The 56417-nt window shown below is 70.6% G+C and carries 51 protein-coding genes (1 of these 51 running past the window's edge); 16 read left to right on the top strand and 35 right to left on the bottom strand.

Features of this window, described 5'->3' with window-relative positions; genetic code table 11:
• The 6 genes in view from AAHF99_RS11325 to AAHF99_RS11300 are tightly spaced (at most 18 nt apart) and all read left to right on the top strand, a layout consistent with a single transcriptional unit that may run on beyond the window.
• Positions 1-457, top strand: partial view of a transporter substrate-binding protein gene (locus AAHF99_RS11325; RefSeq protein WP_342164405.1) — the 3' end only. It extends 770 nt beyond the left edge of the window; only the last 457 of its 1227 coding nucleotides appear in the window; its start codon lies off the left edge, out of view; the stop codon is at positions 455-457.
• 13 nt (positions 458-470) lie between these two features.
• Positions 471-2081 carry an urea ABC transporter permease subunit UrtB gene (gene urtB, locus AAHF99_RS11320; RefSeq protein ID WP_412759873.1) on the top strand — a complete coding sequence of 537 codons (1611 nt, stop codon included), beginning with the start codon at positions 471-473 and terminating at the stop codon, positions 2079-2081.
• Entirely contained in the window at positions 2078-3178 is a 1101-nt protein-coding gene (gene urtC, locus AAHF99_RS11315; protein WP_342164403.1) for an urea ABC transporter permease subunit UrtC, read from the top strand. Before urtB ends, urtC begins: the two co-directional genes overlap by 4 nt.
• The gene (locus tag AAHF99_RS11310) at positions 3175-3885 is read left to right on the top strand and encodes an ATP-binding cassette domain-containing protein (protein ID WP_342164402.1); all 711 of its coding nucleotides are present in this window, start codon (positions 3175-3177) and stop codon (positions 3883-3885) included. The genes urtC and AAHF99_RS11310 overlap by 4 nt, the downstream gene beginning before the upstream one ends.
• Positions 3882-4595 (top strand): urea ABC transporter ATP-binding subunit UrtE, encoded by a 714-nt coding sequence (urtE, locus tag AAHF99_RS11305; protein ID WP_342164401.1) that lies wholly within the window; start codon positions 3882-3884, stop codon positions 4593-4595. The genes AAHF99_RS11310 and urtE overlap by 4 nt, the downstream gene beginning before the upstream one ends.
• 18 nt (positions 4596-4613) lie before the next feature.
• Positions 4614-5561, top strand: a complete 948-nt coding sequence (locus AAHF99_RS11300; protein ID WP_342164399.1) for an acetamidase/formamidase family protein — start codon at positions 4614-4616, stop codon at positions 5559-5561.
• Positions 5562-5580: 19 nt separating this feature from the next.
• On the opposite strand, the gene AAHF99_RS11295 is transcribed toward AAHF99_RS11300, so the two are convergent.
• Positions 5581-5934 carry a transposase gene (locus tag AAHF99_RS11295; RefSeq protein WP_342164398.1) on the bottom strand — a complete coding sequence of 118 codons (354 nt, stop codon included), beginning with the start codon at positions 5932-5934 and terminating at the stop codon, positions 5581-5583.
• Positions 5935-6215: 281 nt separating this feature from the next.
• Here AAHF99_RS11295 and AAHF99_RS11290 point away from each other — a divergent pair, with 281 nt between their 5' ends.
• Entirely contained in the window at positions 6216-7157 is a 942-nt protein-coding gene (locus tag AAHF99_RS11290) for a helix-turn-helix domain-containing protein (protein WP_342164397.1), read from the top strand.
• A 23-nt stretch (positions 7158-7180) separates the two neighbouring features.
• Here the strand turns inward: AAHF99_RS11290 and AAHF99_RS11285 are convergent, their stop codons facing one another.
• Positions 7181-7882, bottom strand: a complete 702-nt coding sequence (locus tag AAHF99_RS11285) for a sugar transferase (protein ID WP_342164396.1) — start codon at positions 7880-7882, stop codon at positions 7181-7183.
• A gap of 607 nt (positions 7883-8489) precedes the next feature.
• Here AAHF99_RS11285 and AAHF99_RS11280 point away from each other — a divergent pair.
• Entirely contained in the window at positions 8490-9677 is a 1188-nt protein-coding gene (locus AAHF99_RS11280; protein ID WP_342164395.1) for a flagellin N-terminal helical domain-containing protein, read from the top strand.
• A 56-nt stretch (positions 9678-9733) separates the two neighbouring features.
• Here AAHF99_RS11280 and AAHF99_RS11275 read toward each other — a convergent pair whose 3' ends face one another.
• Positions 9734-10726 carry a DUF808 domain-containing protein gene (locus AAHF99_RS11275; protein WP_342164394.1) on the bottom strand — a complete coding sequence of 331 codons (993 nt, stop codon included), beginning with the start codon at positions 10724-10726 and terminating at the stop codon, positions 9734-9736.
• A 154-nt stretch (positions 10727-10880) separates the two neighbouring features.
• On the opposite strand from AAHF99_RS11275, the gene AAHF99_RS11270 reads away from it, so the two are divergent.
• The gene (locus tag AAHF99_RS11270) at positions 10881-12671 is read left to right on the top strand and encodes a thiamine pyrophosphate-requiring protein (protein ID WP_342164392.1); all 1791 of its coding nucleotides are present in this window, start codon (positions 10881-10883) and stop codon (positions 12669-12671) included.
• A 30-nt stretch (positions 12672-12701) separates the two neighbouring features.
• On the opposite strand, the gene AAHF99_RS11265 is transcribed toward AAHF99_RS11270, so the two are convergent.
• Positions 12702-14777 carry a PAS domain-containing protein gene (locus tag AAHF99_RS11265; RefSeq protein WP_342164391.1) on the bottom strand — a complete coding sequence of 692 codons (2076 nt, stop codon included), beginning with the start codon at positions 14775-14777 and terminating at the stop codon, positions 12702-12704.
• 258 nt (positions 14778-15035) lie between these two features.
• Between AAHF99_RS11265 and AAHF99_RS11260 the strand changes: the two genes are divergently transcribed.
• Positions 15036-15416 (top strand): VOC family protein, encoded by a 381-nt coding sequence (locus tag AAHF99_RS11260; RefSeq protein WP_342164390.1) that lies wholly within the window; start codon positions 15036-15038, stop codon positions 15414-15416.
• Positions 15417-15443: 27 nt separating this feature from the next.
• Here the strand turns inward: AAHF99_RS11260 and AAHF99_RS11255 are convergent, their stop codons facing one another.
• Positions 15444-16016 (bottom strand): cell wall hydrolase, encoded by a 573-nt coding sequence (locus tag AAHF99_RS11255; protein ID WP_342164389.1) that lies wholly within the window; start codon positions 16014-16016, stop codon positions 15444-15446.
• 620 nt (positions 16017-16636) lie between these two features.
• Between AAHF99_RS11255 and AAHF99_RS11250 the strand changes: the two genes are divergently transcribed.
• The gene (locus tag AAHF99_RS11250) at positions 16637-19900 is read left to right on the top strand and encodes a rhamnosyltransferase WsaF family glycosyltransferase (protein WP_342164388.1); all 3264 of its coding nucleotides are present in this window, start codon (positions 16637-16639) and stop codon (positions 19898-19900) included.
• Here AAHF99_RS11250 and AAHF99_RS11245 read toward each other — a convergent pair.
• The 7 genes from AAHF99_RS11245 to AAHF99_RS11215 form a co-directional block, all read right to left on the bottom strand.
• A complete protein-coding gene (locus AAHF99_RS11245; RefSeq protein ID WP_342164386.1) occupies positions 19897-20055 on the bottom strand; it encodes a CsbD family protein in 159 nt (52 codons plus the stop codon). The two genes, AAHF99_RS11250 and AAHF99_RS11245, sit on opposite strands and share 4 nt — an antisense overlap.
• A gap of 110 nt (positions 20056-20165) precedes the next feature.
• Entirely contained in the window at positions 20166-21467 is a 1302-nt protein-coding gene (locus AAHF99_RS11240) for an alpha/beta fold hydrolase (RefSeq protein WP_342164384.1), read from the bottom strand.
• Between the two features lie 156 nt (positions 21468-21623).
• Positions 21624-22124, bottom strand: coding sequence for a DUF427 domain-containing protein (locus AAHF99_RS11235; RefSeq protein ID WP_412759872.1), 501 nt, complete (start codon positions 22122-22124; stop codon positions 21624-21626).
• A 75-nt stretch (positions 22125-22199) separates the two neighbouring features.
• Entirely contained in the window at positions 22200-23522 is a 1323-nt protein-coding gene (locus AAHF99_RS11230; protein ID WP_342164381.1) for an MFS transporter, read from the bottom strand.
• A gap of 104 nt (positions 23523-23626) precedes the next feature.
• Positions 23627-24550 (bottom strand): hydroxymethylglutaryl-CoA lyase, encoded by a 924-nt coding sequence (locus tag AAHF99_RS11225; protein WP_342164380.1) that lies wholly within the window; start codon positions 24548-24550, stop codon positions 23627-23629.
• A complete protein-coding gene (locus AAHF99_RS11220) occupies positions 24547-25764 on the bottom strand; it encodes a CaiB/BaiF CoA transferase family protein (protein ID WP_342164379.1) in 1218 nt (405 codons plus the stop codon). Before AAHF99_RS11220 ends, AAHF99_RS11225 begins: the two co-directional genes overlap by 4 nt.
• 103 nt (positions 25765-25867) lie before the next feature.
• Positions 25868-26788, bottom strand: a complete 921-nt coding sequence (locus AAHF99_RS11215) for a LysR family transcriptional regulator (protein WP_342164378.1) — start codon at positions 26786-26788, stop codon at positions 25868-25870.
• Between the two features lie 154 nt (positions 26789-26942).
• On the opposite strand from AAHF99_RS11215, the gene AAHF99_RS11210 reads away from it, so the two are divergent.
• Positions 26943-27617 (top strand): DUF2490 domain-containing protein, encoded by a 675-nt coding sequence (locus AAHF99_RS11210; RefSeq protein ID WP_342164376.1) that lies wholly within the window; start codon positions 26943-26945, stop codon positions 27615-27617.
• Between the two features lie 4 nt (positions 27618-27621).
• Here the strand turns inward: AAHF99_RS11210 and AAHF99_RS11205 are convergent, their stop codons facing one another.
• From AAHF99_RS11205 to AAHF99_RS11125, 17 genes are all read right to left on the bottom strand, one after another.
• A complete protein-coding gene (locus tag AAHF99_RS11205) occupies positions 27622-28776 on the bottom strand; it encodes an alpha-hydroxy acid oxidase (protein ID WP_342164375.1) in 1155 nt (384 codons plus the stop codon).
• 86 nt (positions 28777-28862) lie between these two features.
• Complete coding sequence (locus AAHF99_RS11200) at positions 28863-29354, bottom strand: DUF2721 domain-containing protein (protein ID WP_342164373.1); 492 nt, start codon at positions 29352-29354, stop codon at positions 28863-28865.
• A gap of 75 nt (positions 29355-29429) precedes the next feature.
• Positions 29430-29603: a hypothetical protein gene (locus tag AAHF99_RS11195; protein WP_342164372.1), complete on the bottom strand. Its 174-nt coding sequence runs from the start codon at positions 29601-29603 to the stop codon at positions 29430-29432.
• Between the two features lie 165 nt (positions 29604-29768).
• Positions 29769-29993: a hypothetical protein gene (locus tag AAHF99_RS11190; protein WP_243952134.1), complete on the bottom strand. Its 225-nt coding sequence runs from the start codon at positions 29991-29993 to the stop codon at positions 29769-29771.
• Positions 29994-30185: 192 nt separating this feature from the next.
• Positions 30186-32897, bottom strand: a complete 2712-nt coding sequence (locus tag AAHF99_RS11185) for a molybdopterin-dependent oxidoreductase (RefSeq protein ID WP_342164370.1) — start codon at positions 32895-32897, stop codon at positions 30186-30188.
• Complete coding sequence (locus AAHF99_RS11180) at positions 32894-33718, bottom strand: FAD binding domain-containing protein (RefSeq protein WP_342164368.1); 825 nt, start codon at positions 33716-33718, stop codon at positions 32894-32896. The genes AAHF99_RS11185 and AAHF99_RS11180 overlap by 4 nt, the downstream gene beginning before the upstream one ends.
• A 59-nt stretch (positions 33719-33777) precedes the next feature.
• Positions 33778-35880 (bottom strand): glycosyltransferase, encoded by a 2103-nt coding sequence (locus tag AAHF99_RS11175; protein ID WP_342164366.1) that lies wholly within the window; start codon positions 35878-35880, stop codon positions 33778-33780.
• Complete coding sequence (locus AAHF99_RS11170) at positions 35877-36524, bottom strand: DapH/DapD/GlmU-related protein (protein ID WP_342164700.1); 648 nt, start codon at positions 36522-36524, stop codon at positions 35877-35879. Before AAHF99_RS11170 ends, AAHF99_RS11175 begins: the two co-directional genes overlap by 4 nt.
• A complete protein-coding gene (locus AAHF99_RS11165) occupies positions 36521-37627 on the bottom strand; it encodes a DegT/DnrJ/EryC1/StrS family aminotransferase (protein WP_342164365.1) in 1107 nt (368 codons plus the stop codon). The genes AAHF99_RS11170 and AAHF99_RS11165 overlap by 4 nt, the downstream gene beginning before the upstream one ends.
• The gene (locus AAHF99_RS11160; protein ID WP_342164364.1) at positions 37615-38037 is read right to left on the bottom strand and encodes a sugar 3,4-ketoisomerase; all 423 of its coding nucleotides are present in this window, start codon (positions 38035-38037) and stop codon (positions 37615-37617) included. The genes AAHF99_RS11165 and AAHF99_RS11160 overlap by 13 nt, the downstream gene beginning before the upstream one ends.
• A 161-nt stretch (positions 38038-38198) precedes the next feature.
• Positions 38199-40472, bottom strand: coding sequence for a catalase/peroxidase HPI (gene katG, locus AAHF99_RS11155; RefSeq protein WP_342164363.1), 2274 nt, complete (start codon positions 40470-40472; stop codon positions 38199-38201).
• A gap of 83 nt (positions 40473-40555) precedes the next feature.
• Entirely contained in the window at positions 40556-41020 is a 465-nt protein-coding gene (locus AAHF99_RS11150; RefSeq protein WP_342164362.1) for a YaiI/YqxD family protein, read from the bottom strand.
• A gap of 2 nt (positions 41021-41022) precedes the next feature.
• Entirely contained in the window at positions 41023-41907 is an 885-nt protein-coding gene (locus AAHF99_RS11145) for an alpha/beta hydrolase (RefSeq protein WP_342164361.1), read from the bottom strand.
• Positions 41908-41921: 14 nt separating this feature from the next.
• Positions 41922-43733, bottom strand: coding sequence for an allophanate hydrolase (gene atzF / locus AAHF99_RS11140; protein WP_342164360.1), 1812 nt, complete (start codon positions 43731-43733; stop codon positions 41922-41924).
• Positions 43733-44524: an ABC transporter ATP-binding protein gene (locus AAHF99_RS11135; protein WP_342164358.1), complete on the bottom strand. Its 792-nt coding sequence runs from the start codon at positions 44522-44524 to the stop codon at positions 43733-43735. Before AAHF99_RS11135 ends, atzF begins: the two co-directional genes overlap by 1 nt.
• Complete coding sequence (locus AAHF99_RS11130; RefSeq protein WP_342164357.1) at positions 44517-45368, bottom strand: ABC transporter permease; 852 nt, start codon at positions 45366-45368, stop codon at positions 44517-44519. Before AAHF99_RS11130 ends, AAHF99_RS11135 begins: the two co-directional genes overlap by 8 nt.
• Positions 45365-46321: an ABC transporter substrate-binding protein gene (locus AAHF99_RS11125; RefSeq protein WP_342164356.1), complete on the bottom strand. Its 957-nt coding sequence runs from the start codon at positions 46319-46321 to the stop codon at positions 45365-45367. The genes AAHF99_RS11130 and AAHF99_RS11125 overlap by 4 nt, the downstream gene beginning before the upstream one ends.
• A 118-nt stretch (positions 46322-46439) precedes the next feature.
• Here AAHF99_RS11125 and AAHF99_RS11120 point away from each other — a divergent pair, with 118 nt between their 5' ends.
• Positions 46440-47336, top strand: coding sequence for a LysR family transcriptional regulator (locus AAHF99_RS11120; protein WP_342164355.1), 897 nt, complete (start codon positions 46440-46442; stop codon positions 47334-47336).
• On the opposite strand, the gene AAHF99_RS11115 is transcribed toward AAHF99_RS11120, so the two are convergent.
• Positions 47317-48780, bottom strand: a complete 1464-nt coding sequence (locus AAHF99_RS11115; RefSeq protein ID WP_342164353.1) for an acetamidase/formamidase family protein — start codon at positions 48778-48780, stop codon at positions 47317-47319. The two genes, AAHF99_RS11120 and AAHF99_RS11115, sit on opposite strands and share 20 nt — an antisense overlap.
• A gap of 112 nt (positions 48781-48892) precedes the next feature.
• Here AAHF99_RS11115 and AAHF99_RS11110 point away from each other — a divergent pair, with 112 nt between their 5' ends.
• Genes AAHF99_RS11110 through hpxZ form a run of 3 tightly spaced genes read left to right on the top strand, consistent with a single transcriptional unit; the run spans position 48893 to position 50884 of the window.
• Positions 48893-49096, top strand: a complete 204-nt coding sequence (locus tag AAHF99_RS11110; protein WP_342164352.1) for a DUF4089 domain-containing protein — start codon at positions 48893-48895, stop codon at positions 49094-49096.
• A 4-nt stretch (positions 49097-49100) separates the two neighbouring features.
• Positions 49101-50504, top strand: a complete 1404-nt coding sequence (locus AAHF99_RS11105; RefSeq protein WP_342164350.1) for an AtzE family amidohydrolase — start codon at positions 49101-49103, stop codon at positions 50502-50504.
• Positions 50504-50884: an oxalurate catabolism protein HpxZ gene (hpxZ, locus tag AAHF99_RS11100; protein ID WP_342164349.1), complete on the top strand. Its 381-nt coding sequence runs from the start codon at positions 50504-50506 to the stop codon at positions 50882-50884. The genes AAHF99_RS11105 and hpxZ overlap by 1 nt, the downstream gene beginning before the upstream one ends.
• 6 nt (positions 50885-50890) lie before the next feature.
• Here hpxZ and AAHF99_RS11095 read toward each other — a convergent pair whose 3' ends face one another.
• From AAHF99_RS11095 to AAHF99_RS11075, 5 genes are read right to left on the bottom strand one after another with little or no spacing between them, the layout of a single operon-like run.
• Positions 50891-52444, bottom strand: coding sequence for an ABC transporter ATP-binding protein (locus tag AAHF99_RS11095; RefSeq protein WP_342164348.1), 1554 nt, complete (start codon positions 52442-52444; stop codon positions 50891-50893).
• Complete coding sequence (gene biuH, locus AAHF99_RS11090; RefSeq protein WP_342164347.1) at positions 52441-53142, bottom strand: biuret amidohydrolase; 702 nt, start codon at positions 53140-53142, stop codon at positions 52441-52443. The genes AAHF99_RS11095 and biuH overlap by 4 nt, the downstream gene beginning before the upstream one ends.
• Positions 53139-54158, bottom strand: a complete 1020-nt coding sequence (locus AAHF99_RS11085; RefSeq protein WP_342164345.1) for a formamidase — start codon at positions 54156-54158, stop codon at positions 53139-53141. Before AAHF99_RS11085 ends, biuH begins: the two co-directional genes overlap by 4 nt.
• 11 nt (positions 54159-54169) lie before the next feature.
• Positions 54170-55093: an ABC transporter permease gene (locus tag AAHF99_RS11080; RefSeq protein WP_342164344.1), complete on the bottom strand. Its 924-nt coding sequence runs from the start codon at positions 55091-55093 to the stop codon at positions 54170-54172.
• Positions 55090-56232, bottom strand: a complete 1143-nt coding sequence (locus tag AAHF99_RS11075) for an ABC transporter permease (protein WP_412759871.1) — start codon at positions 56230-56232, stop codon at positions 55090-55092. Before AAHF99_RS11075 ends, AAHF99_RS11080 begins: the two co-directional genes overlap by 4 nt.
• Positions 56233-56417 lie beyond the last annotated feature (185 nt).

The raw sequence follows: 56417 nt of genomic DNA, 5'->3' as shown, positions 1-56417 counted from the left end.
CGTGCCGATCCTCGGCCTCGACATGGTGGAGGCCGATCTCGAAGGGCTCGACACCGCCAAGCTCGCCGGCCACCTGAATTGCTGGGCCTATCTGCAGGCCGCCAAGAGCGAGCGGAACACGAAGTTCCTCGGCGACTGGGCCTCCTACGTGAAGGCCAAGAACGTCCCGTTCAGCGCGGACACGGTCATCGACCCGATGGTGTCGGCCTATGACAGCGTCCAGCTCTGGGCGCTCGCCGCCGCCAAGGCCGGGTCCTTCGCGGTGCCTGAGGTGCGCAAGGCCTTCGCCGGCCTCAGCTTCGAGGACCCGTCCGGCTACACGCTGACCATGACGGGGGAGAACAACTACGTCTCCCGCGGCGTATTCATCGGCTCGGTCAACGAGAAGCGCGGCTTCGACGTGCTGTGGCAATCCCCGAACGCGCCCAAGCCGGTCCCGTTCAGCCCCTATGGCTGAACCGGGGATGCCCGTGCTCCGCGCCGTCCTGGTCCTCGTCTGTCTCGCGCTCGTGCCGGCTCCCGCCGCCGCCGCGTCCCTCGACCGGGCGGGGTTCGCGGCGGGCCTGTGCGATGACGCCGCCGCGCAGGTTCGCGCCGCCGAGGGCCTGATCCAATCCGCCGAAACGCTGCCGGCGGACGACTTATCCTTCGCCGCCGGCCTCCTCGGCGCCCTCGCCGAGCGACGCCTCGCCTGCCCGGCGGATGGCGCCCTCCTGCTCGACCGGCCCGGCGCGACCGAGGGGCGCGATGCGCTCACCGGCCTCGCGCGGGCGGCCCCGGACGCGCGGGCGCCGGTCCTCGGACTGCGCCAGCGCGCCGCCGTGGAGACGGCGCGCGGCGTCACCGCCCTGCTCACCGGCCCCGATCCGGCCGCGCGGGCCGCCGGCCTCGCCGCCGCCGAGCGGCGCATCGCCACCGTCCCGGCGGCTGTGCTCGACCGGGCGCGCGACGCGGAGAGCGATGCCGGATTGAAGGAGCGGATCACCGGCCTCGCCCAGGCGGCCGCCCTGTCGTCGCCCGATCCGGTTCGGCGCCGGGCGGCCATCGCCGCCGTGGCCGCCCATCCGTCGGGGGCCGCGAAGGCGCGCCTCGCGGCGCTGAAGGGCGACCCGGCCTACGCCGCCGACCCGGCCTTCCAGGCGGCTCTCGATGCCGGCCTCGCCACGGTCTCCCGCGCGGTGGTGGTCGGGGACGGCCTCGCGGTGGTCTATAACGGGCTGAGCTTCGCCAGCATCCTGTTCATGGCGGCGGCCGGGCTCGCGATCATCTTCGGGCTGATGGGCGTGATCAACCTCGCCCAGGGCGAGTTCATCATGCTCGGCGCCTACGCCACCTACGGCGTGCAGGAAGCCTTCCGCCGCCTCGCCCCCGGCCTCCTCGACCTCTACCTCGTCGCGGCCATCCCTGTGGCCTTCTGCGCCGTCGCCCTGGTGGGGATCGTCGTCGAGGCGCTGATCCTGCGCCATCTCTACCGGCGGCCGCTCATGAGCCTGCTGGCCACCTGGGCGGTGAGCCTGTTCCTCGTGAACCTCGTGCGCGTGACGGTGGGCACCCAGAACCTGCAATTCGTCATGCCCGCCTATGTCAGCGGCGGCGTGCCCCTCTACGCCGACTTCGTCGTGACCTGGAACCGGCTCTTCGCCATCGGCTTCGCGGCGGCGACCCTCGTCCTGACGCTCCTGATCCTGCGCCGCACGCCGCTGGGGCTCGACATCCGCGCCGTGACCCAGAACCGCGACATGGCCGCCTGCCTCGGCCTGCCGGTCCGCCGGGTCGACCGCCTCGCCTTCGGGCTGGGCTCGGGCATCGCGGGGCTCGCCGGGGTGGCCCTCTGCCCGATCTACAGCGTCAATCCCGGCATGGGGTCGGGCTTCATCGTCGACAGCTTCATGGTCGTGGTGCTGGGCGGCGTCGGCAGCCTCCTCGGGACGCTGGTGGCGGCCCTCGGGATCGGCGGCGCCAACGTGCTGATCGAGCCGGTCTCCGGCGCGGTCGCCGCCAAGGTCATCGTGCTCGTGGGCATCATCCTGTTCCTGCAGCGGCGGCCCGAGGGGCTGTTCGCGGTGCGGAGGCGGCGGTGAGCGGCGCCGTGCAGACCGTCCTCGCCCCGCCGGCTGGCCCGGCCCGGCGCGCGGTGCGCGATCCCCTGGTCGCCGGCCTCGTCGGGCTCTGCCTCGCCGTCGCGGTGGGGCTCCTCGTGGCGCGGCCCGCGCCGTATCTCGTCAACGCGCTCGGCCAGCTCGCGGCCTTCGCGATCCTGGCCGTGTCCCTCGATCTGGTCTGGGGCTATCTCGGCATCCTCAGCCTGGGGCACGGGCTGTTCTTCGCCATCGGCGGCTACGTCTGCGCCATGCACCTCCTGTCCCACGGGGTGGCGGTGACGGGCGTGCAGCCGGACTTCGTGCAGTTCATGGGGTGGAAGAGCCTGCCGGCCTATTGGGCGGGGCTCGACCACCCGGCCTACGCCCTCGTCCTGGCGCTGGCGCTCGCCGGCCTCGTCGCCTTCCTGTTCGGGCTCGCCTCGTTCCGCTCGCGGGTCAACGGCGTCTACTTCTCGATCATCAGCCAAGCCCTCGTCTACGTCGCGATGCTGCTGATGTACCGCAACGACACCGGCCTCGGCGGCAACAACGGCATGACCGGGTTCCCGCTGCTGTTCGGCTGGCCGATGGGGTCCCCCGGCGTGGCCACCGGGCTGGCCGTCGCCGCCCTGGTGGCGCTGGCCGCCGTGCTCGCCGGCACGCGGCTCCTCGTCGGCAGCGCCGTGGGCCGGCGGATGCTCGCCTGCCGCGACGACGAAACCCGCCTGCGCACCCTGGGCTACAGCACCACCCGGCTGAAGCTCGGCATCTGGTGCCTCTCGGCCATGATCGCGGCCCTCGCCGGCATCCTCTACGTGCCGCAGGTCGGCATCATTAACCCACGCGTGCTCGCGCCCGACCTCTCCATCGAGATCGCGGTCTGGGTGGCCATCGGCGGCCTGGGGCGGCTCGGCGGGGCGGTGATCGGTGCGGTGCTCGTCAACGGTCTGAAGTTCTGGCTCAGCGCCGCGATGCCGGAGGCGTGGCCGTTCATCCTGTCGGGGCTGGTCCTCGTCGTGGTGCTGGTCCTGCCGAACGGCCTGCTCGACCTCGTGGCCCTGCGCCCGCGCCCGGCCTGGCTGCGGGGTTCCCGATGACCGGCCTCGTCGTCGAGGGTCTGACGGTCGCGTTCGGCCGCTTCACGGCGCTGGACGGCGTCTCGCTGGCGGTCGATCCCGGCGAGGTGCGGGCGGTGATCGGGCCGAACGGCGCCGGCAAGACCACCCTGCTCGACGTGATCTCCGGCATCACCAAGCCAGTCTCCGGCCGGGTGATGCTCGGCGACCGGATCGACCTCACCACGCGGTCCGAGGCCGAGATCGCCCGGGCCGGCGTGCGGCGCAAGTTCCAGAAGCCCAGCGTCTTTCCGGCGCTCACCGTGCGGGAGAATCTGGAGATCGGCTGCGGCCCCGCCGTCCCGGCCGGGGCGCGGGCCGCCCGCATCGCCTCCGTCCTCGGCGAGATCGGCCTCGGCCCCCGTGGCGAGGTCTTGGCCGGGCGCCTGTCCCACGGGGAGAAGCAGTGGCTGGAGATCGGGATGGTGCTCGCCGCCGAGCCGGCCCTGCTGCTCCTCGACGAGCCCGTGGCCGGGTTGTCCGATGCCGAGACGGCGCAGACTGCCGCGCTGATCCGCGCCCTGCGGCGGCCGGATCGGGCGATCCTGGTGATCGAGCACGACATGGACTTCGTCGAGGCGGTCGCCGACCGGGTGACGGTGCTGCACGAGGGCCGCACGCTCTACGAGGGCAGCCTGCACGGCGCCCGGAGCGACGCCCGCGTCATCGAGGTCTTCCTCGGCCGATGACCCACGCCGCCACGCCCGCCCGCCTCACCGTCGAGGGGCTCGATCAGCATTACGGCAGCGCACAGGTGCTGCGCGGGGTCGCCCTCGCGGTCGAGCCGGGGGCCTGCCTCACCGTGCTCGGCCGCAACGGCGCAGGCAAGACCACGCTGCTGCGCTGCCTCACCGGCTCGATCCCCGAGAGCCGCGGCCGCATCGCCCTGGACGGGACCGATCTGACGCGCCTGTCCCCCGACCGGCGCGCCCGCGCGGGCCTCGCCTACGTTCCGCAGGGGCGCGAGATCTTCCCGGATCTGAGCGTCGCCGAGAACCTGCGGATCGCCGCCCGCGCCCACGGGCTGGACCGCACCGGGGCGGTGGACGAGGCGGTCGCCCTGTTCCCCGCCCTGCGCGGACTCTGGCACCGGCCGGGGGGAAACCTCTCGGGCGGTCAGCAGCAGCAGCTCGCCATCGCCCGCGCGCTCGCCACCCGGCCCCGCGCCCTCCTCCTCGACGAGCCGACGGAGGGCATCCAGCCCTCCATCGTCGCCGCCATCGAGGAGGTGATCGCCGGGCTGAAGGGCCGGATCACCGTGCTGCTGGTGGAGCAGTACCTCGATTTCGCGCTCCGGGTCGCCGACACCGTGGTGGTGCTGTCGCGGGGCCACGTCGTCGCGCGCGGCGATCCTGGGTCCCTGAGCCACGAAACCCTCACCCGGCACATCGCCGTCTGACAGTTGGAAGGAGCCGCCGTGCCCACCCATCACGAGATCCCCGCCACCCCCGAGACGATGGTGCTCGGCTATTTCGACGCCGCGCTGCCGCCGGTCCTGACGGTCCGGTCGGGCGACACCGTCACCCTCCACTCGCACCCGGCGGGCGGACGCGAATGCCTCCACCCGGACCCGGCGCGGGTGCCCCCCGACCTGCTCCAGGCCCTCGACACGCTCCCCTCCGGCCCCGGACCCCACTTCGTCACCGGCCCGATCCACGTGGAAGGCGCCGAGCCCGGCGACATGCTGCAGGTCGACATCCTCGACCTGAAGTTCCGCCTCGACTGGGGCTTCGTGGCGATCCTGCCGTTGCTCGGCACCCTGCCGGACGAGTTCACCGAGTACGAGACGATCCACGCCGACATCGACACCGCGCGCGGCGTCTGCCGCCTGCCCTGGGGCGCGGAACTGCCCCTCGATCCGTTCTTCGGCATCCTCGGCACCGCGCCGCCGGCCGCCTGGGGGCGGGTCGGCACGCCGGTGCCCCGCGCCTTCGGCGGCAACATGGACAACAAGGAGATGCGGGTCGGCACGACCCTCTACCTGCCGGTGTTCAACCCCGGCGGCGGCTTCTACGCGGGCGACGGCCACGGCGTGCAGGGCGACGGCGAGGTCTGCATCACCGCCCTGGAGACCGGGCTGACCGGCACGTTCCGCCTGACCGTGCGCAAGGACCTGCCGGGCGCGTGGCCCTTCGCCGAGACGCCCACCGACCTGATGGCGATCGGCCTGCACGAGAGCCTCGACGAGGCGATGCGCCAGGCCGTGCGCGAGATGGTGCGCCTCGTCTGCGCGCGCACGAGCCTCACCCGCAACCAAGCCTACATGCTCTGCTCGCTCGCCGGGAACCTGCGGATCACCCAGACGGTGGACGGCAACAAGGGCGTGCACATGCTGATGCCCAAGGCGGCCCTCGCCACGGCGTAAAACGGGGCGGGCCTGCGTCTCAGTTCGCGCTTCGGACGAAGGCGAACCGGCCGACGCAGGCCTCGGCGCCGCGATGGCGGAGGACCGGTCGCGCTCCTGTGGGGCCGGTCCGGGCCGGCTCCGGTCGCGAGGGCTGCACGAGCAGGGCCGCCCGGAGCCGCTGCACCTCCGCCCGGAGGCCGGCGTTCTCCCGCTCGACCTGATCGAGCCGGGCCACCCCGGCCGGTTTCAGCCCGCCGAGCCGTCGCCGCCAGCGATAGAAGGTGCCGGGCGAGACATGCGCGCTCGCGCAGATCGCCGCGATCGGGATGCCCCTCTCGGCCTCGCCCAGCAGGAAGGCGATCTCCTCGTCCGTGTGCAGGGACCGACGCATGCGGGACCTCCCGGTTCTTCGACCTCGAACGCCCATCGGGCGAGCAAGAATTGGACCGGGGACGGAAAGGGCGGGAGCGGCGCGTCCGCGAGGGATCGTCTCCATCCGCCCGTAGACTGTATAGCGCGCGCGGCGGCGCCGGCTCTACAGTCAGATTAATTGCTATAGACTCCCAATAAAATAAATTTGTCGGCCAAGCATCCAAACCCGCTTCCGGCCATTGATGGGGCGCCGGTTTTCCAGTGGGACGAGGCGCGCACGGGTCGTCGGGAGCGAGCGTTTTGGCCGATCCATCCTTCGTCAAAACGTTCGTCCAGAGCACGGAAGAGGTCGAGACGGGCCGTGCTTTCGAGTACTGGCGGGATTCGATCTCCGCGCTGAGCGGCGTCGACATCCATACGACGAAGCCGGCATCTGCGTTCTCGGCCGGTCGCTTCATCGCCCGGGCCTCGCACAGCGTCCTGCTCCACACGCGAAGCGATCAGGTCGGGGTGACGCGGCTGGCGCATCACATTCGCCGGGACGAGGACGATTCGGTGAGCCTCGCCATGTTCCTGTCCGGGAGCGGGTACTTCGAGCAGGGCAATCGCGGCGCGCGGATGGTGCCCGGCGATATCAGTCTCGTCGATGCCCACCGCCCCTATCAGGTCGGCGGGTACGAAGCCTACGAGGAGGTGCGGCTGCGGGTGTCGCGCTCCCTGTTCCGTACCCATGTCGGCGAGCCGGACGTCTATGCGGGACGCGTGATCCCGAGCGGCCCGCACAGCGCCCTCTTCGCGGGCTATCTGCAGACCTATGCGGGTTTGGTCGGGCGGATGTCCGAGGCCGAGGCGAAGGTCGCCATCGAGGGCGCGCTGCACCTCGTCCGGACCTTCACCACCACATCCGAAGGGCCCGTCTCGTCCGAGGCGTTGCGCTCCCTCGCTCTGGTCCATATCGAGCGCGGCCTGCACGATCCGCATTTCGGGCCGGAGGCGATGTGCCGGAGCCTGCAGGTGTCCCGCACCCGGCTCTACGCCGCGTTCGCGGAGGGCGACGGCGTCGTGGCGACGATCCGTGACGCCCGGCTCGACCGTGCCCGCGCCTACCTATCCCATCCGGCGCAGGCGCGCGAAAGCGTGGCCACGATCATGATCCGGTGCGGCTTCACCGATCCGTCGCTGTTCAGCCGGTCGTTCCGCCGTCGGTTCGGGATGGCGCCGCGCGACGTCAGGCCCCGCTGACCGAGGGGCCGGCGCTTCCCGGCTCACCGGCTGCCGCGCTGGCCGAAGACGGCGGGAACGGTCCGGACCAGGATCACGAGATCCCGCTTGAGGCTCCACCCGGCGGCGTAGGCGAGATCGAGCGCGACGCGCTCCTCGTAGGTCGTGTCCGAGCGGCCGGAGACCTGCCACAGGCCGGTGACGCCGGGCGGCACGGAGAAGCAGGCGGGGAAGGCCGACCCGTACCGCGCCACCTCGGCCTGCACGATCGGCCGGGGCCCGACGAGGCTCATGTCCCCGCGCAGGACGTTGATCAATTGCGGCAGTTCATCGAGGGACGTCTTGCGCAGCACGCGGCCGATGGCCGTCACGCGCGGATCGTGGGTGAGCTTGTGCGTGGCGTCCCACTCGGCCTGCGCCGCCGGGTTGGCGACGAGATGGGCCGCCAAGGCCGCCTCGGCCTCGACCACCATGGTGCGGAACTTCAGGCAGCCGAAGGGCCGGCCCTGGCGACCCAATCGCCTGTGCCGGAAGATCGGCGACTTGCGGTCTCCCACCCAGACCGCGCCGGCGACGAGGGCCAGGAGCGGCAGGAGCAGGACGAGGGCGGCGCCGGCCACGATCACATCGATGGCGCGCTTGGCGGAACATTCCAGCCACCGGCGGCTCTGCGAAACGGACGTCGCCTCCGCCGGGACATAGGCCAGGGCCACAGCGTCAGGGGTGATCGGCGCAGCGCGCAGCATGGTCCAGTCCTCTGGGTTGGCCCGTGTCGGGTCTTGGTTTTGGCGATGATCGAGAGGCGATCGATTAGTTTGGAGTATCGCCTCGCCGCGAGACGCGGCCGAATGTCTGATCCCAGGTCAGGGAGATGACGTTGCTCGCAGTCGTTTCGGGTCGAGCTTGGGCGTCACTCCGACGCTTGCGCCTCGCTTGGCCAATCCAGCGGCGGATCAAGTCCGTGTCTTGGAAACGCTGCGACCACCGGGCGCTATAGACAGCTTTCGGTCGAGCGCCCTTCCTGTCCGTACGTCTCCCCACCGCCATTGCGTTAGGTCCTGTCCGCTTGAGCTGAGCTTTGCACGGCCAGCTCTTCTCGGTCGCCTAATCTTGGCGTCCCCTGCGGCATGCCTAATAGCAGATGAACGCGAACCGTCATTTGACTGCATGTCCTAAAAACTTGGCTCGGCGTTTTGGTCCGTTCAGTCTGAAACCACACATTCACGGATAATTAACCACGCCATCCGTCTCCGAAAACATATTTCCGCGATTTACAAATCGGCAGAGGTTGGCGGACTAGAAGTAATCGCCACTAAAAACGGTGGTATAATGATCTAGTAAGGATCAACGATAGTGTCGAACGGCGTCACGCTCACCGCTGCCACCCGCCAGAACCTGCTCTCCCTGCAGGACACGGCGTCGCTGACGGCCACCACCCAGAACCGGCTCGCCACCGGCAAGAAGGTGTCCTCGGCCCTCGACAATCCGGTCACCTTCTTCACCTCGCAGTCCCTCGACCAGCGGTCGGGCGATCTGTCGAACCTGCTCGACGGCATCTCCAACGGCGTGCAGGCGATCCAGGCCGCCAACCAGGGCATCACCTCGATCCAGAAGCTGGTCGATCAGGCCAAGTCGGTCGCCAACCAGGCCCTCTCGACCCAGATCACCACCACCGGCACGGCCTCGACCGCCTACGCCACGTCGACCACCGCCACGACCGTCAACCTGTTCGTGAACGGTTCCTCGACCGCCGCCTCGATCCCGGCCAACGCCACGATCGATCAGGCGATCACGGCGCTGAACACCGCCGTGGGCTCCGGCAGCTTCACGAAGGACACCACCGGCACCAAGCTCGTCATGAACGCCAGCTCGGATGTCGAATTCAACACCACCGCCGACCAGACCCTCATCGGCTTCGCCGCGGGTTCCGGCACGGCCACCACCTACGGTGCCACCACCGCCGTCGCGCAGAGCGCCGACCTCACGGTCTCCGGCGTTTCCGCCCGCTCGGCCCTGGCCAAGCAGTACAACAGCCTGCTGACCCAGATCGACCAGCTCGCCGGCGACGCGAGCTACAACGGCACGAACCTGATCGGCGGCAAGGGCACAAACAACAACCTGACGATCAACTTCAACGCCAAGGGTAACTCGAACCTCCAGGTCACGGCGACCGACGAGACCTCGAGCGGCCTCGGCCTGAATGCGATCACCAGCTCGTCCGTCGCCGGCACCATCGGCCGTGGCAACTTCCTGCTCAACAGCGACATCAACTCGACGTTGACCGGCCTGACCAAGGCGTCGAACCAGCTGCGGTCGGATTCCTCGACCTTCGGCTCGGCCCTGTCGGTGGTTCAGAACCGCCAGGACTTCACGAAGAACCTGATTAACGTCCTCGACACGGGCTCCGCGAACCTGACGAACGCCGACCTCAACGCCGAGGCGGCCAACTCGCAGGCCCTCTCGACCCGCCAGTCGCTGGGCATCTCGGCCCTTTCGCTGGCGAACACCGCCCAGCAGGGCATCCTCCAGCTGCTCCGCTAAGCGCGGCCGCGGCGAAAACCGAAGCGGCCGGGGCCGATCCCGGCCGCTTCACAGGCTCACGCCGGGCGGTGCCGAAGGCCCTTCAGGGCGTTCCAGGTCGGCGCGAGGACGAAGCTCGTCAGCGGGATCATCAGGAGGCCCACGACCATCCCGATCACCCCCGACACCGCCGCCGTGACCAGCCACTCGACGAAGCCCTTGGCGACGGGGACGAACGAGGCCGCGCCCTGGGCGGCCTCATGGGCGACATGGGCGGGCGCGGCGATGCCATAGCCCTCCAGCCCGTGCATCAGGATTCCGCCGCCGACCCAGATCATCGCCGCCGTCCCGATGACCGAGAGGATCTGGAGCAGGATCGGCATGCCCCGGACCACGCCGCGCCCCAGCCCCCGGATCAGGCTCCCCAGCGGCGGCCTCGCCGTGCTGCGGGCGAGGGCGAGGCCCGCATCGTCGGCCTTCACGATCAGCGCGACCACGCCGTAGACGCCCACGGTGATCCCGATGGCGACGAGGGCCAGCACCGCCGCCCGCATCCAGAAACTGCCCTCCGGCAGGGCGGCCAGGGTGATCGCCATGATCTCGGCCGAGAGGATGAAATCGGTCTTGATCGCGCTCGCCACGCGGCGGTCCTCCCGCGCCTGATCGCCCCCGGCGCCGCCCTGGTCCTCGTCCTCGCCGGCCGGGCCGTGATGGGTAAAGACGGCCTCGACCACCTTCTCGGCCCCCTCGTAACAGAGGTAGGCGCCGCCCAGCATCAGCAGCGGCGTGATCGACCACGGGGCGAAGGCGCTGAGCGCGAGGGCGCCCGGCAGGAGGATCAGGAGCTTGTTGCGCATCGACCCGAGGGCGATCTTGCCGACGATCGACAACTCGCGCTCGGCCGCGAACCCGACGACGTAGCGCGGCGTGACGGCGGCATCGTCGATGACGACGCCCGCCGCCTTGGTTCCGGCGCGGGCGGCCTGCCCTGCGACGTCATCCAGGGATGCCGCCGCCGTCCTGACCATGAAAGCCACGTCGTCCAGCAGCGCAATCAATCCGACGCTCACACGGTGTCTCCTCGTCGGGGTGAGATCCCCCCTACAGACGAACCTCGGCGCGGTTTGATCCGTCGAACGACGAAGCCGCCAGGAACTGGGTTTCCCACGGGTTGTTACCGGGGACGAAATGGCCGCCGCCGCGGCCCGCAGGTAAGGAGCCCCCATGGCAGAGGCCGTCGCCGACTTCTTCTGGAAGCGCCTTGCCGAATGGGGCGTGACCAAGATCTTCGGGTATCCCGGCGACGGCATCAACGGGCTTCTCGGCTCTCTCCAGCGCAATGATCTGCCCTTCGAGTTCATCCAGGTCCGCCACGAGGAGATGGCGGCCTTCATGGCGAGCGCCTATTCCAAGTTCACGGGGGAGGTCGGCGTGTGCCTCGCCACCTCCGGCCCCGGCGCGACCCATCTGCTGACGGGCATGTACGACGCCTATTCCGACCATGTGCCGATGCTCGTCATCGCCGGTCAGCAGGCGCGCAACGTCCACGGCGCCCATTACCAGCAGGAACTCGACCTCACGAGCGTGTTCAAGGACGTGACGGCCTACGTGCAGCAGGCCTCCTCCCCCGCGCAGGTCCGGCACATCGTCGACCGCGCCATGCGCATCGCCAAGGGCGAGCGGAAGGTGACGGCGATCATCCTGCCGAACGACCTGCAGGACGTCCCCTACGAGCCGCCCGTGCGCAAGCACGGCAACACCTTCTCGGGCGTCGGCTACACCGCGCCGAAGGTCGTGCCCTTCGAGGCCGACCTGCGCCGGGCCGCCGACGTCCTGAACGCCGGCAAGAAGGTCGCGATCCTCGTGGGCGCGGGGGCGCTCCACGCCACCGACGAGGTGATCGCGGTGGCCGACCGGCTCCAGGCCGGCGTGGCGAAGGCCCTGCTCGGCAAGGCGGCCTTGCCCGACGACCTGCCCTTCGTGACCGGTACGATCGGGCTCCTCGGCTCCAAGCCCTCCTCCGACATGATGGCCGGCTGCGACACCCTGCTGATGATCGGCTCCGGCTTCCCCTGGGCCGAGTTCCTGCCCGAGGAGGGGCAGGCGCGGGGTGTGCAGATCGACATCGCCCCGGCGATGCTGTCGCTCCGCTACCCGATGGAGGTGCCGCTCTGCGGCGACTCGGTCGAGACGCTGAACGCCCTGCTCCCCCTGCTGGAGCAGAAGAAGGAGGGCGGCTCCTGGCGCAGGGGCATTGAGAAGAGCGTCGCCGCGTGGTGGAAGGAGGCGGAGGACCGGGCCATGGCCAAGGCCAACCCGGTGAACCCGCAGCGCGTGACCTGGGAGCTCTCCCCGCGCATGCCCGAGCGGGTGATCGTGACCTCGGATTCCGGCTCCTGCGTCAACTGGTATGCCCGCGACCTGAAGATGCGCCGGGGCCAGATGTGCTCGCTCTCCGGGGGGCTCGCCTCCATGGGCGCGGCGGTGCCCTACGCCATCGCGGCGAAGGTGGCCCATCCCGACCGGCCGGTGATCGCGCTCGTCGGTGACGGGGCCATGCAGATGAACAACATGGCCGAACTGATCACGGTGGCGAAGTACCGGCACCGCTGGTCGAACCAGACCTTCGTCTGCTGCGTGTTCAACAACGAGGATTTGAATCAGGTCACGTGGGAGCAGCGCGTGATGGAGGGCAACCCGAAATTCGAGGCGAGCCAGACCATCCCGAACGTGCCCTACCACAAGTTCGCGGAGCTGATCGGCCTGAAGGGGATCTACGTCGATGACCCGTCCCAGGTCGGCGCCGCCTGGGACGAAGCGCTGGCGAGCCCCGTGCCGGTGGTGCTGGAGGTGAAGACCGACCCCGAGGTGCCGCCCCTGCCGCCCTTCTTCACCCTGGACCAAGTGAAGAGCTTCATGTCGATGCTCGGCAAGGGCGATCCGAAGGAGCGCCACCTGCTCGTGGACACCGCCCGGCAGATGCTGAGCGCGGTCCTGCCCGGCGACCGGAAATAGGTTCGCGCCGGCGCCGGCGCCGGCCCGGACTCAGGCCGCCGGGGCCGCCAGCGCGAGCCGGATGCCGAGCACCCGGTGCAGGATGCGGCCGAGCTGTTCGGCCGAATAGGGCTTGTGCAGCAGGGCGAAGCCATGATCGCTCTCCTGTGCGAGGATGTGGCTGTAGCCCGAGGTGAGGATCACCGGCAGGTGAGGCAGGCGCCCCTGCAACTCCCGGGCGAGGGCGACCCCGCCCATGCCCGGCATCACGACGTCCGAGAACACCAGATCGAACCCGTTCCCGTCGTCGCCGAGCCTTTCCAGGGCCTCCTCTGCGTTGCCGGCCCAGGTCGGCCGGTAGCCCAGGTCCTCCAGGATCTGCGTCGCGAACTGGCCGACCCCGACATTGTCCTCCACGACGAGGATGCTCTGTCCGCAGCCGAGGGGGGCCAGCCCCTCCTCCCGCTCGCGCTCGCCCGCGAGCCCCCGCCCCCACCCGGCCTTCACCTGGGCCTGATGCTCGGGTTGGTCGGCCAGGAGGTCGAGCATGTTGTCGCCGACCTTCGGCCGCACGCCGTAGATGCGCGCGAACTCGTCGGCATTCGCTCGGTTGATGGCCAGGATGGTGTAGGTCAGATCGACCGCCATCACCATGATGTCGGTCCGTTCGACGATCGTGGCGAACAGGTTGCGCTCGGCGGTGCGCTCGGAGACCTGCTGTTCCAGGGTTTCGTTGAGGTGCTGGAGCCGGCGCTCGCTCTCGGCCAGCCGCTGCTCGGCCTCCCGGCGCTCGCTGAGATCCACGGTGACGATCAGCAGGTTCCTGAAACGGCCCTGCGCGTCGTCCATCCGCCGGATGCTGCTGCTCGCCCAGACCGGCGTGCCGTCGGGGCGGCGGTAGATCTTGTCGAGGCCGGCGCCATACCCGGTCTCGACGGCCTGCGCCAGCGTCGCCGCGCTCTGCGGGACCGAGAGGGGATCGGTCACGTCGGCGACGCCGAGTTGCAGCAATTCCTCCGCCGGGCGACCGAGGATGCGGCACAGTTCGGTGTTGACCCGCAGGAAGCGGCCCTCGGCATCGACCTCCGACAGGCCGACGGAGGCGCCCGCGAAGATCGCCGCCAGATGCTCCTCGCTCTCGCGCAGGGCGACCTCGGCGCGGGCGCGCTCGATCGCGGTCTTGACGCGCTCGCCCACCTCCCGGATCAGCGACCCCTCCTCCGGGGTCCAGGCGCGCGGGACCGCGCTCTGCACCGCCAGCAGGCCGACCCATTCCTCGCCCCGGAACAGCACGACGTCGACGAAGGCCCCGACCTCGCGCGAGCCCAGGCCCGCGCGCGCCTCGGGATTGAACCGGGGGTCCGAGGGCACGTCCTCGACGGCGACGACCCCGCCGTCGCGATAGGCGGTCAGGAGGTCGGGCCCGAAGGCCGCCAGCGAGTGCTTGCCGATGATGGTGCCGACGCCGTCGATGTACTCGCGCTCGACCGTCATCAGGCTGCCGGCGATCTCGGCGTAGAAGACGCGGCTCGCGCCGACCCGCGCGCCGAGACGATGGGAGGCCATCTCGACGATCTCGGCCGGCGTGCTCAGGGGCCGGAGCGCATCGCTGAGGGCGAGGAGGAAGGATTGCCGTTCCTCGGTCTCGCGGCGGCGGCTTTCGCCGAGCGCGTGGCCGGCGCCCTCGGTACAGGTGCCGTACAATCCGTCCACGCCCCCGGCCGCATTGCGGACGGGCACGCAGGACAGGCAGGCCCAGGGGCCGCGCGGGCCGTCCGCGTGGACGGCACGGCCGGCCCAGGCCTCGGCCAGGAGGGGTTCCAGATCCGGCGCGACCGCGTGCCGGACCTCGCGGTAATCGCGGCCGAGGGCGGCCGGATGCGCTGCCCCGATGAGCCGGGCATAGGCGTCGTTGTAGAGGAGCCGTCGCTCTGGCCCCCAGAGGATGAAGGTCGGCTGGTGCGCGCCGAGCATGACGCCCACGAGTGTCGCGAGGCTCGCCGGCCAGGTCGCGGGATCGCCGAGGGGGGACTTGGCCCAATCGAGCTCCCGCAGGGCCAGCCCCGTCGCGCCACCGTCCATCAGGCAGACCGGGATGCACATCGTCGCGTTCGGTCTCTCGTGCATCGGGACCCGCCGGGCCGCTCGGGATCGCGCCCGCCGATTCGAAGCGTGGCACGGTCGCAGTAAAGGAAGGCCCCTTCGAGGCAGACCGGGGAGCCCACCCTCCGGCGCGCTACCTCAACGAGCGGTCTCACGAGTGGCCGAGCTTGTCAAAGCCGCCGCTCCGTCGCCGCCACCCGCCTGGACTTGTCTATGCCACCGACGGTTGATCTCGCGCGCCGGGCAGCTAGCTGAGGTGGGAACCACAGGAGGAGAATGCCCGTGTTCAGCCACGTGATGGTCGGTACCAACGACATGGCCCGGTCGAAGGCCTTCTACGATGCCCTGTTCGCCGCCATGGGCGGCAAGCCGGGCCAGGAGGATCCCCTGGGCCGCGTGCTCTACTTCCATCGCGGGGCGCTGTTCATGATCAGCAAGCCCATCGACGGGGAGCCGGCCACCGTGAGCAACGGCGGGACCATCGGCTTCGGCGTGGCCTCGCCGGAGGAGGCCGATGCGTGGCACCGGGCCGGGACCGAGAACGGCGGAACCGCCGTCGAGGACCCGCCGGGCGAGCGCAACGGCTCCGCCGGGCGGCTCTACCTCGCCTATCTCCGCGATCCGGATGGCAACAAGCTCTGCGCCCTCCACCGCCTCGGCTGAGCGGACAGGGAAGGTCGCGCGCCGGCCCTATCGGGCGGCGGGCGGCTCGGCGGCGGCGACCGGGATCGGCGTCGCCGCGAAGGGGGTGGAGGTCTGCGTCCGGGGCGTCTTCTCGTAGAAGACGTTGCCCCCGGCCGCCGCCACGTAATGCATGTTCTTGTAGGGGAAGTGATAGCCGGCGGTGTGGAAGAACATCGCCTTCCCGACCTTGGGATGCCGCTCGCCGGCCAGGACCGCATCGGCCACCTCGGCGATCTTGTCGAGGTCCTTCTCCTGCATCGGCTTCGTGAGCACGCCGCTGGCGAACTGGCCGGGCTGGCCCACCACCGCGCAGATGCCGCCCGGAAACATCGCGGCTTCCATCCGGTTCATCACGACCGTGCCCACGGCGAGCAGGCCCTCGGCGTCGTTCCGCTTCGATTCGAAATACATGGCCCGCCCGAGGCAATCGCGCTCCTCGTCGGTGACCTGAAGGGCGGTTCTCTGGATGGCGAGCCCGCCCGTGGCGGTGGGATTCACGGAGTTGCAGGCGCTCAACCCGGCGCCCAGGAGCAGGATTCCGATCCGCGCTGTCGAAGAGATCGCCTCGGCACGTTGCATGCGGCTTCGCTGTCCTCTGCCAGGGAGGCTCCGCTCCCGGGTTGCTCGATGGGGCCTCAACGTCTCGTCTACGGTCGAGCTTAACCGCCACTTCTGGGCGATGATGTGGCGAAGGTTCGTGGCGTCCGGCCTCGCTGAACGAACCGAAATCCGCCATCCCGGCGGCTTGTCCCCAATTTCCCTGCTTGCAAATCGCTCTCGCGAGCCGCAGAACATTCGCGCCTTCTGTCTGAGTAAGATCATGACGAATAGCGAATGTATTGGGGTGCGTCCGGACGAAAGACATGGGAATATTCGAAAATCTGGTTCTATTTAGGCGCGGTGATCTGGAATTATCCCTAGTCCGAGCGAGCGCGCTCTTCGACGAAGAGTTCTATCTCAGCCGATATGGGCTTCGTGCAGGTCTCGACGGGGTCAGGCATTTCTGCAAGCGGGGATGGAAACACGGTTACGATCCATCCCGCTTTTTCAGTTCGATTTTCTACCTCACCAAATACCCCGATGTCCAAAGATCGGGGCTGAACCCCCTTGTCCATTACCTGAAATTTGGCGCGCGGGAACGAAGGGTTCCGAGCCCGGCCTTCGACGTCGATGCCTTCTGCGAGGCGCATCGGGACAGGATGACACCCGATGCCAATCCCGCCGAGCTCTGCATCGCGTGGTACGGCAGCTACGGGTGGGCGGAGCGGGTGGGATCGCCTTCGAACGTCGGCCCCGAGGTGGCGGCACTCTTCCGCAAGCATTTCGATGAAGCGTTCTACCGTTCCATGAATCCCGATGTCGCGGGATCGGGAATGAGGCCGTACGAACACTTCATCGCCCACGGACAACACGAGGATCGCGATCCCGCGCCCGGTTTCGACATCTACGAATACAAGCGCGAGATCATGAGGAGCCGCCCGCCCTACACCAATCCTCTCGTGCATCGCGTCCGGATCGCCGACCGAATGGGCGCCCCCGGCTACGGGGCGAACGGGATCGTGCTGGATCCCGTATTCACCCTGCCGGAGGAGGACATGGCGGGCCTCACGCTCGCCGTCCACGCGCATTGCTACTACCCCGAACTGATCGGGGAGCTGCTGCCGCGCTTGCGCTCGCTGCCGCCCATGGCGGTGGCCGTCATCACGGTCGTCTCCGAAGCCGACCGGGTGTTCGTCGAGAACGTCTGCCGGCGGGACTGGCGGAACGGGCGGTATGAGGTCCGCGTGGTCCCGAACCGGGGGCGCGACCTCGGCCCGCTCCTCGTCGGGTGCCGGGACCTGTGGTTCGATTACGACATCCTGCTCCACGTCCACACGAAGCGCAGTCCGCATGTCGCCTGGGGCGACGATTGGCGCCGCTACCTGTTCGACCAGACGATGGGATCGCCCGCCCTCGTCACGACGATCCTGCGGGCCTTCGCGGACGCCCCCGATCTCGGATGCCTGTTCCCGCGAAACTTCCACATGATCCGGCGCTTCACGGCGGAGGAGGCCAATGCCGACAGGATCGATGCGGCGTTGCGCCAGCTCGGCCATGACGGCTTCCCCTGGCGGGGCGGCGATTACCCGGCCGGCGCGATGGCGTGGTACCGCACGGCGCCGCTGCGGCCCCTCGTCGAGGCCTATGGCACCTTCGAACGCTTCGAGGACGAGCGCGGCCAGCTCGACGCGACCTTCGCCCACGTCCTCGAACGACTATTGCCGATCATGGTCCGCGCGTCGGGAAGCCGGGTCGTCAGCTACATCACGCCCCGCCGGGCGCAGCCGGCGCCCTTGGCCGGGCTTCCTTTGCGGGAGGATTCCGCTGCCACCGTGCCGGCGCGATGGCAGCGCGACACCCCACGCATCGCCCGCCGCCCGCTCCAGCCCCTTGCCCCCCTCGCCCGGATCCACAACGCGCGGGCCCTCGACATCCACTGGATCATCCCCTCCTTCGGCCGTGGCGCGGGCGGACACATGACGATCTTCCGCATGGTCGAGCGCCTGGAGGAGTTCGGGCACCATCAGACGATCTGGATCCAGAACGCCGTCACCTTCCGCGACCAGGCCGCCGCCAGGACGGCGATCCGGGACTGGTACAGACCCATCGGCGAGAAGGTCCATGTCCGCTTCCTGCCGGAGGACGTGCGCGAACTGGCGGGCGATCGCCTGATCGTCACCGATTGCTGGACCGCCTTCCCCGCCGCCGAGGCGCGGAACTTCAAGGAGCGGTTCTATTTCGTGCAGGATTACGAGCCGAGCTTCCATCCGATGGGAGAGCTGCAACTCCTGGCGGAATCGACCTACGATTTCGGCTTCCCCACCCTCTGCGCCGGACGGTGGCTGACCGACCTGATGAGCGCGCGCGGCCTCTGGGCCCGAAACTGGGACCTCTGTGCCGACCACGAGGTCTATTATCCGGGGCCGGCGCGGAACGTGCCGCAGAAGGTCCTGCGCATCGCGTTCTATGCCAGGGGCTACACGCCGCGCCGTGCGGTCGGCCTCGGGCTCGCCGCGCTGGAGGACCTGCACCGGCGGGGCGTCGCCTTCCACGCCGACCTGTTCGGCGAGGCCGACCTCGCCGTCCCGTACGACTTCCCCCATACGCAGCACGGCATCCTGAGCCCGGAGGCGCTAGGCGACCTGTACCGGGACAGCGACATCGGGCTCGTCTTCTCGGCGACAAACTATTCGCTGATCCCGCTGGAGATGATGGCCTGCGACCTGCCGGTGGTGGAGATCGACGCGCCGAGCACCCGCGCGATCTTCCGCGACGGCGAGGTGAGCCTCGCCAAGCCCCTGCCCCACGCCATCGCCGACGCGATCGAGGCGCTGATGGCCGATCCGCAGCGCCGGGAGCGGCAGCGGCGGAAGGGCCGCGACTTCGTGGCGATCACGTCCTGGGCGCGGAGCGCGCGGATGGTCGAGGCCGCCCTGTTCGAGCGGCTGGGGGAGCGCGGCTTCAGGTCCGTCGAGCCGGAGCGGTGCCTCGCGCCGAGCGTCCATCGCGGGCGCCGGGTGTCGGTGTTCATCCCGACCTTCGACGCAGGCCCCGAATTCGCGCGCGTCCTCGATGCCGTCCTCGGCCAGCGCTGCGCCTTCCCCTACGACCTGCTCGTCATCGACAGCGGCTCGACGGACGGCACCCCCGATCTCGTCCGCCGCCGCCGGGACCCCCGCCTGCGGCTGGAGACGATCCCGAACGCGGAGTTCCAGCATGGGCGGACGCGCAACCGCGGCATCGAACTGACGGACGGGACCTTCGTCGCGATCCTCACGCAGGATGCCCTGCCCCGGAACGATCTGTGGCTTGCCTACCTGATCTCGGGCTTCGACCGCGGGTCGCGGGTGGCCGGCGTGATCGGCCGGCACGAGGCCTATCCCGAGCACGACGCCTTCACCCGCCGCGACCTGACCGAGATGTTCGACGCCCTCGCCCTGCTGCCGCCGGTCATCGACCGCGAGACCGGCCTGCCGAGCTTCTTTCATCCCGGCGGCAGCCTGTGGCGCCGGGTGCGGCAGTTCTATTCCGACAACAACTCCGCCATGGCGCGGGCCGCCTGGGCGGTCCTGCCCTATCCCGAGATCCTGTGGGGCGAGGATCAGGTCTGGGCCGACGAGATGCTGCGGGCGGGCTTTCAGAAGGCCTACGTGAACGAGGCCGTCGTCTTCCACTCACACCCGATCGCATGGACCCGGCACGCCGCCACCGCGCGGACCGAGGGCGCGTTCTGGGGGCGGCATTTCGGCATGGATCTCCATCCCGAGCCCAAGGCCGCCATCGCCGCGATGGATGCGCGCGACGAGGATTTCGCCTTCCGCCACGCTCTCGCCGCGCGGGACCTCGCGGCGCGCAAGCGGCACAACCGCGCCACCGTCGAGGGGCGCGCGGCCGGCTACGCGGAGTCCCTGCGCCTGCATTAGGCCCCTCGGTCCGCCTTACCCGGAGAGGTCTTGGAGCCCTGCTTCTCGCGCTGGCCCTCTTCCGCGATCCGTGTGTCGCCGGTGAGCTTGCCGATGGCCTCCTTCACCGAACCCTTGAGATGGTTTGCGGACGGCTTGTCCTTGTCTTCGGCCATGGGCGACGCGTCCTGTGCGAGGCAACCCTGTTCGACAGGGAGATGTGCCAACACAATGCGCCTTCAATGGTGAGATTGTACCGGTGATGGCGTGCCGAATGCGGGGCCGGTCAGGCGGTCGCGGGCGCGTCGAGGAGCGAGGCATCCTCGGAGAGGACCCGGTCGCGCAGGCTGCGGGGGCCGAGGGTCAAGGCGAAGATGTCGAACACGCCGGCATGGTCGTTCGCCATCAGGAACTGGAAATGCATGCGGAAGGGCCGCAGGCGGATGCGCTCGTAGGTCTGCCGGTTGATGATCTCGGCGAACTTGGCCGAGCGGATGATCGGGTTGGCCATCTCGCCCTCGGACAGGCCGAGGGGCAGGTCGCGGGCCGGGTTGAAGCCGGGGAAGTTCATCCAATCCTGCGGCGCCTGAAAATCGACCCAGGTCAGCCGCCGCGAGGTCACGAGCTGCGCCACCGCCGCCCGCGTGGCGCGGGCGTCGGGCTGCAGGGCCACGATCGGCAGGCAGGAGCCGAGGGTCAGGAGCGAGAGGACCGGGCCGCCGGCCTCCCCGAGGGTCGGGTCTTCGCCGAGGAGGCGGACGGCGAGTTCGACGGCGGTCAGGCCGCCGGTCGAGTGGCCGACGATCATCACCTCGTCGGCTTGGCTCTCGCGGATGCGGGCGCGCATGTGCGCGGTGAAGGCCTCCACCCGCGCGTCGTAATCCGGGCGTTTCCCGCACGCGTGCTGCCAGTGGAAGACGCAATCGTGCATCAACTGCCAGAGGAAGGCGCGGTCGAGGCGCGGCGCCAGAAACCTCAGGCCGACCAAGCTGGCGACGATCCCCGCCAGCAGGGCGAACCAGCCCGGCAGGCCGAACCCGTGGTGCAGCACCCCATGCCCGGCGAAGCTCGCCACGAGGAGCGCCATCAGCAGCAGGAGCGACCCGACGAACGGGTACACCATCACGTTCGCGCATTTCCAGCTGGTGCGGTAGAGGCCAGCCAGCGTGCCGTTGAGGGCGAAGTTCAGGGTCGCCCAGGCGTTGAGGCCGATCCCGACGACGCGCGGCTTGCCCATGTCCCGGCGGACGAGGTCGCTCCACAGGAGGAGTTCGTACTCCGTGCGGGTGCGGCCGCCCCCGGTCTCGACGACCCAGCTCTGGCGGTTGCCGTCCTCGCTCACCGTCGGGCAGCCGACCTTCGGCATCGGGACGCCGAACACTTTGGCGTAGCGGGTGATTTCCCGCAGGAACAGGGTGCGGTAGCGGCGCTCGGAATCGGGATCGTAGCCCGGCACGTAGAACAGCAGGCGCCGCGCGACGGGCCCGGTCGGCTCCCGGGAGGTCAAGGGCGGCGTGAATGCGATGGTTGTTGTCCGGACGGGCTCGCAGACCCGCTCCGGCCCGGCGCTCATCGCGTCGGTTTGCATAATTTCAGCTCTGACTTCGTGCGTGACGGACCAAAAACACGTCGTAAACCACCGTCACAAGTCGGACATTATCGGCAATTGCAGCCTAGACCGTCAATGAACGATCAGGACCGGTCGCCTCAATACGGCCGGGTGCGGCACGACGGATACAGCCCTTCACCAGCCCTGGCTACCGGGTCCGCCCTTGAACGGGCCGACGATGCGGGGGGTGATCCAGCCGCCGTAGAAGCCGCCGGGCTGGGGCGTCACGAGGTCGTCGCCGACATGGCAGGACTCCATCGGCGCCGCGTAGAAGGCGACGTGGTTGGCGATTGGCGCGAAGTCCGGGGTCGGGGTCGGGTAGGCCCAGGCCGCCTGCGGCGCCCGGCGGGTCGGGCCGACCACGTCGAAATGGATCGCCCGGCCCTTCCATTCGCAAAAGCTGCCGCTGGCGATCCGGGCGAGGCTGCCGGGGGCGATGTCCTCCGGCGGGATGTAGTAGGTCGGCGGGTGGCTCGTCTCCAGCACCCGCCAGCCGCGCGTGGTGTCGGCGATGGTCATGCCGTCGAAGACGATGCGCAGGCGCTCCGGCACGGATTCCAGCCGCGGCGGGCGCGGGTAATCCCACACGCTTTCCTGGCCGGGGCCGACGGGAAGGGGGTTCGGATAGGATGCCATGGCCATGCGGGTCCTGTGAGGAGCGCCGCAGGGCCATGTAGGGCGCCGCATCCGGAGGAGGATGCGGCGCGGGGGTCAGAGACCGCGATCGTTCCGGCGCAGGCTCGCCGGGGTGGCGAACAGGAGCAGCGCCGCCGCGACGAGGCAGAGCACGCCGATCCCGTAGAGGGCCGGGGTGGTGGAGCCGGTGAGGTCCTTCACCCAGCCGACCGCCACCGGGCTGACGATGCCGCCGAACTGGCCGAGCGTGTTGATGAGGGCGATGCCGCCCGCCGCGCCGACGCCGGTCACGAGCTTGGCCGGCAGGGTCCAGAAGGTCGGGATCGAGGCGACGATGCCGGAGCCGACCAGGGCCAGGGCGATCATCAGGGGCACGATCTGCTTGTCGAACAGGCCGGCGGCGAAGAAGCCGAGGGCCGCCGCGATGGCGAGGCCGGCGACGAATTTCGGCCGCTCGCCCGAGGCGTCGGACAGGCGCCCGACGACGACCATGCTGATCGCGCCGCAGATGTAGGGGATGGCGGTGAGGAAGCCGACCGAGGCCGCCGACCCGCCCGTGGCGGTCTTGATGAGGTCCGGCCCCCAGAAGTTCAGGCCGTAGGAGCCGATCTGCAGCAGGAAGTAGACCAGCGCGATGAGCAGGAAGCCCGGCAGCTTGATCGCGCCCCAGAGGGAATGGTCGCCGATATCGCGGTTGTGGTGGGCGATCTTCGAGGCGAGGAGATCCTTCTCCTGCTGTGTCAGCCAGCGCGCGTCGGAGATCTGGTCGTCGAGGCGCAGGAACACCAGCACGCCGAGGAGGAGGCAGGGCAGGCCGCCGGCCAGGAACAGCCATTGCCAGCCGGCGAGACCTGCCACGCCGTTGAGCCCGCCGAGGATGAGGCCCGCCACGGGGGCGCCGAAGATGCCGGAGAAGGCCGAGGCGACGAACATGAAGGAGGTGACGCGGCCGCGGAACGAGGCCGGGAACCACAGGGTGAGGTAGTAGAGGATGCCCGGCGCGAAGCCGGCCTCCATGGCGCCGATGAGGAAGCGCAGGGCGTAGAACTGCCACTCGGTGCTGATGAACACCATGAGCGCCGTGGCGATGCCCCAGGAGATCATGATGCGGGCGATCCAGCGCCGCGCCCCGACCTTGTAGAGGAACAGGTTCGAGGGCACCTCGAAGATCACGTAGCCGATCACGAACATGCTCGCGCCGAGCCCGTAGGCGACGTTGCTGAAGCCGAGATCGCTCTGGAGCTGGAACTTCGCGAAGCTGATGTTGATGCGGTCGAAGAACGCGAACATGTAGCAGATCATGATCAGCGGCATCAGCCGCCACGCGGCCTTGCGGACCACGCTGCTCTCCGTGACTTCGGCCGCGCCCGCGAGCGGGCTGGTGGTGACGGCGCTCATCTTATTTCCTCCAAGACTTCGGGCGGCATGCGCCCGCGTGCCGCCCGGCGCCGCTTCTCTGGCGGCGTCCGGTCGGGACGGGGTTTGCGGGGGGGGGGGAGGCCTCAGGCGGCCTGCGGGATCGGGTGAAGGTCGGAAGGACGCCCCGCCTTGGCGACCTGCCCCGGCACGTCGTGCCCGACGAGGCGGGGGAGATCGCGGGAGAGGGCGATCAGGGCTTCGAGGTCGAGGCCCGTCGCGATGCCCATCTCCGCCGCCATGTTGGCGAGATCCTCGGTGCAGATGTTGCCCGTGGCCCCCGGCGCGAAGGGACAGCCGCCGAGCCCGCCGAGCGCCGCATCGAACCGGCGCGCGCCGACCGTGTAGGCGGCCAGCACGTTGGCGAGGCCGAGGCCGCGCGTGTTGTGGAAGTGGAGCGTCAGGTTCGAGGCCGGCACCATGGTCAGCGCCCGCGCGACGAGGCTTTCGACCTGCCTCGGGTTGGCCATGCCGGTCGTGTCGGCGAGGGTGACGTTCTCGATGCCCAGCGCGAGGTAGCGCTCCACCTGCGCCATGACCTTGTCGGCGGGCTGGTCGCCCTCGAAGGGGCAGCCGAAGGCCGTGGCGACGGTGGCGTTGGTGGAGACGCCGGAGCCCTTCACCGCCGCCATGATCTTGCCGAAGCCCTCGATCGAGGCGGCGGGCGTCATGCCCATGTTGGCGCGGTTGTGGGTCTCGCTCACCGAGGCGACGAGGTTGATCTCGTTCACCTTGGCGGCGAGCGCCCGCTCGGCGCCCTTGGGGTTCGGCACCAGCGCCACGTAGACCGTGCCCGGCCGGCGGGTGATCCCGGCGAAGACCTCGGCGGCGTCGCGCAGCGCAGGCACGGCCTTCGGCGAGACGAAGGACGAGACCTCGATCCGCGAGAAGCCGGCGGCCGAGAGGGCGTCGATCAGGGCGATCTTGTCGGCGGTCTCCACGAAGACGGGCTCGATCTGGAACCCGTCGCGGGTGGCGACTTCCTGGATCAGCATGGCATCCCCGCTCATTGGACGGCTCCCTCGCGGCGCAGGCGCGCGATGGTCTCGGAATCGCGGCCGAGATCGGCCAGGACGTCGTCCGTGTGGGCGCCGAGCGCCGGGCCCTGCCAGCGCACCGAACCCGGCGTGCCGGAGAGCTTGGGCACGATGCCCGGCATCTTCACGGTTGTCCCGCCGGGCAGTTCCGCCTCCAGGATCATGTCGCGGGCGGCGTAATGCGGGTCGGCCACGATGTCGGCGACTGAGTAGATGCGGCCCGCCGGCACGTCGGCGGCGTCGAGGACCTCCAGGGCCTCCTCGACGCTGCGTGCCTTCGTCCAGTCGGCGATCACCCCGTCGAGCATCCCCGCCACGGCGCTCCGGCCGTCATTGCCGCGCAGGGACGGGTCCTCGGCGAGATCCGGGCGGCCGATGGCATTCATCAAGCGCCTAAAGATCGGGTCCGAATTGCCGGCGATGACGACGTAGCCGCCATCCTTCGTGGGATAGGTGTTCGAGGGCGTGATGCCCGGCAGCGCCCCGCCGGTGCGGGTGCGGACCTCGCCCAGCAGGTCGTATTCCGGGACGAGGCTTTCCATGACGTTGAACACGCTCTCCACGAGCGAGACGTCGATCACCTGACCCGCGCCGCCGCCGGTCTTGACGTGGAGCAGCGCCATGAGGGCGCCGATCACCCCGTGCAGCGAGGCGAGGGTGTCGCCGATGCTCACGCCGACGCGGGCGGGCGGGGAATCCGGGCTGCCGGTGGTGAAGCGGATGCCGCCCATCGACTCGCCGATGGCACCGAAGCCCGGCCGGTCGCGATAGGGGCCGGTCTGGCCGTAGCCGGAGATGCGGACCATCACCAGCTTCGGGTTCAGCGCTTGCAGCACGTCCCAGCCGAGGCCGAGCTTTTCCAGGCCGCCGGGGCGGAAGTTCTCGACGACCACGTCGGCGCTGCGCACGAGATCCTTCACGACCGCGAGGCCGTCCGGCGATTTCAGGTTGATCGCGATCGACTTCTTGTTGCGAGACTGCAGATACCACCAGAGCGAGGTGCCCTCGTGCATCTTGCGCCACTTGCGCAGGGGGTCGCCGTCGTTCGGCGGCTCGACCTTGATGACCTCGGCGCCGAATTCGGCGAGGATCTTGGTGGCGAACGGTGCCGCGATCAGCTGGCCGAGTTCGAGAACGCGGATTCCAGCGAGCGGACCCTGGGACTGGGCGGTTGCCGAGCTTGCCATGAGCGCTCCTCCATCATTGATTGATGGCAGAATAGTTCATCCGGCCGGGTGGGTCTAAACGTCATGCGCGAGCCTGCGTTCTCCGCACGAGAACGCTAAGGCGTCAGCCGGCCGCCCTGCGCAGGTGGTCGAACAGCAGCGCCGGGGCGGGCGTCAGGGCGCCCGGCCGGACCACGAGGAGCAGCGTGCGCTGCGCCCACGGGTCGGTGAGGGGCACGGCGGCGACGCGCATCTGCGGCCCGAGGAGGGCGTAGACCCCCTCCGGCACGACGCCGAGCCCCATCCCGGCCTGCGCCATCCGGCAGATCGCGTCGAAGCTCGGCACATGGATGCGCAGCTTCAGGGGGCGCCCGAGGCGGCGGGCCTCGTCGCGCAGGGCGGCGTAGATCGAGCTTTCCCGGTGCATCCCGACATGGTCGTGGTCGAGGGTGTCGGCGAGCGCCACGGAGTCCCGCCCGGCGAGCGGATGGCCGTCCGGGACGACGAGGACGAGGCGGTCGCTTCGGTAGGGGTAGGCGTCGAGCGAGCGGGTGTCGGTGCCGCCCGCGCAGATGCCGAGGTCGGCGGCGCCCTCCTCCACCCCGGCGACGACGCCGCTGCTCGGGCGCTCCTCCAAGTCGACGCGGATCTCGCCCTGCGCGGCGAGGAAGGCCTGAAGGTCCTCCGGCAGGAACTCGACGATGGCCGAGAGGTTCGCGAGCACCCGGACGAAGCCGCGCACGCCCCGGGCGTGCTCGGCGAGTTCGAGGCTGATCTGCTCGGCGCTCGCGAGCATCCGGCGGGTGTGGTGGAGCAGGGTCTCCCCGGCGGGGGTGGGGCGCATCCCCTTGGGCTCGCGGATCAGCAGGTCGCAGCCCAGCGCGCGTTCCAGTTCCGCGAGGCGCTTGCTGACCGCCGAGGGCGCGATGGCGGCGCGCCGGGCGGCGCCGTTCAGCGTGCCGTCCTCGCAGATCGCCACGAAGAGGCGCAGGGTCTTGAGGTCGAGGCGGTTGAGGAGGGATGGCGTCGCAAGCCCCGTCACCATGGCCCGCCCCGCCGCCTCCCGGAGCCCGGTTTATCGCGGGCGGGGTTCGCTGGCGTCAAGGCTCGGCGGAGGGAACCGGCGCGCACAACCTTGACGGTTCGTCGCCGGGGAGGGACACCACCCCCACGGGTGGGAAGCGGTGTCGGCGATGGGGATGCGTCTGGTCAGGCCTGTGTTGCCGGTGCTGGCGGCTCTCCTCGGCGCGGCCGCGCCGGCCGCCGCGCACGACGCGCAGCTGTGGTTCAACTCCACCGTCTTCGGCTCCATCGACGACTTTGCCTTCTTCGCCGAGATGCAGCCCCGCTTCGGCAACGGCATTTCGCAGCTCGATCAATTGATCCTGCGCCCGGCCGTCGGCTGGAAAGTCACCAAGGACTTCACGCTCTACCAGGGCTACGCCTACGTCCAGGATCGCGGCATGGGCCCGGTGCGGATCGAGGACCGCTCCTTCCAGGAGATCAACTGGAAGCTCGGCGAGATCAACGGCCTGAAGACCTCCTCCCGCACGCGCTTCGAGCAGCGCTGGCGTTCGGACGGCAGGGACGTCGCCTTCCGGGTGCGCGAGCAGATGCGCGTCGCCGCCCCGCTCACCGACAAGGCGGGCGGCGTGTCGGCGCTGGGCTCGGCGGAGGTGTTCGTCGCCCTCAACGATGCCGATTGGGGGCCGAGGGCCGGGTTCGACCAGCTGCGCACCTTCGCCGGGATCGAGGTGCCGATCGGCGGCCAATCCACCGTCGAGCTCGGCTACCTGAACCGGCTGATCCAGACGCCGAGCAACGGGCTCGCCACCGACCACATCCTCTCGGTCAACCTGTTCCTGCGGCCCTGACGCCTCAGCCCGGCCCGTGGGGCGGGCGCAGGATCGCGCGGTCGATGGCGCGGATGTCGCGATGGCCGCACAGCGCCATCGTCATGTCGAGCTCCTTACGGATGATCTCCAGGCAGCGCGCGACGCCCGCCTCCCCGCCCGCGCCGAGCCCGTAGAGGAACGAGCGGCCGATGAAGACGCCCTTGGCGCCGAGCGCCACGGCCTTCAGCACGTCCTGCCCCGAGCGGATGCCGCCATCCATCAGCACTTCGATGCGCGAGCCCACCGCCTCCACGATCTCGGGCAGGATCGCGATGGAGGATGGCGCGCCGTCGAGCTGCCGCCCGCCATGGTTCGAGACGACCAGCGACTCGGCCCCCGTGGCGACGGCCCGCTCGGCATCCTCCGCATCGAGGATGCCCTTGAGGATCAGCGGCCCCTTCCAGCGGTCGCGGATGCGGGCCACGTCGTCCCAGTCGAGGCGCGGGTCGAATTGCTGCGAGGTCCAGGCGGAGATCGAGCGGGTGTCGCCGACGCCCTCCACATGGCCGACGATGTTGCGGAACGTCCGCCGCTTCGTACCGAGCATCTGCAGGCACCAGCGCGGCTTGGTGAGGAGGTCGAGGACCGTGGACGGCGTCAGGCGCGGCGGCGCCGAGAGGCCGTTGCGGATATCCTTGTGGCGCTGCCCGAGGATCTGAAGGTCGAGGGTCAGGACCAGCGCCGAGCAGCGCGCCGCCGCCGCCCGGTCGATCAGCCGGTCGTTGAAGGCCCGGTCGCGCATGAAATAGAGCTGGAACCAGAACGGCGCCGAGACCGCCTCGGCCACGTCCTCGATGCTGCAGATGCTCATGGTCGAGAGGGTGAAGGGCACCCCGGCGGCCTGCGCCGCCCGCGCGGCCAGGATCTCCCCGTCCGCGTGCTGCATCCCCGTCATGCCGGTGGGCGCCAGGGCGACGGGCATCGCCACCGCCTGCCCGGCCATGGTAGTGGCGAGCGTGCGGTTCGTCATGTCCACCGCCACCCGCTGGCGGAACTGGATCGCGGCGAAGTCGTCCTCGTTCGCCCGGTAGGTGCCCTCGGTCCACGAGCCGGAATCGGCGTAATCGTAGAACATCCGCGGCACCCGCCGCTTGGCGATCCGGCGCAGATCTTCGACCGTGGTGATGGTGGGGTCCATCGGGCGTGGTCCTCCGTCTCGCGCGAGGTGTGTTGTCCTCACCCTATATCGCTAGGCGGCCGTGCGGCCAGGCGCGGCGCGGCGCCTCAGCCCCCGCGCTTCGAGGCGGCGTCGCGCTGGCGCTCCACCTCGACGCGGACGCCCCGCCCCGCGAGCAGGATCTCCGCCAGGAAGGCGCAGATGGCGGCGACGGTGAACACCAGCGCGAGGCCGAACAGGGCGAACAGCACCGAGGCCGCCGCGCCATCGCGCAGGGCGCCGACATAGAGGGTGAGGATCGAGCTCAGCACGAGCCCCGCCCCGACGCAGGCGAGCACCACCGCCGCGTCGAGGAGGATCGACCGGCGATGCAGGAAGGCGAGCCGCACGGAAATCGCCCGCGCCGCGTCCTCGTCCGCCCCCATCAACTCCCGGTCGGCCGCGTTCACCTTGTCGGAGATCCGGGCGAGCCGGGTCGAGAAGGTGTTGAGCAGCGTCGCCAGGGCCGACAGCAGGAAGGCCGGCGCCAGCGAGACCTGGATGATGTGGGCGATGTCGTCGGGCGAGTTGACGCTGAGCGCGCCGCCGAACAGGTCCATGCGCTGAAAACCCCCGGATGCGCCCGCGCGGAATGCGGGCGGCAGGGGCTTTAGCGCATCAGGGCGTCCGGGTCGTCACTCGGTCTTGACCAGCGCCTTGGCCTGCGCGGCGAGGCGCGCCTTGCGGGCCTCCCGGATCACGATCTCCGCCCGCTCGGCCTCCGTGCGGATGCCCATGCGGTCGATCAGCTCGGTCCCCGCCCTGTTCTGCACGGCCTGCAGATCGGTCTTCGGCCGCGGCCCCTTCACTTGCCCCATTCCCCACCTCGTTGCGCCAATATGGCCACGCTTGTGCGAAGGGGGATCTTGGGCGCTACCGCAGCGCGTCAACCCTGGACTGTACGACGATACACAGAACAACGCGGCCGGATGGGCGATTCCATCCGGCGCGCAGTGCGTTTCAGCAGGTTCCGGTCAGTTCAGGCTGGTCCAGCCGGTCGAGGCGACGGAGCGGTTCCAGGCATGGCCGGCGCCGTCCATCAGGTGGAGTTCCGTGGCGTCGGGATATTCCCGGCGGACCTTCTCGTAGGCCGCGTTGGCCGCGAACTGCGCCGACGATTCGTCGCCGGCCGAGATCGCGATCCGGCGAACGGGCTCGTCATCGCCATCGGCCATGATACCCAGCGTGAACTTGGCCATGGTTCCTCCCTTATATTTGTCGAGACAGTTCACCTCGCTTCACATGACGGAGTCAATGGATCTTTCGCCCACCGCCATGATGGATGTTGTATTCCGTCATTCCGCAACTGCGAAGAACGCATATCGCGCTGCAATCGACGCAATCCGGGAGATCGGATTGCGGGCACGGCGTCATGACTATTGCCGCCGGTCTCAACGGGCCTGATCGGAAACGGGGCGGCGCTCACCCGGGTCGCACGCTGCCGCGACGGCGCGGAAGATCCGGTCCGGGGCGAAGGGCGTGGCGGTGAGGCGGGCGCCGGTGGCGTCGCGGATCGCGTTGCCGAGCGCCGCCGCGACCGGATTGAAGGGCGATTCGCTCATCGACTTGGCCCCCAGCGGCCCGACCGCATCGTCCGTCTCGGCGAACAGCACCCGCGTGTCCGGGACGTCGCCGCAGGCGGGGATGTGGTAGTTGCGGAAGGTGCGCGTCGCCACCGCCCCCTCCCCGTCCAGGGCGACCTCCTCGTAGAGCGCGGCGCCGAGCGCCTGGGCTACGCCGCCCTCCACCTGCCCCCGGCACTGCATCGGATTGATCACCACCCCCGCATCGGCGGCGTGAACGCTCGTCAGGATGCGCACGGCCCCGCTCACCGGGTGGACCGCCACCCGGAAGGCCTGGACGTTGAAGGCGACCGAGCGCGGGCTGCCGTTCGACCGGCCCGACGCCTCCAGCGGCGCGAGGTCTTTCAACGGGATGACGCCCTTTGGCGTCTCGACGGCGCCGTCCGCGAGGCGGCATTCCTCGGGCGTCGCGCCCGTCCGCTCGGCCGCCCGCGCGCGGATCGCCCCGGCCAGCGCCAGCGCCGCCCGGTGGACCGCTTGGCCCGCGACGACGGTGCCGGTCGAGCCGTAGGCGCCGGTATCGTGCCCGACCGCATCGGTGTCGGCGGCCTCGATCCGCACACGCGCCGGGTCGGCCTGGAGCGCCTGCGCGACGAACTGGCGATGGACCGTCTGGCTGCCGTTGCCGAACTCGGCGGTGCCGGTGCGGAGCCGGTAGGTGCCGTCGGGCAGGAGCGCGGCGAAGGCCTCGGCGTGGTGGCCGCGCGGGGGAATCGTATCGAGCATCGCCATCGCCATGCCGGTCCCGACGCGCCAGCCCGGCTCGGGCGCCGGGCCGGGATCCTCGGCGAGCGCCGCCTGCGCGAGGTCGAGGCACTGGTCGAGCCCGTAGCTGCCGAACACCACGTCGTGCGGGTGCAGGCTGTGGGCGATCAGCGACTCGCCGGGCTTTACGGCGTTGATCCGGCGCAGGGCGAAGGGATCGACGCCGAGCCGCCGCGCCATCTCGTCGAGGGCGGATTCGAGGGCGAAGATCGTCTGGCTCAGGCCGTAGCCCCGGAAGGCGCCGGCCGGCGGGGTGTGGGTGTGGACCGCCCGCCCCACCACCCGCTTGTTCGGGCAGGAATAGGCCGCCAGCACCTCGTTGCAGCCGTGGTGGAGCACGCCGCCGGCATGGTTGCCGTAGGCGCCGGTGTCGGAGAGCACGGCGAGGCCGAGGGCCGTGAGCCGCCCGTCCCGCTTGGCGCCCACCGTCACCCGCACGCTCATCGGGTGGCGGGTGGTGGTGGCCGCGAACTGCTCCTGCCGGGTCAGCTCCCACTTCACCGGGCGGCCGGTTTTGAGGACGGCGAGCGTCACAAGATCCTCGGTCAGCATCTCCTGCTTGCCGCCGAAGCCGCCGCCGACCCGCCCGCACACCACGCGGACCTCCTCGCGGGGCAGATCGAACAGGGCGCAGAGGGCATCGCGGGTCAGGAACGGCACCTGCGTGCTGGTGCGCAGGGTGAGGCGCCCGTCCGCCTCGCGCCAGCCGGCGCAGCCATGGGTTTCGAGATGGGCGTGCTGCACCCGCTGCGAGGCGAAGGTCTCCTCGTAGACGAGATCCGCCTCGCCAAGGCCGGCGGCCACGTCGCCGACCTCGCCGCGCACCTCCGCCGCGAGGTTGGTCTCGCCGTGGACGCGGGGCGCGTCCGGGTCGAGGGCGCGGGCGGGGTCGAGCAGGGCGGGCAAGACCTCATAGGTGACGCGAAGGGCCCGGCAGCCCGCCTCGGCGGCGGCCTCGGTCTCGGCGATCACCGCCGCCACGCGCTGGCCGGCGAAGCGCAGGACGGGATCGAGCACGAGCGTGTCGGCGGCGTCGTCGCGCGGGTCCTCGTGGCGCCCGGTGGAGAAGCGGCGCGGGGGCGCGTCCTCGTGGGTCAGGACGGCGACGACGCCCGGCACGGCGCGGGCGGGGCCGGTGTCGATGGCGACGATCCGTGCATGGGCATGGGGCGAGCGCAGCACCTTCAGGTGCAGCATCCCGGCCTCGGGGATGTCGAAGGTGAAGCGGGCGGTGCCCGTCACCACCAGCGGCGCCGCCGGGGCCGGCACGGAGCGGCCGACGCACGCGCCCTCCGGCGCCTCGACGCGCGCAACGCCCGCGATAGCGTCGCGGATCGCCCCGTAGCCGGTGCAGCGGCAGAGGTTGCCCTTGAGGGCGTCGCCGAGATCCTGGCGCCGTCCCTGGTCCAGGGCGGCGGCGGTCATCACCATGCCGGGGGTGCAGAAGCCGCACTGGAAGCCCTGGGCGGCGACGAAGGCCGCCTGGACCGGATGGGTCGGTTCGCGGGCTTCCCCCGGCCGGCACGGGCCGGACAGGCCCTCGATGGTCGTGACCTCGGTGCCCTCGGCGCGGAAGGCCGGGACGAGGCAGGAATGGACCGGCTCGCCGTCGAGATGCACGGTGCAGGCGCCGCAATCGCCCGCGTCGCAGCCCTTCTTCACCCCGAACCAGCCGGCCTCGCGCAGGACGGTGCGCAGGCATTGGCCGGGGCGCGGGTCGGCGTCGTGCGCGTGCCCGTTGACCGTCAGCCTCACGCCCGTGCCTCCGTCAATTCGGCCAGGATCTCGCCCGCGAAATGCAGGGTCATGTGCCGCCGCCAGTCGGGGCGGCCATGGACGTCGTCGTAATACAGGCCCCCGGGGATCGCCGCCTCGACCGCGTGCAGCAGGTCGTCGCGCTCAGGGGCGCGGGGGAAGGCGAGGCGCAGGGGGCGCGGCACCGAGGCCGTGACCGTGAGGGCGAAGGCCCCGTCCGCGCCGAGCGTCCCGATGAGGAGCGCCCCCGAGCGCCCGTGCGGGCTGAGGCTGATCCGCCGGAAGGCGGTGCGCCGGGACAGCGCCGAGGCCGGCAGGGTGACGCTGCGCAGGATCTCGCCGGGGGCGAGGGCGTTGCGCTGCGGCCCGATCACCACCTCCGGCACCGTGAGGCGGCGCTCGCTCCCGTCCGGCGCCCAGAGGAGGCAGGTGCCTTCGAGGGCGGTCGTCAGGGCGATGATCGGCCCGGCCGGCAGGGCGAGGCAGAGGTTGCCGCCGACCGTCGCCCCGTTCCACACCTTGAACGACCCGAGCAGCGACCGGCAGCATTGCCGCACCAGCGGCGCGGCGATCCAGGCGGCCGGGAGGTCCAGCCGTTCGAGGGCGGCGACGGTGCAGGTGGCGGCGAGGGTCAGCCCGTCCGATCCGGATTCGTGCGCCGGCCAGCCGAGGCCCGTCAGGTCGATGAGGCGGCGCAAGGCCGGCTGCGGCTCGGAATAGAGCCACGTGCCGCCCGCGAGCCACGCATCGCCCTCGCGCCAATCCGGCATCTCCGACCGGCTGCGGAGCCGGATCGTGGTCTCGATCGTGTGCAGGTCCATGGTGTCCCAGGGGATGGTGTTTGGGACCCCTTGGCAAGTTGCTTGCCGCCAACCCGGCCTCAGGCGCGGAACATCCGGCCGACCTTGCGCACGGCGCGGGCCGAGCGGAACCACAGGGTCCGCTCCATCCGCCGCTGCACCTGGAGGGCAACCTCCAGCTTCGCCCCAAGATCGACGCGCTCCGCGTCCCCTGCCGCACGCTCCTGCGCGCGGTCCGCCTCTTCCTGCTTCAGGAGCGCGGCGAGGCGGTCACGGTCGCCGACGATGCCATCCCGATCGGCCGCGATCCGATCGCGGTCGGCGGCGAGCGTTTCGCGCTCGAGGGCCAAAGTGTGGATGTGGCGGTCGCGCTCCTCAATCCCGCGCAGGCCGAGGGCGTCGATCCGGCCGGCCCACTCGCGCAGCGTGGCGAAATGCTCCGGTGCGTGCGCCTCCTCGTACAGGGTTTGGAGGGCGAAGAGGCGGAGCGCCGGCCGGTCGAGCCCGCTCGCGAGGCGGGCGAGGCGCAGGGGCAGCGGCTCCCCGGGATGGGCGATCTCTGCGGGTTCGAAGACCTCCGTGAACAGCGCCTCGTCCATCCCCCTGAAGCGGTGCAGGACCATCGCGTGCTCGAATCCGTCGCGCAGCCGGGCCTCCGGGCTCGGGGCACTGGCATTGGCGAGGCCGTCGCGGATGCGGAACGCGGTCAGGCTGTCGGGCAGGACGTGGATGGTCTGCCCGGCCATGAGCATGCGGATCCACATGTCGAAATCCTGCAGGTTCGTCAGCCGCAGGTCGTAGGCGCCGGCGGCCTCGTAGGCCTCACGGCGGATCATCGCGGTGGGCGCGCAGACCGTGTTGTGGTGGAAGAAGAAGAACCGCAACCAGCTCCGCCGGGAGAAATCGGGGAAGCGCAATGGCGCGGAGAAATCGTTGTAGCCTCCCGTCGGCAGGCCCGCCTCGTCCACCGGCCGCGGCATCCCGAAGACCAGGGCGACGTCGGGATGCGTGTCGAGGAAGCCCACCTGCCGCCGCAGGCGGCCGGGCAGCGCCCAATCGTCGGAATTGAGGATCGCGACGTAGCGCCCACGCGCCCGCGCCACAGTCGCGTTCATCGCCGCGGAGATGCCCCAGTTCTCTGGACAGCATTCGAGCCGGATGCGCGGATCGGTGAAGCCGCGCAGGATCTCGGCGGTGCCGTCGGTCGAGCCGTCGTCGGTGACGACGATCTCGAAATCCTGGAAGGATTGGGCGAGCACGCTCTCGATCGTCTGCCGGACATAGGGCGCGTGCTGGTACGACTTCACCAGCACCGAGACGGTGGGCGCCGCCCCCGGCGTGGCCGGCACGAGGGGCGGCAGCGGGGCGGGATCGGCCCGGCGCAGGCCCTGCTCCTCCCACCAGAGCGGACGGATGGCGAGGGCCTCCGCGTCGGCGCCGGCAAGGTCGAGGCTCTCGTGCTCCATCTCATCCCAGAAGGCGCGCAGGCGCTCGCGCCCCCAGAGGTAATGCTGGCCGAAGCCTTGCTCGCGGTCGGTGCGGCCGAGCCGCTCGGCCTGAATCGCCTCCCGCGTCGCGTTCCGCTCGAAGCCGAGATGCTTGTAGTGCCAGAGTTGGAGGGTATCGCGCGGGGGCAGGACGAGGTCGCCCACGGGTGCCGCCGCGTGACGGCCCGGCCCGAAGCCGGTCTCCCGCAGGGCTTCGGGCTTGAAGACGCTGAGCTTGTTGAACGCCACACGCGGACGCCCGCGCGTGACGCGCTCCACGAGCAGCCCGGAATCGTCGGGCATCTCCGCGTGGTTCAGGTCGAAGCCCAGCGCTGGGATCAGGGTGACGCCCCGATCCGCCTCGTCCGCGAGGTAATCCGCCATGGCGCGCCCCGGCACATGCAGGTGCTCGTCGATTGCCGTCACGACGATCCAGTCGGCCCGGTGGCGGCTCTCCTTCCACGCCTCGTTCTGCATCGCCCGGTGAGAGAGCACGAAGGACTCGGGATCCGTGCGGGGGAAATCGCGCAGCTCGACCTTCGGGTGGGCGCGCAGGATGGCGCGGGAGCCGTCCGTCGAGCCGTCGTCGTAGACGACGTAGCGGTCGACGAAGGGATCGTAGTGGCGGAAGAAGAAGCCGAGCATGTCGGCCTCGTCCCAGCACAGGGTGTAGAGGTGGACGACCGGCCGCGTCATGGAACGGCGATTCCCCTGTAGCCGCCGATGTCGCGGCGGACGATCCTGGCCGGGTTGCCGAGGGCGAGGCCGCCGTCCGGCACGTCCTTCGTCACCACCGCGCCCGCGCCGACCACGGCATTCGCGCCGATGGTGACTTCCGGCAGGATCGTCGCCCCCGCGCCGACGAAGGCGCCCGTCCCGAGGCGGACATGGCCCGCGAGCACGGCGCCCGGCCCGACCGAAACATACTCCCCGCCCCGGACGTGGTGCCCGAGGCTCGCCCCGCGATTGATGAAGACGAAGGCGCCGAACACGCTGCCGGAGCCGAGGCTGCATCCGGCATTGACGTAGGAGCCCGGCCCCAAGTTCAGATGGCGCGGGGCGGCGACGCTCGGGTCGATCAGCGTGAGCGGCCGGCTGAAACCCCGCCGCGCGGCCTCTCCGGCCGCCGCGTGCCGGTGGCCCGGCGTGAACAGCGGCACGAGAAAGGGCAGGTCGCGCTCTGCGTCCGCGATCTCCTCCGGCGCCAGGATTCGCGCGCCCTCCGGCAGATGCACCGCCCCCGGATGGTTGGCGATGCCGGCCACGAGCGGCAGGCCCGCCCGGTACAGGCTCTCCTCGACGTCGACCACGATGGGCGAGCCGATCCCGTAGAGAATCACCCCGCGCAACGCAGGCACTCCCGGATCGTCCCGGCGATGCGGGCCTCGTGGCCGGTCGCCACCTCGGGCTGGATCGGCAGGCTAAGGAGGCTGCCGGCCAGGGCATCCGTGACCGGCAGGGGAGTGCGAGCGCCCTCGGCGAAGGCCGGGTGGCGGTGGAGGCCCGGCGCATAATGCACCGCCGTGCCGATCCCCGCCGCGTCGAGACGGCGTTTCAGCCCGTCCCGGTCGGGAACGGTGATCGCGAACTGGTGGTAGACGCTACCCGCGCCCTCCGGCGGAAGACCGATCCCGGTTCCGTCGAGGAGCTCTCGGTAGCGGGCGGCGCTCGCCCTGCGCTCGGCGTTGCCCTCCGCGAGATGCGGCAACAGGGCGAGGAGCATCGCCGCTTGGATCTCGTCCAGGCGGGAATTGAAGCCGATTCCCCCGCTGACCCGCTCGCCGCCCGCGAAACCGTAATGGCGCAGGCGGCGCAGGCGCTCGGCCAGGGCCGGATCGGCGGTGACGACGGCGCCGCCGTCGCCGATGCCGCCGAGGTTCTTGGTCGGGTAGAACGAATACGCCGCCGCGTGGCCGAAGCTGCCGAGCGCCCGGTCGCCCAGGGCGGCGCTGTGGCTCTGCGCGCAATCCTCCACCACGGCGAGCCGGTGCCTGTCCGCGAGCGCCATCAGCGCGGGCATGGCGGCCGGGTGGCCGAAGAGATGGACCGGCACGACGGCGGCAGTGCGCGGGCCGATGGCCCCTTCCGCCGCCGCCGGGTCGATGCAGCGCGTGGCTTGATCGACCTCCACGAAGACCGGGCTCGCGCCGCAATGCAGGATCGCCTGCGCGGTGCCCGCGAAGGTCAGCGCCGGCAGCAGCACCTCATCGCCCGGCCCGATTCCCAGCGCCCGCAGTGCCAGCGCCAGCGCGTCCGTGCCGGAGGCGACCCCGACGCAATGCGCGACGCCCGCCGTCTCCGCGAAGGCGGCCTCGAAGGCGGACACCAACTCGCCCAGAATGTAGGAGGGGCCGGAGAGGACGCGGGCGACCATCGCATCGATCTCCTCCCGGAACCGTGCGATCCGCAGCGGCGGCGCCGCCTGCGGAATCATGCCGGGCATAGGGCTCGGGTGATGCCGGTGCGCGGACGGTCGAAATGGCGCGTGTCCTCGTAGCGCTCGGAGGCGCAGACGAGGAGCGCGGTGCCCGGCGCGAACTCCTTCAACACGATGAGGACGCCGGCCCGGATCCACAAGGCCTCGTCGCGGCCGTCGAGGCGCACGGAGCGGCGGCTCTCGCCGTTGTCGATCTCGATGGTGACCGCCCCGCTGATGACGCTGATCAGCTCGTCGCAGGAATTGGCATGTCCGCCGCGAGCCGGCCCCGGACCGTCCACCGTGATGACGAAGACGCGTTTTGGGCAGAACGGAACGTTGCCGAATTCTTCGAAGGAGACGAGATTGCCGCGCGAATCACTGTGTACGACCTGCGGCAAAAGGTCGACGCCCGCGATGATCTCGCTCCGGATCATTTCTTGTCTTTCCGGCGAAAGTAATTTGCCGGTTAGACTACATATTCACGGGCTTGTGTACAATTGCCAATCTCTCCCGCCTTTTAGCGGGATAATTGCCTGGATGACTCTGGGAGGGTCTTGCAGACGGCGGCCGGGAGGGCCCGGCCGCCGTCTGGGCGTCAGTTCAGCTTCAGGTCGTAACGGTCGAGGTTCATCACCTTGTCCCAGACCTTCACGAAGTCGCGCAGGAAGCGCTCCTGCCCGTCCGTGCCGGCATAGACCTCGGCCACCGCGCGGAGCTGGGCGTTCGCGCCGAAGACGAGGTCGCAGCGGGTCGCCGTGTACTTCGTCTCACCGCTTCCCCGGTCGTCCAGGGTGAACGCCTTGCCCGCGCCGTCCGTCTTCTTCCACTCGTAATCCATGCTGGTCAGCACGGTGAAGAAGTCGTTCGTCAGCACCCCGACCCGGTCGGTGAAGATGCCGTGGGTCGAGCCGTCGTGGTTCAGGTTCAGCGCCCGCAGGCCGCCCGTCAGCGCCACCCATTCGGGGGCGGTGAGCGCCAGCAGGTGCGCTCGGTCGAGGAAGACCTGCTCCGGCGAGACCCGGCCTTGCGTGATCCGGTCGAAGCGGTCGTCCACGTAGTTGCGGAACCCGTCCACCACCGGCTTCAGCCACTCGAAGCTGTCGGCGTCGGTCATCGCGTCGGTGGTGTCCATCCGCCCCGGCGCGAAGGGCACCGCGACCGAGGACCCGGCGTCGCGGGCGGCCTTCTCCACCGCCGCGCAGCCGCCGAGCACGATGAGGTCGGCGAGCGACACCTTCTTGCCGCCGCCGGCCCGGCCGTTGAACCCGGCCATGACGCCCTTCAGGGCCTCGATCACCGGCATGGCCCGGCGGTTGATCGCCCAGTCCTTCTGCGGCGCCAGCGCGATGCGCGCCCCGTTCGCTCCGCCGCGCTTGTCGGTGTTGCGGTGGGTGGAGGCCGAGGCGAAGGCCGCGTAGGCGAGGTCCGACACGGAATGCCCGAGGCCGAGGATCTCCTGCTTCAGGGCGGCGATGTCACCCTCGTCGATCAGCGGGTGATCGACGGCCGGGATCGGGTCCTGCCACAGCAGATCCGGCTCGAGGGTCTTCTCCGGGCCGAGGTAGCGCTCCTTCGGACCCATGTCGCGGTGGGTGAGCTTGTACCACGCCTTGGAGAACTGCAGCGTGAAGTAGTCGAAGTCGTTCAGAAACTTCAGGCAGATCTCGCGATAGACCGGGTCGGTCTTCAGCGCGATGTCGCTCGTCATCATCATGAGCGGGTGGGTCTTGCCGGGGATGTGGGCGTCCGGCGTGCGGGGCGCGTCCGGGTCCTCGGGCTCCCATTGCAGGGCGCCGGCCGGGCTCTTCGTCTGCTTCCATTCGAACTTGAAGAGGTTCGTCAGGTAGTCGTTGTCCCACTGGGTCGGGTTCGGGATCCACGAGCCCTCGATGCCGTTCGTCATCGTGTTCTCGGCCGCGCCCGTGCCCTGCGGGTTGTGCCAGCCCAGTCCCATCGCCTCGATGGGCGCGATCTCCGGCGGCGGGCCGATCCTGTCCGCCTTCACCATGCCGTGGCTCTTGCCGAAGGCGTGGCCGCCCGCGATCAGCGCGACGGTCTCCTCGTCGTTCATCGCCATGCGGGTGAAGGTCACGCGGATGTCCCGCGCCGAGCCCATCGGGTCGCCGTTGGCGTAGGGCCCTTCCGGGTTCACGTAGATCAGCGCCTGGTGGGAGGCCGCGAGAGGGTTCTCCAGGTCGTAATCGGGATCGCCGTTCTGGCCGCGCCAGCGCTTGTCGCGCGTGACCATGCTGTCGGGGGATTCGATGTTGTGCGGGTCCCACAGTTCCGGGCCCCAGTAGGTGGCGTTGTCCGCCTCCCAGGCGTCGCGGCGGCCGCCGGCGAAGCCGTAGGTGGGCAGGCCCATGATCTCCAGGGAGATCGTGCCGGTCAGCACCATCAGGTCGGCCCAGGAGAGGGCGTTGCCGTATTTCTGCTTGATCGGCCAGATCAGGCGGCGGGACTTGTCGGTGTTGCCGTTGTCCCACCACGAGCTGATCGGGGCGAAGCGCTGCAGGCCCTCGCCCGCGCCGCCGCGCCCGTCGGCGATGCGGTACGTGCCGGCCGAGTGCCAGGCCATGCGGATCATCTGCGGGCCGTAATTGCCGTAATCGGACGGCCACCACGCCACCGAGCTCGTCAGGAACGCGCGGATGTCGGCCTTCAGCTGCTCGTAGTCCAGCGCCTCGAAGGCGGACTGGTAATCGAAATCGGCCAGCGGGTTCGCCTGCGGACCGTTCTGGTGGAGCATCTCGACGCGCAGGCGGTCGGGATACCAGTCCTCCAGGGTGGGCGGCGACGTCTGGGCCCCCCCGATACGGTCGCCGCCGAAGGGGCATTGGCCCGCGAGAACGTCCTTATAGGTTTCCATGCTTCGTTCCCCGTTCACTCGCCGTCAGTTTTAGGGCGAGATGCGGGTCCGTCACGGAAGCGGAGCCATACGTCGCATCATATTTAAGGATGCGCCCGGCGCAGCCGCATCACCGCCCGGTCGAGGGCGCCGAGGAAGGCGGAGCGGTCCCTGGCCGAGAACGGCGGCGGGCCGCCCGTCACCGCGCCGGCTTCCCGCAATTCCTGCATGAGGTTACGGGTGGCGAGCGCCATCCCGACGGAGGAATCCGTGAACGCCTTGCCGGTGGGCGAGAGGGCGCTCGCCCCCGCCTTCACGCAGCGGCTCGCCAGCGGCACGTCGGCGGTGATCACGATCGAGTGTGGGCCCGCGCGCTCGGCGATCCAGTCGTCGGCGGCGTCGAACCCGTCCGACACGATGACCCGCTCGATCCACGGCTCGCGCGGCACGTTGAGGAAGCTGTTGGCCACCACGTAGACGTGCAGGCTGTAGCGCTCGGCCACGCGGTAGGTCTCGGCCTTCACCGGGCAGGCATCGGCGTCGATGAAGATCGTGATCGGCTGCGGCACGGCTACGCCCTCCTGCAGGCGCGGGCCGAGTCGAGAAGATCCCGCGCCGCTCGGACGAACAGACCGTCCGAGCGGCTGAACCCATCGAGGATCGAGAAATGGTCGGCGCCCGGCACCGGCAGCAGCGCCCCCGGCGCGTGGGCGGCGGCGCGCAGGGCGTGGAGGCAGCGGGCGTCGTGGACGAGGGCCGGCAATTCGCGGCTGCCATAGGCGAGCGTCATCGGCTTGTCCATCACCGGCAGGCGCAGGGGCGAGAGCGTCGCGATCTCCTCGTCCGTGAGGGACAGCTTCTCGTTCAGGTAGGTGTCGCGGATCGGGGCGAGGTCGTAGACGCCGGAGATGGCGAGCGCCGCCGCCACCGCCCGGTGCCCGAGATGCAGGGCGGCGAGATGCCCCCCCGCCGACCAGCCGGAGAGGATGATCGGCCCGCCGATCCCGTGGGCCTTTCCCTCCTCCGCGAGCCAATCGAGGGACGCGCCGATCTCGGCGGAGATTTGAGTGAGGCTCGCCTCGGGGGCCAGGGTGTAGCCCGGCAGCGCCACCGCCCAGCCGGCGGCGTTCAGCCCCTCCGCGAGGCCGGCGAAATCGGCGCGGGCGTTGCGCTGCCAGTAGCCGCCATGGACGAAGACGAAGCAGGGCGCCTGCGCATCCGCCACGGGGAAGAGGTCGAAGCCGGTGCGCTCTCCTTCCGCGTAGGGGATGTCGAGACCGGCCGGGTGCGCGCCCCGGTAGCGCGCGGCGGCCGCGTTGCGGGTGGCGATCCGTTCCGCGCTGTCGGCGACAGCGTTGGTGTTGTCGTAGCTCGCGTCCCGCGCCCGCTGGTCGAGGCGCGGCCAGTCGAGTCGGGGATCGCGGGGCGTCGGGTCGTCGAGGACGAAGGTGGTCATCGGGTCTCGCGGGCTCAGGCGGCGGCCTTCTCCATGTAGCGGCGCCAGCCGCCGAACCCAGTGATGTCGGTGGCGCCGACGAGCCCCGCCGCCTCGCACAAAAAGCCCTTCGGCGCCGTGCCGTCGGCGAGGCGCACGGTGCCGATTCCCAGGGGCGCCGGGATGCCGGCCACGAACTCCCCGAAGCCGGCGGGCGGGAGCGCCCAGACCTCCGTCGCGATGGCGCCGCCGCCCTCCCCCACCCGCACGAGGCCCGGCCGCTGCGGCGGGCCGCCGGGCAGGGCATGGAGGCGGTACTCCGGCGCGGTCTCCGCCGCGCGGAGGAAGCGGGCGCCGCGCCCGGTCAGTTCGTGGTTGAGCGGCAGGCCGGAGAGATGCGCGCCCACCACGACGAGTTCGATCTCGCCGGGCAGGGCCCGCGCCGGCTCGTCCTCCACGGGCGGCACCGGCGCGCGGCTCGCGCCGATCCGCTCGGCCGAGGCCGCGTGCAGCCGCGCGCCGAGGGCGGCCAGCAGCCCATCCGCCCCACGGGGGCCGATGAGCGTGATGCCAGCGGGAAACCCGTCAGCGCGGGCGCGGCCCGGTACGGCGAGGGCGCACCAATCGAGCAGGTTCACGAAGTTCGTGTAGGTGCCGAGTTCGCTGTTCGGCCCGATCGGATCCGCTTCCAGGGCGGCACGGGTCTGCGGGCGCGGATAGGTCGGCACGCACAGGACATCGACCCGCGACCAGACCGCGTCGGCGGCCCGGCGCAATTCGTTGAGGCGGTAGAGGCCGGCGAAGGCGTCGGCCGCCGCGTGGCGGGTCGCCGAGCCGATCACCGTCCGCGTCGTCGCGTGCAGGATTTCCGGCCGCGTCTCCATCACGGCGCGGATCGCTTCGTAGCGCTCGGCGACCCACGGGCCGTCGTAGAGGAGGGCCGCCACGGCGAACATCGGCGCTAGGTCGATCTCGGCGGTCTGTCCGGCGATGCCTTCGAGGTCGGCCATCGTCCTGGCGAAGGCGGTCTCGGAGAGCGCATCGCCCCCGAAGCGCAGGCCGGCGGCGTTGGGCACGCCAAGGCGCAGGCCCGGCGGCAGGCCAGCGGGGACGGGCGCCACCGGCAGCGGACGCGACCACGGGTCGGCGGGGTCGAACCCGGCCATGACGCGGAAGGCGGCATCGGCATCGGCGACCGTGCCGGCGAAGACCGAGAGCGTGTCGAGGGTGCGGCAGGCCGGCAGCATCCCCCGGCTCGACACCGCCCCGAGGGAGGGCTTCAGCCCGACCACGTTGTTGAGCCCCGCCGGGACCCGGCCGGAGCCCGCCGTGTCGGTGCCGAGCGCGAAGGCGACGATCCCGTGCGAGACCGCCACGGCCGAGCCGCTGCTCGATCCCCCCGGCACATAGGCCGGGTCGATGGCGTTGCGCGGGACGGGATAGGGCGTGCGCACCCCGACGAGGCCGGTGGCGAACTGGTCGAGGTTGGTCTTGCCGATCAGGATCGCCCCCGCCGCGAGGAGCCGCGCCACGGCGGGCGCGGTCTCGGTGGGGGTGAAGGCGAAGTCCGGGCAGGCGGCGGTGGTCGGCAGGCCCGCCACGTCGATGTTGTCCTTCACCGCGAAGGGCACGCCCCACAGCGGCTTGGCCTGCGGGTCGAAGGCGCCCAGTGCCTCGGCGGCGGCCAGCGCCTCCGCCTCCGGTACCAGCGCGAGGAAGATGCCGGGATCGTCGATCTCCGCGAGCCGGCGATAGGCCTCGGCCACCACGGCGCGGGGGTCGAGCCCCCCATCATAGGCCGCGTGCAGCGACGGGATGGTCGGGAAGGGAGGCAACGGGAAATCCATCAGGCGGCGACCGTCGCGGTGCGCGGGGCGTGGTGGCTGTGCAACTGCGCGGCGAGCATCCGGCGCAGGTCGTTGAAGGCCGGGCTCGACACGTCCCGGCGGCGCGGCAGGTCGACCTCGTGGACGGCCTCGATCCGGCCGGGGCCGGGGGACATCATCACGATGCGGTCGGCGAGGAAGATCGCCTCCTCGATGGCGTGGGTGACGAACAGGATCGTCAGGCCCGTCCGCGACCAGAGTTCGAGCAATTCGTCCTGAAGCCGCTCGCGGGTCATGGCGTCCAGCGCCCCGAAGGGCTCGTCCATCAGCACCACCTCGGCCTCGTTGGCCAGCACGCGGGCGATGGCGACGCGCTGCTTCATGCCGCCGGACAGCTGGTGCGGATAGGCATCCGCGAAAGCCTGGAGGCCGACGAGGGAGATGTAGCGCTCGGCAGTCTCCCGCACCTCGGCGGTGGGTCGCTTGCGGGATTTCGGGCCGAACCCGATGTTGTCGCGCACGGTGAGCCAGGGGAACAGGCCGTAATCCTGGAACACCATCCCCCGGCTCGGTCCGGGGCCGGGGATGGGCTTGCCCCACATCAGCGCCTGCCCGGAGGTGGGCGCCTCGAAGCCGGCGGCGACGCGCAGCAGGGTCGACTTCCCGCAGCCGGAGGCGCCGAGCAGGCAGACGAACTCGCCCCGCGAGACGGTGAGGTTCGCCTCGCGCAGGGCCTCGGTGGTGCGCCCGTTGGCCCGGTAGGTCTTGCCGACCGCGCGCATGTCGAGGATCGGGACGGTGGGATCAGCCATGGGACGGGCTCCAGGCGAGGAGTTTGCGGCCGAGGCGCATGACCAGCCAGTCCGAGACGAAGCCCGCGACGCCGATCACCGCCATGCCGCAGATCACGATCTCGGTGCGGGAAAGCTGACGCGCCTCCATGATGATCGCGCCGAGGCCGGTCTGGACGCCGGTCATCTCGCCGACCACGATCACCACCCAGGCGAAGCCGAGGCCGAGCCGCAGGCCGGTGAAGATCGACGGCAGCGCCGCGGGCAGCACCACCCGGGCGAATTGCGCCGGCCCGGTGCAGCCGAGCATCGCCGCCGCCTCGAACAGGCGCGGCTCCACCGAGCGCACGCCGAACACGGTGTTGACGAGGATCGGGTAGAACGCCCCCAGGAACACCAGGAAGAAGGCCGAGCGCGGCCCGAGGCCGAACAGGATCATCGCCAGCGGCAGCCACGCCGTCACCGGTACCGGCCGCAGGATCTGCAGCACGGGGTCGAGCAGCGCCCGGACCACGGGCACCCGGCCGATCAGCAGGCCGAGCGGCAGGGCCGCCGCGGCGGCGAGCGCGAAGCCGCCATAGACGCGCATCAGCGAGGCCGAGAGATGCGTCCAGAGGGTGCCGCTGAAGGCGTCGTCGTTCACGCCGCCGATGGCGAGGTCGCGCATCTCGGCCCAGACCTCGGCGGGCGGCGGGATCAGGCTGTAGGGCCGGCCCGCCGTCGTGATTTGCCAGATCGCGACGAGGATCGCCGGCACCACCAGGGCGAGCCCGGCCCGCGCCAGCCCGCCGCCGAGGGCGAGCCGCGCGGGCGCTGGCACGGAGGCTCGGGCCGGCAGGGCGGGGGCGTCGATGCCGGTGCTCATGCCCGGCTCATCGCATCGACGAACCGGGTGTCGATGAAGCCGGGCTCGGGCAGGCGCTTGATCTGCTTCAGCGCCAGCATGTGCTGGGCATAGGCGCCGGCCTGCCGCACCTCGTCCGGCCCGAGGCGCCACGTCAATTCGACGTTCGGCGCGGAGAGTTCCAACGCCTCGCGCTTCTGGCCGAGCTTGGCCACCGCCATGGCGATCATCGCCTCGCGGTTGCCGGCCGCGAACTCCGTCGCCTTGCGATGGATGTCGAGCATGGTGCGCACCATGTCGGGGCGCTCGGCCAGGGTGTCGCGATGGGCGCCGAACACCATGTTCAGCGCGCCCATCTCGGTGCCGTAGGGGTATTCCACCAATTGGCCGACGCCGGAGGCGAGGCTGACGCCGGGGGCGGGCTCGGCACCGACATAGGCGTCGACGTCGCCCCGCGCGAGGGCGATGTGCATCTCGGAGAAGGAGATCCGCACAGGCGTGATGTCCTTCACGGACAGGCCCTCCATGCGCATCCGTTCGAGGGCGAACACCTCCTGCGTGCTGCCGGGCCAGATCGCGACCCGCTTGCCGCGCAGGTCCTTGATCGCGTGGATGTCCGAACCCTTCTTGGCGATCACCGCCATCCCGCGGTTGCAGGTGGAGGCGATGACCACCAGCGGCTCACCCGCCGCCGCGCCGAGCATCGCGGATGCGAGGCCGAACGTGCCGAAATCCACCGACTTCGTGACGACGGCGTTCTTGCACTCGGTCGGGCTCTCGAAGGGCACGACCTCCACCCGCACGTTCTCGGGGGTGAAGCGCTCGTAGAAGCTCGGCGCGATGGAATGGATGAGCTTCAGGGAGCCCATCCGGATCGTGACGGGGGCGCCCTCGGCCCGCGCGGCGCGGCGAGAGAGCGGTGCGAGGGCGAGGCCGGCCCCGAGACCGGCCAGGAGAGAGCGGCGGCGGATCATCGAACGGCTCCGTGAGATTTTCGATGGATCGAAGGCTAGGTTCGCCACCTGTTGCAAGGAAGTGCTATTTTTCGAGTGACCCGTTGCCAGACGGGCAACAGGGCGGCAGGGTGGGGCCGTGAAGCATCTGCGCACCCTCGCCTACGTCACCGAGATCGCCCGCGCCGGGTCGATCCGCCGTGCCGCCGAGCGGCTGAGCATCACCCCCTCGGCCCTCACCCGGCAGATCCAGGATCTCGAATACGAGCTCGGCACCCCGATCTTCGAGCGGCTGGCGCAGGGGATGCGCCTCAATGCGGCAGGGGAACTGTTCGCCCGACACATCCGCGACCAGATGGCCGATCTCGACCGGGTCCGCTCGCAGATCGCCGACCTCTCCGGCGTGCGCCGGGGCCATGTGGCTTTGGCGTGCAGCCAGGCCTTCGTGACGCAGGTGGTGCCGGAGGAGGTCGAGACCTATCGCGCGCGCTTCCCGCTCGTCGGGTTCACGGTGCAGGTGCGCGACCACGCCCAGGCGGTGACGGCGCTTGCCACCTTCGAGGCGGATCTCGCCCTCATCCTCCAGCCCCCACCCTCGGCGGATTTGCACCCGCTCTATTCCGGGCACCAGACCCTGCGCGTCCTGATGCGGTCGGACCACGCCCTGGCGGCGGAGCCGGGGCCGGTGCGCCTGCGCGACTGCCTCGGCCACGCCCTCGCCCTGCCCGACCGGTCGCTCGCCATCCGCCACCATATCGAGCAGGCGCTGGCCCGGCGGGGCGTCGCGCTGCAGCCCACCGTGGAGTCGGGCTCCCTCGAATTCCTGCGCAACCTCACCCTGCGCGAGGGCGTGATCAGCCTTCAGGTGCCGAGCGGCATCCCGCAGGATCCGCGCCTACATAGCCGCCCGATCGACGGGCGAGACCTCACGCCCATGGTGCTGGTCCTGGCGCAACTGCGCGGCCGGTCCCTGTCGGTGGCGGCGGCGAAGTTCGCGGACCAGCTCGTCGCCCGCCTCAACCGGGAGGGGAGTTGAGGGGGCGTTCGGCGAAGATCGCCTTTTTCACGATGGCGTGGACGCCCCAGTTGCCGTCCACCACCTGCGTGATGCCGAAATCGACCGCGATGGACATGAGCGAGATCGCTTCATCCTCGGTGAGGCCCTGCGCCTGCATCAGGAACTGGCGCATCTTGCGGAACGCGTCGCGCATGGCGAGGTCGAGGGACGACTTCGCGAAGATCTCCGATTGGGCGTCGGGCCCGAGGTCGCGCAGGTAGTTCGGGTAGCTGAAGCCCGAGAGGACCCAATCCTCCCCCGTCTCGATCATCGGGAAGTCGAGGCTGGCGAGGGAGGTGCCGGCGAGGTCGGCCTTCTTGTGCAGGATGAACTGGAACGTGCCGGTGAGCGAGCACTCGATGGCCGTGCCGCAGAGTTCGGAATCGCCCTGGCTCGCATGGGGATCGCCCACGGAGAACAGCGCGCCGGGCACCGCCACGGGGTAGTACATCGTGGCGCCCTTGCCGATGCGCCAATTGTCGATGTTGCCGCCGGTGTAGCTCGGCGGGATCGAGTTCACCATGTCGGCCTCGGCCGGCGCCAAGCCCATCGTGCCGAAATGCGGGCGGATCGGCAGGCGCACGCCCTTCAGCACGTCGAAGTCCCGCGTGGTGCGCGAATGGTCCACCGGCAGGCCGGGATAGTCGATGGTCGGGTGGTGGACGCCGTTCGGGTCGGTCACGCCCGGCCAGCGGAAGTTGTAGGCGGCCCGCGCCCAATCGCGGCGGCCGGTGGCGTCGATCTCGTAGATCGTCACGACCTCGCGGGGTTTCTCCCCAGTCAGCAGGTCCTTGTAATGGTAGCCCCACCACGCCGCCGCGTTGCTGCCGAAGGCGAGGCCCTTGAACTTCGGGTTGGCGCAGGGGCGCGGCGCCACGTCGAGGATGCGCACCTCCAGCACGTCGCCGGGCTCGGCACCCCGGATCGCCACCGGCCCGGTGCAGATATGCACGCCGAGCCCGCCGCCCGGCCCGAGCTTGGCATCGTCCGGGCCGGCGCCACGCCGGGGGACGCCCTTCTTCTCCTTGGTCCAAAGGAAGACGCTCTCCGCGCCGGGATCGCCCTGGACCATCCGCTCGGCGTCGTCGTTGGCGTGGTGGGTCAGGGTCTCGATGGTGACGAAGTCGCCGGATTCGATCTCGACCTGGGGCTTCAGGTTCTTGGAGAAGTAGCCCCAGTGGATCGTGTCGGCATTGGCCGGCAGGTGGTAATGCGCCGTCCGGCCGGCGGCGGCCTTGGCGGCGCTCGCCTGGGCCAGCGCCGGGCTCACGAGGGTGGTGCCCGCCGCCATCATCGCGGCGGCGCCGCCGGTCGCGGCGAAGGTACTCTTCAGGAAGGCCCGGCGCTCGGGCGCCATATCGCGCCGGTAGCGCAGGCGGTGCTCCGCGAAGGCCGCGCAGGTCGGATCGTCACCGAGGCACATTCTCAACAAACTCCGACTGACGGGATTCCCGGCACAAATCCATGCAAGGGCGCGGCCAAGCTGCGGAACGATCCTTGCCTGCCTTGCCCCGGAACCCGGCCTCGGAGGATCGATGAGCCCCAATCCGCACCCGGCCACCCCGCCGGATCTCGACGCCTATTGCGACGCCGCCGCCGCGCTCATGGGCCTGACGATCGACCCCGCTTGGCGGGCGCCGGTCCTCGCCAATTTGCGGGTGCTGCGGGAGGCCGCCGCGCTGCTCGACGGCTTCCCCCTCCCCGACGAGGCCGAGCCGGCCCCGGTCTTCGAGGCGTGAGGTGATGTCCGTGTCGCAGGATTGGGCCACGGCCCCCGCCGCCGCCATCGCCGGGGGCGTGGCCTCCGGGGCGGTCAGCGCCCGCGCCGTCGTCGGGGCGTCCCTGGAGCGGATCGGGCGGATCGACCCCGCCGTGAACAGCTTCACCGACGTGCTGGCCGGGCGGGCCCTCGCCCGCGCCGAGGCCGTCGATGCCGCGCTCGCCCGGGGCGAGGCGCCGGGGCCGCTCTGCGGCGTGCCCTTCGCGGTGAAGAACCTGTTCGACGTCGCGGGCCTGACCACCCGCGCCGGATCGCGCATCAACCGCGAGCGGGCACCGGCCGGCCGCGACGCGGCGCTGATCCGCCGCCTCGAGGGCGCGGGCGCCGTGCTGGTCGGGGCCCTCAACATGGGCGAATACGCCTACGACTTCACCGGCGAGAACATCCACGACGGCGATACCCACAACCCGCACGACCTGTCGCGGATGTCGGGCGGCTCTTCGGGGGGCTCCGGCGGGGCGGTGGCGGCGGGGCTCGTGCCCCTGGCGCTCGCCTCCGACACCAACGGCTCGATCCGCGTGCCCGCCGCCTTCTGCGGCTGCTTCGGGCTGAAGCCCACCTACGGGCGCACCAGCCGGGCCGGCAGCTTCCCCTTCGTCGGGAGCCTCGACCATCTCGGGCCGATGGCGCGGAGCGTCGCCGACCTCGCCCTCGCCTTCGACGCGATGCAGGGGCCGGATCCCGACGATCCCGCCTGCGCCAAGCGCCCGGCCGAGCCCGCCCTCCCCGGCTTGGAGGACGGCATCGGGGGCCTGCGCATCGCCACCGCCGGGGGCTATTTCACCCGCTCCGGCGAGCCGGAGGCCTTCGCCGCCGTGGCGAAGGTGGCGGGGGCGCTGGACGTGTCCCGCGTTGTGGAACTGCCGGAAGCCGCCCGCGCGCGGGCCGCTGCCTACCTGATCAGCGCCGCCGAGGGCGCCTCCCTGCACCTCGACCGCCTGCGCCACCGGGCGGCCGAGTTCGACCCGGCGGTGCGCGACCGGCTGCTCGCCGGGGCGATGCTGCCCGCCGCCTTCATCGAGCGGGCGCAGCGCTTCCGCCGCTGGTACCGGGCAGCCATGCTCGACCTGTTCGAGGAGGTGGACGTGATCCTCGCCCCCACCACGCCCTGCCGGGCGCCGAGGGGCGGGCAGACCACCTTCCTCCTCGACGGGGTGGAGTTTCCGCTGCGGCCGAATATCGGCCTCTACACGCAGCCGATCTCCTTCATCGGCCTGCCCGTCGTCGCCGTGCCGGTCTGGCCCGATGACGGGCTGCCGCTCGGCGTGCAGGTCATCGCCGCGCCCTGGCGGGAGGACGTCGCCCTGCGGGTGGCGCGGCATCTGGAACGGGAGGGCGTGGTGCGCGCGCCCATCGCGAGGCTCTGATGGTGATCGACGATCCTGCGGTGAAGGCCGAGGTCGAGGCGGCCTTCGCGGCCTACGAGACGGCCCTCGTCACCAACGACGTGGCGACCCTCGAAGCGCTGTTCCACGACGATCCCCGCACCATCCGCTACGGCGGCGGGGAGAACCTCTACGGCATGGAGGCGATCCGCCGGTTCCGCCGGGGGCGCTCGCCGCAGGGCCTCGCCCGCGCCCTGGAGGGCACGGTGATCACTACCTACGGGCAGGACTTCGCCACGGCCATGACCCTGTTCACCCGCCAAAACGCCCCGGGCAAGGTCGGCCGGCAGAGCCAGACCTGGGTGCGGTTCCCCGAGGGCTGGAAGGTCGTCGCCGCGCATGTGAGCGTGATCGACGTCTGAGCCCCTTCAGTGGTGCCCCGCCATGTGCCGGCCGATCGTGCCGGCCTCGGCGGTGGCGCCCGGCGTCTCGTAGACGAGGCGGCCCTCCGACATCACGACGATGCGGTCGGAGAGTTCGAGGATTTCGTCCAGATCCTCGCTGATGAGCAGCACCGCCGCCCCGGCGTTGCGGGCGGTGACGATCCGCGTGCGGATCTCCGAGACCGCCGCGAAGTCGAGGCCGAAGCACGGGTTGACCACGATCAGCAGATCGACCGGATCGGTCAGCTCGCGGGCGAGCACCGCCCGCTGGACGTTGCCCCCGGAGAGCGTCGCGATGGGCGCCTCCGACGAGGCGGTCTTCACCTGGAAGCGTTCGATCAGCTCCTTGGCGCGCTTGGCCATGGCGCGCCGGTCGAGCCAGAAGGTCGGCGGGCCGGCGGCGTCCTCGCCCCGGCGGTCGAAGGCGCGGAAGGCGAGGTTTTCGGCCACCGACATGCGCGGGGCGCAGGCTTCCCGCAGGGGCTCCTCCGGGATGAAGCGAACCTTCCGGGCGCGGCTCTGCGCGCGGACCCCCGCATAGGGCTCGCCCGCGACGACCACCCGGCCACCCGCCGCGCGGATGCGCCCGCCGAGCACGTCGGCCAACTCCTTCTGCCCGTTGCCGGAGACGCCCGCGATCCCGACGATCTCCCGCGCCCGGACCCGCAGGTCGGGGATCGCGATGCGGCGCAGGCCGGAAGGGTCGGTCGCCTGAAGGTTCTCGACGCGCAAAATCTCGCGGGCCTGGTCGGGCTCGCCCACGCGGCTGGCGATGGGCCGCACGACGCGCTCGCCGATCATCATCGCCGCCATCTCGGTGCGCGATACGGCGCCGACCTCCCCGCCCCCGACGAGCTTGCCCCGGCGCAAGACGCTGAAGGATCGGGCGAAGGTCTCGACCTCCCGGAACTTGTGGCTGATCATCAGGACGGTGAGGTCGCCCCGGTCGGCCATGGCCCGCAGGAGGCCCAGCACCTCCTCGGCCTCGTCGGGGGTGAGGACCGAGGTCGGCTCGTCGAGGATCAGGAAGCGGGCCTTCAGGTAGAGCTGCTTGACGATTTCGAGCTTCTGCTTCTCCCCCGCCGCGAGTTCCGCCACCGGCCGGTCGAGGTTCAGCCGGAACGGCATCCCGGCCATGAACGCGGCGAGCGCCGCCCGCTCGGCCTTCCAATCGAGGATGGCGGGGGCGTCGGCGCGGGCGATCACAAGGTTTTCCGCCCCGGTCAGGGACGGCACCAGGGTGAAGTGCTGGTAGACCATGCCAAGGCCGCGCGCCTGCGCGCCCTTCGGGTTGGTGATCTCGACCTCGCGGCCGTCCACCAGCACGCTGCCGGAGGTCGGGGCGTAGAAGCCCATCACGCATTTCACGAAGGTCGACTTGCCGGCGCCGTTCTCCCCGAGCAGCGCATGGAAGCCGCCCGCCTCGATCTTCATCGACACGTCGTCCAAAGCCGCGAAGGCGCCGAAGCGCTTCGTCATGCCGATGGTCTCGACGCCCAGCGCGCCGAGATGCGGTCCCAGGGGCGGCGCCTGGCTCATGCGCGGCACCCCATGGCGGCGATCAGTGCCGCCGAGGAGGCGACGGCGCCGAACACGCCGCCCTGCATCGTCACCATCTTCAGGGCCGCCTCGTGGTTGCCGGGATCGGTTGCGGCGGTGCCGTCCGAGACGATCACGCATTCGAAGCCCCGGTCGTTGGCCTCGCGCATCGTCGTGTGGACGCAAACGTCGGTGGTGATGCCGGTGAGGATCAGGTTGCGGATGCCCCGCTGCGTGAGGATCAATTCCAGATCGGTGGCGCAGAACGAGCCCTTGCCCGGCTTGTCGATGATCGGCTCGCCGGGGAGCGGCGCCAGTTCGGGGATGATCTCCCAGCCCGGCTCGCCCCGCACCAGCACCCGGCCGCAGGGGCCGGGATCGCCGATCCCCGCGCCGATCCGGCGGGAGCGCCAGCGCTTGTTGGCGGGCAGGTCCGCGAGGTCCGGCCGGTGGCCCTCGCGGGTGTGGATGACATGGAAGCCGGCGGCGCGCGCCGCGTCGAGCAGGCGGCCGATCGGCCCGATCGGCGCGCGGGTCAGGGCGAGGTCGTAGCCCATCGCATCGACGTAGCCGCCCTTGCCGCAGAAATCCGTCTGCATGTCGATGACGACGAGGGCGGTGTTGCCGGGCCGCAGATCGCCGTCGAAGGGCCAGGGATAGGGCTCGGCGGCGGCGTAGGTGCCGTCCGTCCCGCTCATTCGGCGGCCTCTCGGCGGTCGGGCTCGCCGTAGGCGCGGGTCGGCGCCGGGAAGCCGCAGGAGGTGCCGTCCGTGACCACCACCTGATCCTCCCAGGGCAGGCGATAGCGGCCGGCGGCGAGGTCGGTCATGTAGGTGTAGGGGCAATCCTGCGCCCCGCCCTTCACCGCCGTGTAGCCCCGGTGGCCGAACTGGTAGATGTTGTTCTCGACGCCCCAATGTCGGCGCGCCTCGCGCACCAGATCGGGCCGCACCTCGGCGGTGATGATCTCATCGACCCGGCCGGTGGTGCCGTGGGCGAGGACCGCCCCGTCGAAGTTGCAGATCATCCCCTCGCCCATCGAGTCGAACGTGCCGTCCGAGCCGCAGAGGCAGACGTTGGCCGTGACCATCAGGTTGCAGAAGGCGTTCGACTGGTTGGTGAAGCGCCAGGATTCGCGGATCGGGGCCGTGTAGCCTGCCGTGCGGATCATGATCTCGGCGCCCTTGTAGGCGGCCTCCCGTGCCATCTCCGGGAACATGCCGTCGTGGCAGATGATCAGGCCGAGCTTGGCGCCCTTCGGCCCCTCGATCACCGGGATGCCGAGGTCGCCCGGCTCCCAGGGCTCCACTGGGACCCAGGGGTGCATCTTCCGGTAGTAGAGCTTCAGCGCGCCATGGTCGTCGATGATCAGGCCGGAATTGTAGGGCATCCCGCCGGGGTTCGCCTCCATGATGGAGAAGCAGCCCCAGATCTCGTTCTCGGCGCAGGCGCGCTTGAAGGCCGCCACCTCCGGCCCGTCGAGGGTGCACAGGATCTCCGGGCGGATGTCCATGGACAGGCCGTGGAGGGCGTATTCCGGGAAGACCACGAGGTCCATTGTGCCGAGGTTGGCCCGCGCCTTCCCGACCATCGCCACGATCCGGTCGGTCTGCGCCGCGATGTCGGCGCGGGTCTCGATCTTCGGCAATTGCAGTTGCACGAGGCCGATCACCACGCCGTTTGGCGACTTGTTCAATCCACCGAGGCCGTTCATCGGCACCACTCTCACTTCGACAGGGACAGCTCGCCCGGCGCCCCGGCCAGCGCCCGGTCGGGCGAGGAGGTGGCGATCAGGAGGACGAGGGTGAGGACGTAAGGCGCGGCGTAGAACAGGTAATAGCCCTGCGAGACGCCGACCGATTGGAGCGCCGGGCCGAGCGCCCCCGCGCCGCCGAACAGCAGCGCCGCCCCGAAGCAGGCGAGCGGGTTCCAGCGGGCGAAGATGACGAGCGCCACCGCCATCAGCCCCTGGCCGGAGGAGATGCCCTCGTTCCACGAGCCCGGATAGTAGAGCGAAAGGTACGAGCCGCCGATCCCGGCGAGCACGCCGCCGAGCCCGGTGGCGACGAGGCGCACCCGGTCGACATCGTAGCCCAGCGCCCGGGCGGCGTCGGCGCTGTCACCGACGACGCGCAGGATCAGCCCGGCCTTGGTGTTGCGGAAGCCCCACCACAGGGCGACCGAGAGGGCGGCGCCCGCGAGAAACAGCACGTTCACCCGCAACGCCGCCTGCACCTGGGGCAGGTCCGACCACCCCCCGAACGGAATGGCCGGCAGCGGCGGCGCGGGGGGCTGGATGAACGGCTTGCCGAAGAAGAACGCGAGGCCGGTGCCGAACAGCATCAGCGCGATGCCGATGGCGACGTCGTTCACCTTCGGGAACTTGCAGATGTACCCGTGGAGCAGGCCGAACAGCCCGCCCGCGAGCCCCGCCACCGCCACCCCCGCCCAGGGCGAGTTCGTGAGCACGGCGGTGGCGTAGGCCGACATCGCCCCGAAGACGAGGGTGCCTTCGAGGCCGAGATTGATCCGGCCCGAGCGCTCGGTGATCGTCTCCCCGAGGCTCACGAACAGGAACGGCGTCGAGACGCGGATCGCCCCGCCGAGGATCGCCAGCGGCACGCTCCAGAGGCCGAGATCGTCGCTCATGCCGGCACCGCCTCGCGCTTCTGCGCCCACAGATGCGGGTTGAATGGCTTGAACCGGCCGTAAAGCGTCTCGCTCAGGAGCACGATGAGGAAGAGCAGGCCTTCCAGCACCAGCACCGTCGCGTCGGGCAGTTGCATCCGGCGCTGGATCAGCCCGCTCGACGCCTCGATGCCGCCGAGGAGGAAGGCCACGGGCATGATCGCGAGGGGGTTCTGCCGGGCGAGGAAGGCGACGAGGATGCCGGTATAGCCGTAGCCCGCCGCCAGGGTGCCGTTGGCGTTGCCCTGCACCGCCGCGACCTCGAAATAGCCGGCGAGCGCCGCGAAGGCCCCGCCGAGTGCCGTGAAGCCGACGATGAGCCGCCCGACCGGCAGGCCCTGGATCTGCGCCGCGCGGACGTTCCCGCCCGCGATCCGCGCCGCGAAGCCCAGCGTCGTGCGGTCCATGAGCACGTAGGCGATCACGCAGGCGAGGATCCCGCAGCCGAGGCCCCAATGGACGCCGATCACCGGCATCGGCCCGAGCATGAAGGCCTCGCCCACCGGCAGGGTCGAGGGCTTGTTGAGGCTCGCGGGATCGCGCAGCGGCCCCTCGATCAGGTGGTTCGCGAGCGCGATGGCGATGTAGGACAGGAGCAGGCTGGAGATGGTGGCGTTGACGTTGCGATAGGCCTGGAGCCAGCCCACGGCGCCGATCCAGACGGCGCCCGCGAGCATGGCCGCGCCGGCCATCAGCGGCACGGCGAGGAGGGCGGGCAGGCCGGCGAGGGGCTGGGCGGCGGCCGCCGCCGCGAGGCCGCCGAGCACGATGGCGCCCTCGCCCCCGATCACCACGAGGCCAAGCCGGGCGGGCAACGCCACGCACAGGGCGGCGAAGAGGAGGGGCGCAGCCCGCTGCAGGCTGTTGCCGAGCGCGAAGGGCGAGCCGAACCCGCCCCGCCAGACGATGTCCACGAGTTGCAGGGGCGACTTGCCGAGGGCGGCCAGGAACAGCCCGAACAGCAGGAACCCGACGAGGGCGGCGCCGACCGGGATGGCGAGGGCTTCGCACCGCCGGGCGAGCCATGCGCGCAGGGGCAGCGAGGTCCAGCCGCGCGGCCTGTCGGCGGCGAGCTTCGAGGGGGCGGCGTCCGCAACCACGTGTTCAGGTTCCTCCGCGCTTCGTGCGGGCCGGCGGCGCAGAAACCGTGCCAGCCGCGCCTAGATGTTTGATCCCGGGGTTTGATGGTGCACTCTTCACGTCGGAGTGGAGGGACGCGCTATGGGCCAGGTTCTTCACGGCAGCGCCACGACGACGGAGGCGATCCGTCGAGCGATCCAGCATA

Source organism: Methylobacterium litchii (genome assembly GCF_038442315.1).
Lineage (GTDB): Bacteria > Pseudomonadota > Alphaproteobacteria > Rhizobiales > Beijerinckiaceae > Methylobacterium > Methylobacterium litchii.
The sequence above is the reverse complement of the archived record's forward strand: the minus strand, read 5'-3'. Positions and strand labels throughout refer to the sequence as shown.

Excerpts from the sequence above, each read along its gene's own strand:
- AAHF99_RS11210 (WP_342164376.1), top strand. The coding sequence starts at position 26,943 with ATGCGTCTGGTCAGGCCTGTGTTGCCGGTGCTGGCGGCTCTCCTCGGC.
- AAHF99_RS11245 (WP_342164386.1), bottom strand. The coding sequence starts at position 20,055 with ATGGCCGAAGACAAGGACAAGCCGTCCGCAAACCATCTCAAGGGTTCG.
- AAHF99_RS11265 (WP_342164391.1), bottom strand. The coding sequence starts at position 14,777 with ATGCACGAGAGACCGAACGCGACGATGTGCATCCCGGTCTGCCTGATG.
- AAHF99_RS11295 (WP_342164398.1), bottom strand. The coding sequence starts at position 5,934 with ATGCGTCGGTCCCTGCACACGGACGAGGAGATCGCCTTCCTGCTGGGC.
- AAHF99_RS11220 (WP_342164379.1), bottom strand. The coding sequence starts at position 25,764 with ATGGCAAGCTCGGCAACCGCCCAGTCCCAGGGTCCGCTCGCTGGAATC.
- AAHF99_RS11250 (WP_342164388.1), top strand. The coding sequence starts at position 16,637 with ATGACACCCGATGCCAATCCCGCCGAGCTCTGCATCGCGTGGTACGGC.
- AAHF99_RS11175 (WP_342164366.1), bottom strand. The coding sequence starts at position 35,880 with ATGACGCGGCCGGTCGTCCACCTCTACACCCTGTGCTGGGACGAGGCC.
- AAHF99_RS11310 (WP_342164402.1), top strand. The coding sequence starts at position 3,175 with ATGACCGGCCTCGTCGTCGAGGGTCTGACGGTCGCGTTCGGCCGCTTC.
- AAHF99_RS11110 (WP_342164352.1), top strand. The coding sequence starts at position 48,893 with ATGAGCCCCAATCCGCACCCGGCCACCCCGCCGGATCTCGACGCCTAT.
- AAHF99_RS11080 (WP_342164344.1), bottom strand. The coding sequence starts at position 55,093 with ATGAGCGACGATCTCGGCCTCTGGAGCGTGCCGCTGGCGATCCTCGGC.
- AAHF99_RS11130 (WP_342164357.1), bottom strand. The coding sequence starts at position 45,368 with ATGAGCACCGGCATCGACGCCCCCGCCCTGCCGGCCCGAGCCTCCGTG.
- katG (WP_342164363.1), bottom strand. The coding sequence starts at position 40,472 with ATGGAAACCTATAAGGACGTTCTCGCGGGCCAATGCCCCTTCGGCGGC.
- AAHF99_RS11205 (WP_342164375.1), bottom strand. The coding sequence starts at position 28,776 with ATGGACCCCACCATCACCACGGTCGAAGATCTGCGCCGGATCGCCAAG.
- AAHF99_RS11165 (WP_342164365.1), bottom strand. The coding sequence starts at position 37,627 with ATGCCCGGCATGATTCCGCAGGCGGCGCCGCCGCTGCGGATCGCACGG.
- biuH (WP_342164347.1), bottom strand. The coding sequence starts at position 53,142 with ATGAGCGGGACGGACGGCACCTACGCCGCCGCCGAGCCCTATCCCTGG.
- AAHF99_RS11240 (WP_342164384.1), bottom strand. The coding sequence starts at position 21,467 with ATGCAAACCGACGCGATGAGCGCCGGGCCGGAGCGGGTCTGCGAGCCC.
- hpxZ (WP_342164349.1), top strand. The coding sequence starts at position 50,504 with ATGGTGATCGACGATCCTGCGGTGAAGGCCGAGGTCGAGGCGGCCTTC.
- atzF (WP_342164360.1), bottom strand. The coding sequence starts at position 43,733 with ATGGATTTCCCGTTGCCTCCCTTCCCGACCATCCCGTCGCTGCACGCG.
- urtE (WP_342164401.1), top strand. The coding sequence starts at position 3,882 with ATGACCCACGCCGCCACGCCCGCCCGCCTCACCGTCGAGGGGCTCGAT.
- AAHF99_RS11095 (WP_342164348.1), bottom strand. The coding sequence starts at position 52,444 with ATGAGCCAGGCGCCGCCCCTGGGACCGCATCTCGGCGCGCTGGGCGTC.
- AAHF99_RS11145 (WP_342164361.1), bottom strand. The coding sequence starts at position 41,907 with ATGACCACCTTCGTCCTCGACGACCCGACGCCCCGCGATCCCCGACTC.
- AAHF99_RS11125 (WP_342164356.1), bottom strand. The coding sequence starts at position 46,321 with ATGATCCGCCGCCGCTCTCTCCTGGCCGGTCTCGGGGCCGGCCTCGCC.
- AAHF99_RS11225 (WP_342164380.1), bottom strand. The coding sequence starts at position 24,550 with ATGAGCGGGGATGCCATGCTGATCCAGGAAGTCGCCACCCGCGACGGG.
- AAHF99_RS11180 (WP_342164368.1), bottom strand. The coding sequence starts at position 33,718 with ATGGACCTGCACACGATCGAGACCACGATCCGGCTCCGCAGCCGGTCG.
- AAHF99_RS11085 (WP_342164345.1), bottom strand. The coding sequence starts at position 54,158 with ATGAACGGCCTCGGTGGATTGAACAAGTCGCCAAACGGCGTGGTGATC.
- AAHF99_RS11285 (WP_342164396.1), bottom strand. The coding sequence starts at position 7,882 with ATGCTGCGCGCTGCGCCGATCACCCCTGACGCTGTGGCCCTGGCCTAT.
- AAHF99_RS11105 (WP_342164350.1), top strand. The coding sequence starts at position 49,101 with ATGTCCGTGTCGCAGGATTGGGCCACGGCCCCCGCCGCCGCCATCGCC.
- AAHF99_RS11215 (WP_342164378.1), bottom strand. The coding sequence starts at position 26,788 with ATGGTGACGGGGCTTGCGACGCCATCCCTCCTCAACCGCCTCGACCTC.
- AAHF99_RS11270 (WP_342164392.1), top strand. The coding sequence starts at position 10,881 with ATGGCAGAGGCCGTCGCCGACTTCTTCTGGAAGCGCCTTGCCGAATGG.
- AAHF99_RS11190 (WP_243952134.1), bottom strand. The coding sequence starts at position 29,993 with ATGGCCAAGTTCACGCTGGGTATCATGGCCGATGGCGATGACGAGCCC.
- AAHF99_RS11200 (WP_342164373.1), bottom strand. The coding sequence starts at position 29,354 with ATGGACCTGTTCGGCGGCGCGCTCAGCGTCAACTCGCCCGACGACATC.
- AAHF99_RS11230 (WP_342164381.1), bottom strand. The coding sequence starts at position 23,522 with ATGAGCGCCGTCACCACCAGCCCGCTCGCGGGCGCGGCCGAAGTCACG.
- AAHF99_RS11115 (WP_342164353.1), bottom strand. The coding sequence starts at position 48,780 with ATGTGCCTCGGTGACGATCCGACCTGCGCGGCCTTCGCGGAGCACCGC.
- AAHF99_RS11235 (WP_412759872.1), bottom strand. The coding sequence starts at position 22,124 with ATGGCATCCTATCCGAACCCCCTTCCCGTCGGCCCCGGCCAGGAAAGC.
- AAHF99_RS11255 (WP_342164389.1), bottom strand. The coding sequence starts at position 16,016 with ATGCAACGTGCCGAGGCGATCTCTTCGACAGCGCGGATCGGAATCCTG.
- AAHF99_RS11160 (WP_342164364.1), bottom strand. The coding sequence starts at position 38,037 with ATGATCCGGAGCGAGATCATCGCGGGCGTCGACCTTTTGCCGCAGGTC.
- AAHF99_RS11135 (WP_342164358.1), bottom strand. The coding sequence starts at position 44,524 with ATGGCTGATCCCACCGTCCCGATCCTCGACATGCGCGCGGTCGGCAAG.